This is a genomic window from Bacillus sp. jun7 (assembly GCF_051034795.1).
GTDB lineage: Bacteria > Bacillota > Bacilli > Bacillales > Bacillaceae > Bacillus > Bacillus velezensis.
The window spans coordinates 3,121,857-3,178,945 of the sequence record NZ_CP093219.1 but is presented as its reverse complement, the minus strand read 5'-3'; the positions used below and the strand labels follow the sequence as shown (position 1 = coordinate 3,178,945).

The 57,089-nt window shown below is 48.0% G+C and carries 53 protein-coding genes, 5 pseudogenes and 1 riboswitch (2 of these 59 cut by a window edge); of the genes and pseudogenes, 25 read left to right on the top strand and 33 right to left on the bottom strand.

Annotation, left to right across the window (positions count from 1 at the left end; all coding sequences use genetic code 11):
- Positions 1 to 990: the 3' portion of a ketopantoate reductase family protein gene (locus MJQ52_RS15615; RefSeq protein ID WP_182069486.1), read on the top strand. Its footprint begins 51 nt before the window's first position; only the last 990 of its 1,041 coding nucleotides appear in the window; its start codon lies beyond the left edge, outside the window; it ends in the stop codon at positions 988 to 990.
- 173 nt (positions 991 to 1,163) lie between these two features.
- Here the strand turns inward: MJQ52_RS15615 and MJQ52_RS15610 are convergent.
- From MJQ52_RS15610 to MJQ52_RS15595, 4 genes and pseudogenes are all read right to left on the bottom strand, one after another.
- Positions 1,164 to 1,431: pseudogene (locus MJQ52_RS15610) on the bottom strand (YusU family protein).
- A 2-nt stretch (positions 1,432 to 1,433) separates the two neighbouring features.
- The gene (locus MJQ52_RS15605) at positions 1,434 to 2,258 is read right to left on the bottom strand and encodes an ABC transporter ATP-binding protein (protein ID WP_173612827.1); all 825 of its coding nucleotides are present in this window, start codon (positions 2,256 to 2,258) and stop codon (positions 1,434 to 1,436) included.
- 155 nt (positions 2,259 to 2,413) lie between these two features.
- Positions 2,414 to 2,851: a YusW family protein gene (locus MJQ52_RS15600; RefSeq protein ID WP_265210251.1), complete on the bottom strand. Its 438-nt coding sequence runs from the start codon at positions 2,849 to 2,851 to the stop codon at positions 2,414 to 2,416.
- 119 nt (positions 2,852 to 2,970) lie between these two features.
- Complete coding sequence (locus MJQ52_RS15595; RefSeq protein WP_265210250.1) at positions 2,971 to 4,752, bottom strand: M3 family oligoendopeptidase; 1,782 nt, start codon at positions 4,750 to 4,752, stop codon at positions 2,971 to 2,973.
- A 132-nt stretch (positions 4,753 to 4,884) separates the two neighbouring features.
- Here MJQ52_RS15595 and MJQ52_RS15590 point away from each other — a divergent pair.
- Both MJQ52_RS15590 and MJQ52_RS15585 read left to right on the top strand, forming a co-directional pair.
- A pseudogene (locus tag MJQ52_RS15590) lies at positions 4,885 to 5,728 on the top strand (oxidoreductase).
- Between the two features lie 88 nt (positions 5,729 to 5,816).
- Positions 5,817 to 6,281 carry a Dps family protein gene (locus tag MJQ52_RS15585; protein WP_007410071.1) on the top strand — a complete coding sequence of 155 codons (465 nt, stop codon included), beginning with the start codon at positions 5,817 to 5,819 and terminating at the stop codon, positions 6,279 to 6,281.
- Positions 6,282 to 6,327: 46 nt separating this feature from the next.
- Here MJQ52_RS15585 and MJQ52_RS15580 read toward each other — a convergent pair whose 3' ends face one another.
- Positions 6,328 to 7,689 carry a S1C family serine protease gene (locus MJQ52_RS15580; RefSeq protein ID WP_434181836.1) on the bottom strand — a complete coding sequence of 454 codons (1,362 nt, stop codon included), beginning with the start codon at positions 7,687 to 7,689 and terminating at the stop codon, positions 6,328 to 6,330.
- 275 nt (positions 7,690 to 7,964) lie between these two features.
- On the opposite strand from MJQ52_RS15580, the gene MJQ52_RS15575 reads away from it, so the two are divergent.
- Positions 7,965 to 8,642, top strand: a complete 678-nt coding sequence (locus MJQ52_RS15575) for a response regulator transcription factor (RefSeq protein WP_265210247.1) — start codon at positions 7,965 to 7,967, stop codon at positions 8,640 to 8,642.
- Positions 8,639 to 9,994 carry a sensor histidine kinase gene (locus MJQ52_RS15570; protein WP_265210246.1) on the top strand — a complete coding sequence of 452 codons (1,356 nt, stop codon included), beginning with the start codon at positions 8,639 to 8,641 and terminating at the stop codon, positions 9,992 to 9,994. Before MJQ52_RS15575 ends, MJQ52_RS15570 begins: the two co-directional genes overlap by 4 nt.
- 27 nt (positions 9,995 to 10,021) lie before the next feature.
- Here the strand turns inward: MJQ52_RS15570 and spxO are convergent, their stop codons facing one another.
- On the bottom strand, positions 10,022 to 10,186 hold the full coding sequence (gene spxO, locus MJQ52_RS15565) for an anti-adapter protein SpxO (protein ID WP_003151811.1): 165 nt from the start codon (positions 10,184 to 10,186) through the stop codon (positions 10,022 to 10,024).
- A gap of 178 nt (positions 10,187 to 10,364) precedes the next feature.
- Between spxO and MJQ52_RS15560 the strand changes: the two genes are divergently transcribed.
- Positions 10,365 to 11,240 carry a TetR/AcrR family transcriptional regulator gene (locus MJQ52_RS15560; protein WP_017418948.1) on the top strand — a complete coding sequence of 292 codons (876 nt, stop codon included), beginning with the start codon at positions 10,365 to 10,367 and terminating at the stop codon, positions 11,238 to 11,240.
- Positions 11,241 to 11,276: 36 nt separating this feature from the next.
- On the opposite strand, the gene fumC is transcribed toward MJQ52_RS15560, so the two are convergent.
- Positions 11,277 to 12,665, bottom strand: coding sequence for a class II fumarate hydratase (gene fumC, locus MJQ52_RS15555; RefSeq protein WP_003151808.1), 1,389 nt, complete (start codon positions 12,663 to 12,665; stop codon positions 11,277 to 11,279).
- A 67-nt stretch (positions 12,666 to 12,732) separates the two neighbouring features.
- Complete coding sequence (locus tag MJQ52_RS15550) at positions 12,733 to 12,918, bottom strand: YvzF family protein (protein WP_003151806.1); 186 nt, start codon at positions 12,916 to 12,918, stop codon at positions 12,733 to 12,735.
- 116 nt (positions 12,919 to 13,034) lie between these two features.
- Here MJQ52_RS15550 and MJQ52_RS15545 point away from each other — a divergent pair, with 116 nt between their 5' ends.
- The 3 genes from MJQ52_RS15545 to MJQ52_RS15535 are packed head-to-tail and all read left to right on the top strand — an operon-like array spanning position 13,035 to position 16,661.
- Positions 13,035 to 14,477: a spore germination protein gene (locus MJQ52_RS15545; protein ID WP_039253912.1), complete on the top strand. Its 1,443-nt coding sequence runs from the start codon at positions 13,035 to 13,037 to the stop codon at positions 14,475 to 14,477.
- A complete protein-coding gene (locus MJQ52_RS15540) occupies positions 14,452 to 15,552 on the top strand; it encodes a spore germination protein (protein ID WP_070082343.1) in 1,101 nt (366 codons plus the stop codon). Before MJQ52_RS15545 ends, MJQ52_RS15540 begins: the two co-directional genes overlap by 26 nt.
- Positions 15,549 to 16,661, top strand: coding sequence for a Ger(x)C family spore germination protein (locus MJQ52_RS15535; RefSeq protein WP_094247511.1), 1,113 nt, complete (start codon positions 15,549 to 15,551; stop codon positions 16,659 to 16,661). The genes MJQ52_RS15540 and MJQ52_RS15535 overlap by 4 nt, the downstream gene beginning before the upstream one ends.
- 42 nt (positions 16,662 to 16,703) lie before the next feature.
- Here MJQ52_RS15535 and MJQ52_RS15530 read toward each other — a convergent pair whose 3' ends face one another.
- From MJQ52_RS15530 to MJQ52_RS15480, 11 genes are all read right to left on the bottom strand, one after another.
- Positions 16,704 to 17,336 (bottom strand): response regulator transcription factor, encoded by a 633-nt coding sequence (locus tag MJQ52_RS15530; RefSeq protein ID WP_003151798.1) that lies wholly within the window; start codon positions 17,334 to 17,336, stop codon positions 16,704 to 16,706.
- Entirely contained in the window at positions 17,314 to 18,396 is a 1,083-nt protein-coding gene (gene liaS / locus MJQ52_RS15525; RefSeq protein ID WP_003151796.1) for a two-component system sensor histidine kinase LiaS, read from the bottom strand. Before liaS ends, MJQ52_RS15530 begins: the two co-directional genes overlap by 23 nt.
- On the bottom strand, positions 18,393 to 19,124 hold the full coding sequence (gene liaF / locus MJQ52_RS15520; protein ID WP_003151794.1) for a cell wall-active antibiotics response protein LiaF: 732 nt from the start codon (positions 19,122 to 19,124) through the stop codon (positions 18,393 to 18,395). Before liaF ends, liaS begins: the two co-directional genes overlap by 4 nt.
- Positions 19,125 to 19,150: 26 nt before the next feature.
- Complete coding sequence (gene liaG, locus MJQ52_RS15515) at positions 19,151 to 20,020, bottom strand: LiaG family protein (RefSeq protein ID WP_094247510.1); 870 nt, start codon at positions 20,018 to 20,020, stop codon at positions 19,151 to 19,153.
- Positions 20,021 to 20,125: 105 nt separating this feature from the next.
- Entirely contained in the window at positions 20,126 to 20,803 is a 678-nt protein-coding gene (liaH, locus tag MJQ52_RS15510) for a stress responsive protein LiaH (RefSeq protein WP_003151791.1), read from the bottom strand.
- A gap of 13 nt (positions 20,804 to 20,816) precedes the next feature.
- A complete protein-coding gene (locus tag MJQ52_RS15505; RefSeq protein ID WP_003151789.1) occupies positions 20,817 to 21,197 on the bottom strand; it encodes a protein liaI in 381 nt (126 codons plus the stop codon).
- A 166-nt stretch (positions 21,198 to 21,363) separates the two neighbouring features.
- Entirely contained in the window at positions 21,364 to 22,632 is a 1,269-nt protein-coding gene (locus MJQ52_RS15500) for an MFS transporter (protein WP_015387733.1), read from the bottom strand.
- A 164-nt stretch (positions 22,633 to 22,796) separates the two neighbouring features.
- Complete coding sequence (locus MJQ52_RS15495; RefSeq protein ID WP_025853870.1) at positions 22,797 to 23,366, bottom strand: cob(I)yrinic acid a,c-diamide adenosyltransferase; 570 nt, start codon at positions 23,364 to 23,366, stop codon at positions 22,797 to 22,799.
- Positions 23,363 to 24,589 carry an ABC transporter ATP-binding protein gene (locus MJQ52_RS15490; RefSeq protein WP_003151786.1) on the bottom strand — a complete coding sequence of 409 codons (1,227 nt, stop codon included), beginning with the start codon at positions 24,587 to 24,589 and terminating at the stop codon, positions 23,363 to 23,365. Before MJQ52_RS15490 ends, MJQ52_RS15495 begins: the two co-directional genes overlap by 4 nt.
- Positions 24,586 to 25,632, bottom strand: a complete 1,047-nt coding sequence (locus MJQ52_RS15485) for a FecCD family ABC transporter permease (RefSeq protein WP_094247509.1) — start codon at positions 25,630 to 25,632, stop codon at positions 24,586 to 24,588. The genes MJQ52_RS15490 and MJQ52_RS15485 overlap by 4 nt, the downstream gene beginning before the upstream one ends.
- Positions 25,595 to 26,539: an ABC transporter substrate-binding protein gene (locus MJQ52_RS15480; protein ID WP_017418938.1), complete on the bottom strand. Its 945-nt coding sequence runs from the start codon at positions 26,537 to 26,539 to the stop codon at positions 25,595 to 25,597. Before MJQ52_RS15480 ends, MJQ52_RS15485 begins: the two co-directional genes overlap by 38 nt.
- 187 nt (positions 26,540 to 26,726) lie before the next feature.
- Here MJQ52_RS15480 and MJQ52_RS15475 point away from each other — a divergent pair, with 187 nt between their 5' ends.
- Positions 26,727 to 27,518, top strand: coding sequence for an SDR family NAD(P)-dependent oxidoreductase (locus tag MJQ52_RS15475; protein ID WP_017418937.1), 792 nt, complete (start codon positions 26,727 to 26,729; stop codon positions 27,516 to 27,518).
- Positions 27,519 to 27,568: 50 nt separating this feature from the next.
- Here MJQ52_RS15475 and MJQ52_RS15470 read toward each other — a convergent pair whose 3' ends face one another.
- The 5 genes from MJQ52_RS15470 to MJQ52_RS15450 form a co-directional block, all read right to left on the bottom strand.
- Positions 27,569 to 28,447 carry an SMP-30/gluconolactonase/LRE family protein gene (locus MJQ52_RS15470; RefSeq protein WP_070082350.1) on the bottom strand — a complete coding sequence of 293 codons (879 nt, stop codon included), beginning with the start codon at positions 28,445 to 28,447 and terminating at the stop codon, positions 27,569 to 27,571.
- A 63-nt stretch (positions 28,448 to 28,510) separates the two neighbouring features.
- Positions 28,511 to 30,253: a HAMP domain-containing sensor histidine kinase gene (locus MJQ52_RS15465; RefSeq protein WP_265210242.1), complete on the bottom strand. Its 1,743-nt coding sequence runs from the start codon at positions 30,251 to 30,253 to the stop codon at positions 28,511 to 28,513.
- Entirely contained in the window at positions 30,250 to 30,969 is a 720-nt protein-coding gene (locus tag MJQ52_RS15460) for a response regulator transcription factor (protein WP_071392261.1), read from the bottom strand. Before MJQ52_RS15460 ends, MJQ52_RS15465 begins: the two co-directional genes overlap by 4 nt.
- A 173-nt stretch (positions 30,970 to 31,142) precedes the next feature.
- Positions 31,143 to 31,331: a sigma-O factor regulator RsoA gene (gene rsoA / locus MJQ52_RS15455; RefSeq protein WP_178092050.1), complete on the bottom strand. Its 189-nt coding sequence runs from the start codon at positions 31,329 to 31,331 to the stop codon at positions 31,143 to 31,145.
- 44 nt (positions 31,332 to 31,375) lie between these two features.
- A complete protein-coding gene (locus MJQ52_RS15450; protein ID WP_265210267.1) occupies positions 31,376 to 31,912 on the bottom strand; it encodes a sigma-70 family RNA polymerase sigma factor in 537 nt (178 codons plus the stop codon).
- 241 nt (positions 31,913 to 32,153) lie between these two features.
- Here MJQ52_RS15450 and MJQ52_RS15445 point away from each other — a divergent pair, with 241 nt between their 5' ends.
- From MJQ52_RS15445 to MJQ52_RS15435, 3 genes are all read left to right on the top strand, one after another.
- Positions 32,154 to 32,309, top strand: a complete 156-nt coding sequence (locus MJQ52_RS15445; protein ID WP_003151774.1) for a YvrJ family protein — start codon at positions 32,154 to 32,156, stop codon at positions 32,307 to 32,309.
- Positions 32,310 to 32,426: 117 nt separating this feature from the next.
- Positions 32,427 to 33,587, top strand: coding sequence for an oxalate decarboxylase family bicupin (locus MJQ52_RS15440; protein ID WP_003151773.1), 1,161 nt, complete (start codon positions 32,427 to 32,429; stop codon positions 33,585 to 33,587).
- Between the two features lie 67 nt (positions 33,588 to 33,654).
- Positions 33,655 to 34,077 (top strand): regulatory YrvL family protein, encoded by a 423-nt coding sequence (locus tag MJQ52_RS15435; protein WP_094247507.1) that lies wholly within the window; start codon positions 33,655 to 33,657, stop codon positions 34,075 to 34,077.
- Positions 34,078 to 34,112: 35 nt separating this feature from the next.
- Here MJQ52_RS15435 and MJQ52_RS15430 read toward each other — a convergent pair.
- From MJQ52_RS15430 to MJQ52_RS15420, 3 genes and pseudogenes are all read right to left on the bottom strand, one after another.
- Positions 34,113 to 34,920, bottom strand: a pseudogene (locus MJQ52_RS15430) (ABC transporter ATP-binding protein).
- Between the two features lie 18 nt (positions 34,921 to 34,938).
- A pseudogene (locus tag MJQ52_RS15425) lies at positions 34,939 to 35,950 on the bottom strand (FecCD family ABC transporter permease).
- Positions 35,950 to 36,987 carry a FecCD family ABC transporter permease gene (locus MJQ52_RS15420; RefSeq protein ID WP_172401312.1) on the bottom strand — a complete coding sequence of 346 codons (1,038 nt, stop codon included), beginning with the start codon at positions 36,985 to 36,987 and terminating at the stop codon, positions 35,950 to 35,952. The pseudogene MJQ52_RS15425 and the gene MJQ52_RS15420 overlap by 1 nt, the downstream one beginning before the upstream one ends.
- Positions 36,988 to 37,234: 247 nt before the next feature.
- Here MJQ52_RS15420 and MJQ52_RS15415 point away from each other — a divergent pair, with 247 nt between their 5' ends.
- Complete coding sequence (locus tag MJQ52_RS15415) at positions 37,235 to 38,173, top strand: iron-hydroxamate ABC transporter substrate-binding protein (RefSeq protein ID WP_265210240.1); 939 nt, start codon at positions 37,235 to 37,237, stop codon at positions 38,171 to 38,173.
- Positions 38,174 to 38,319: 146 nt separating this feature from the next.
- Positions 38,320 to 39,235 (top strand): annotated as a pseudogene (locus MJQ52_RS15410) (class I SAM-dependent methyltransferase).
- 51 nt (positions 39,236 to 39,286) lie between these two features.
- Here the strand turns inward: MJQ52_RS15410 and MJQ52_RS15405 are convergent.
- Both MJQ52_RS15405 and sspJ read right to left on the bottom strand, forming a co-directional pair.
- Entirely contained in the window at positions 39,287 to 40,699 is a 1,413-nt protein-coding gene (locus MJQ52_RS15405) for an amino acid permease (RefSeq protein ID WP_071392268.1), read from the bottom strand.
- A gap of 110 nt (positions 40,700 to 40,809) precedes the next feature.
- Positions 40,810 to 40,991: riboswitch (Lysine riboswitch) on the bottom strand.
- Positions 40,992 to 41,113: 122 nt separating this feature from the next.
- Complete coding sequence (gene sspJ, locus MJQ52_RS15400; RefSeq protein ID WP_003151760.1) at positions 41,114 to 41,254, bottom strand: small acid-soluble spore protein SspJ; 141 nt, start codon at positions 41,252 to 41,254, stop codon at positions 41,114 to 41,116.
- A 183-nt stretch (positions 41,255 to 41,437) separates the two neighbouring features.
- Between sspJ and MJQ52_RS15395 the strand changes: the two genes are divergently transcribed.
- Entirely contained in the window at positions 41,438 to 41,920 is a 483-nt protein-coding gene (locus tag MJQ52_RS15395; protein ID WP_003151759.1) for a metal-dependent hydrolase, read from the top strand.
- A 42-nt stretch (positions 41,921 to 41,962) separates the two neighbouring features.
- Complete coding sequence (locus MJQ52_RS15390; protein ID WP_265210238.1) at positions 41,963 to 43,819, top strand: LTA synthase family protein; 1,857 nt, start codon at positions 41,963 to 41,965, stop codon at positions 43,817 to 43,819.
- A gap of 30 nt (positions 43,820 to 43,849) precedes the next feature.
- Here the strand turns inward: MJQ52_RS15390 and MJQ52_RS15385 are convergent, their stop codons facing one another.
- Positions 43,850 to 44,776: a substrate-binding domain-containing protein gene (locus MJQ52_RS15385; protein WP_003151757.1), complete on the bottom strand. Its 927-nt coding sequence runs from the start codon at positions 44,774 to 44,776 to the stop codon at positions 43,850 to 43,852.
- 117 nt (positions 44,777 to 44,893) lie between these two features.
- Between MJQ52_RS15385 and modA the strand changes: the two genes are divergently transcribed.
- The 7 genes from modA to MJQ52_RS15350 all read left to right on the top strand — a co-directional run bounded on the left by modA (position 44,894) and on the right by MJQ52_RS15350 (position 51,525).
- Positions 44,894 to 45,691, top strand: coding sequence for a molybdate ABC transporter substrate-binding protein (gene modA, locus MJQ52_RS15380; RefSeq protein WP_265210237.1), 798 nt, complete (start codon positions 44,894 to 44,896; stop codon positions 45,689 to 45,691).
- Positions 45,672 to 46,355: a molybdate ABC transporter permease subunit gene (gene modB, locus MJQ52_RS15375; protein WP_070082360.1), complete on the top strand. Its 684-nt coding sequence runs from the start codon at positions 45,672 to 45,674 to the stop codon at positions 46,353 to 46,355. Before modA ends, modB begins: the two co-directional genes overlap by 20 nt.
- Before the next feature lie 93 nt (positions 46,356 to 46,448).
- Positions 46,449 to 47,096, top strand: coding sequence for a response regulator transcription factor (locus tag MJQ52_RS15370; protein WP_003151754.1), 648 nt, complete (start codon positions 46,449 to 46,451; stop codon positions 47,094 to 47,096).
- Between the two features lie 5 nt (positions 47,097 to 47,101).
- Positions 47,102 to 48,205 (top strand): sensor histidine kinase, encoded by a 1,104-nt coding sequence (locus MJQ52_RS15365; protein WP_025649276.1) that lies wholly within the window; start codon positions 47,102 to 47,104, stop codon positions 48,203 to 48,205.
- 119 nt (positions 48,206 to 48,324) lie between these two features.
- Positions 48,325 to 49,260 (top strand): ABC transporter ATP-binding protein, encoded by a 936-nt coding sequence (locus MJQ52_RS15360; protein ID WP_015240573.1) that lies wholly within the window; start codon positions 48,325 to 48,327, stop codon positions 49,258 to 49,260.
- A gap of 23 nt (positions 49,261 to 49,283) precedes the next feature.
- A complete protein-coding gene (locus MJQ52_RS15355; RefSeq protein ID WP_094247505.1) occupies positions 49,284 to 50,378 on the top strand; it encodes an ABC transporter permease in 1,095 nt (364 codons plus the stop codon).
- A gap of 1 nt (position 50,379) precedes the next feature.
- Positions 50,380 to 51,525: an ABC transporter permease gene (locus tag MJQ52_RS15350; RefSeq protein ID WP_094247504.1), complete on the top strand. Its 1,146-nt coding sequence runs from the start codon at positions 50,380 to 50,382 to the stop codon at positions 51,523 to 51,525.
- Between the two features lie 32 nt (positions 51,526 to 51,557).
- Here MJQ52_RS15350 and MJQ52_RS15345 read toward each other — a convergent pair whose 3' ends face one another.
- On the bottom strand, positions 51,558 to 52,388 hold the full coding sequence (locus MJQ52_RS15345) for an aldo/keto reductase (RefSeq protein WP_094247503.1): 831 nt from the start codon (positions 52,386 to 52,388) through the stop codon (positions 51,558 to 51,560).
- A gap of 221 nt (positions 52,389 to 52,609) precedes the next feature.
- Here MJQ52_RS15345 and MJQ52_RS15340 point away from each other — a divergent pair, with 221 nt between their 5' ends.
- Positions 52,610 to 53,095: a hypothetical protein gene (locus MJQ52_RS15340; RefSeq protein ID WP_025853859.1), complete on the top strand. Its 486-nt coding sequence runs from the start codon at positions 52,610 to 52,612 to the stop codon at positions 53,093 to 53,095.
- Between the two features lie 36 nt (positions 53,096 to 53,131).
- Here MJQ52_RS15340 and MJQ52_RS15335 read toward each other — a convergent pair whose 3' ends face one another.
- Positions 53,132 to 55,147 carry a Na+/H+ antiporter gene (locus tag MJQ52_RS15335; RefSeq protein ID WP_015418205.1) on the bottom strand — a complete coding sequence of 672 codons (2,016 nt, stop codon included), beginning with the start codon at positions 55,145 to 55,147 and terminating at the stop codon, positions 53,132 to 53,134.
- A 346-nt stretch (positions 55,148 to 55,493) separates the two neighbouring features.
- Positions 55,494 to 57,089: the 3' portion of an assimilatory sulfite reductase (NADPH) hemoprotein subunit gene (gene cysI, locus MJQ52_RS15330; RefSeq protein ID WP_094247502.1), read on the bottom strand. The gene runs 120 nt beyond the window's last position; the window shows 1,596 of its 1,716 coding nt (coding positions 121-1,716); its start codon lies off the right edge, out of view; it ends in the stop codon at positions 55,494 to 55,496.

Here is a 57,089-nt window from a genome sequence, read left to right as displayed (position 1 = left end):
TATCTGTCTGCTGGCGGAATGGATGTCGAATTGATTGATTCATACAAAGAACATGTAGATACTTTAAATCAAATAGGTGCTAAAGTAGTTGGTACAACGGCATTTCAGGCAAAGGTGAAAGCCATTACACCTGAAAACAAGTCAGGCAAGTATGACTTAATATTACTTCTGACGAAACAATTATATAATGACTCCATTCTTAAAGAGTTACTGCCTTTTTTAAAGGATGATAGTGTAGTATGTTCCTTGCAAAACGGTATACCTGAACAGAAAGTTGCTTCGATCGTTGGTGATGAACGTGTTATTGCGGGTTCTGTTGAATTTGGTGCTACGTTTATTGAACCAGGCGTATCCAGACTTACAACTGAGTATACTCAATTTAAAGAGTACGCTTTTCAAATTGGAGAATTAAATGGTGAAACAACAAAAAGAATCCAGCGTATTAAATCGGTTTTAGACCTTATCGGCGGAACACATATTTCCGATAATTTAGTTGGAACGAAGTGGTCAAAATTACTTATCAATAATGCGTTCAGTGGTTTATCGGCAGCATTAAACGGAGAATACGGAGACATTCTTGACCATGAAATCGGCATTGTCAGCGCAGTTCATATCGCAGATGAGACGATTAAGGTTGGACACGCCAATGGTGTCAAATTTGCGAAAATGGGCGGCCTTGATTTAGAATCTTTGGAATTAAGAAGTGAAAATGAGATTCCTGAACGTATTCAAACATTTAGGGCAGCCATGGAACCATCCAGGCTTTTAAGAGCAAGTATGCTTCAGGATCTTGAGAAGAAACGCAAAACTGAAATTGATTATATTAATGGAGTCATTCCCAAAATGGCAGAAGGTACTGGAATTTCAACACCTTTTAATGATTTGGTTGTAGCACAAGTCAAATGTGCCGAGGAATCTCAAACAGTGCCCAATTTTGATACAAATATAAAAGCATTTGAAGAGTTATTACGTATCCGAAAGGAAATGTGATATATAGGAAAGAGTAAGGGATTGCTGCGGCGGTCCTTTTTTCTTGGTTCAGCAAGTAAACAAACGGGTGTGTTAGTTACATAAAAGTTCTTCGTTATGAATTGAACGGCGCCTTTATTGATTCCTTTTCAGCAAAAAAGCTTCCGACACCTCTCTTTGATGCCGAAAGCTTTTTATTGTTTTTTTCTGTGAGCTTCATTGAGCTGTTTAATGTGCTGTATCGCAGCTTTGATGCCCTCTTTGGCGTCCGGGTAGGATTGATTCCAATGTTTGACGAGCGGCGGCATGCTTTTTGCGATATGTGTATACAAAATCCACTGCCTGACTTCTTCCTTTACATCCGGGTTTGTTTCGCCAAGCAATAGTTCCGTGTATTTCTCAAGCAGGCCGTCCAGCTGCTGCTGCAGTTTTTCTTCCATACCGTTTCCTTCCCTTTTTCATGATTATGACAATCGGGCGGTGAGGGCCGCTTCCTGCACGATACATCTGCCGCGTCCGTGCGGAATGCAAAGCGGCGTGCCGAACAGCGGATCTTGCGTTACCTGGCAGTTCATCGCAAAGACCTGCTGTACAAGTTCGCAAGTGATGACTTCTTCGGGACGGCCCTCTGCGTAAATCTGTTTATCCTTAATGGCGACCAGATAATGGGCATAACGGCATGCCAGATTGAGGTCGTGCAGCACCATGACGATTGTGCGTTTTTCTTTTTCATTTAATTCAAACAGCAAATCAAGAATTTCAATTTGATGCGTCATGTCGAGATAAGTTGTCGGCTCGTCAAGCAGAATGATATCCGTATCCTGAGCGAGTGTCATCGCAATCCATGCACGCTGGCGCTGTCCGCCTGACAAGGAATCCACAGGACGGTCGGCCATTTCCTCAAGCTTCGTCGATTTTAGCGCTTTTGTGACTGCGTCTTCGTCCTCTTTGGACCATTGCTTCAGCCAGCTTTGATAAGGGTATCTTCCCTGCTTCACAAGCTGATGCACCGTCAGGCCTTCGGGAGCTGACGGACTCTGCGGCAAAATAGCGAGCTCTCTTGCCACTTCCTTCGTCGGAAGCTTAGCGATGGCTTTTCCTTCTAACAGCACAGAACCGCCTCTCGGTTTCATCAGCCGGGCCAATGAACGTAAAAGCGTCGATTTTCCGCAGCCGTTGCTTCCGATCAATACAGTGATTTCGCCTTTTGGAATCGCGACATCCAATTCGTCAATGATAACAGTCTCTCCGTACCCTAAGCTCAGCGTCTCTGTAGAAATTGCACTCATACCGCTAACCGCTCCTTTTTTGAGTTTCCCAACACTATGTATATAAACAAATTGCCTAAACATTCAACGTGAGATCATGATTATATTGTAACAGAAATTAATGACTCTGAATATCATTATCAATTAGTTTTGGGCAAAAAAGCAGCGGACAGCGGTTATTTTTTTATTTCCGTCATTTCTCCGTCGTTCTTTTTCAGTTTCAGATAAAAATGTTCATAGCGGCTGTCTAAATTAAAAGCCGAGAGCACCTGCCGGACGACCTCGCTTTCCTGCATCCGGCTGTTTACGGCAAGTTCTCCGAGGATCATCTTCATTTCATCAAGCGCTTCCTCGCCCTCTTTGTGAACCCCTGAGAGCTTGTCCCGGATGTCCGCCTTTTCATGACCGCTTTTTCTTTCATACAAACCTTCATAGCGGTTATGCTCTCCGGCTCCGTAGCTGACGCGAAGGGAAAAGCTGCTGTAAGGAACCGGCTTCGCGGATGACACGGGGGTGCTGTCTTGTTCCGCTTCCCGTTTTTCTTCATTCAATCGGCAGCCGGCAATCAGCATCAGCGTAAGACATAAAACGCCCGCCGTTCTGATCCATTTCATGCGATTCACTCCCATTCCATTCCGATCGTTTTTAGGTATTTCCAAGGGAGGCGGCTGTCATTCACGGAACAAAAAAGAACCGGAGCGGTAACAGCTCCGGCCGGTTCATCTCCAGATTATCATTCAGTCAGCTCTAAAAATTCCTGCACATCCTGTACGGCAAGGCGGACCGCGTCTTCCCAAAACGACCGTTCCGTCAGATCCGCTCCAAGGTGCTTCATCGCCAAATCCTCAACGGTCATCGAAGCCGTGTCACACAAAAGCGCGATATATTTTTCTTCAAAATCCGCTTTTTCCCGAAGAGCTCTTGCATATATTCCAAGCGAAAATAAATAACCGAACGTGTACGGAAAATTGTAGAACGGCACTCCCGTAATATGAAAATGCAGTTTTGACGCCCAGAAATGAGGATGGTATTCCCCTAATGAATCGCAAAATGCTTCTTTCTGCGCCGCTTCCATCAATTCATTCAATTTATCAGCCGGAACGACGCCCTGCTTCCGCTCTTCATAAAAACGCGTTTCAAATAAAAATCTCGCATGAATATTCATAAACATGGCTACGCTTCTTTGAATTTTATCTTCAAGCAAGAACAGCTTTTCATCCTTTGTCTCCGCTTGTTTCAAAGCGGCGTCGGCGACGATCATTTCCGCAAAGGTCGAGGCTGTTTCAGCCACATTCATGGCGTAGGCTCTGTTCAGCTGCCGCACTTGGAGCATGGCCTCCTGATGGAACGCGTGACCGAGCTCATGCGCCAGCGTCGATACGTTCGAAGCGCTTCCGGAAAACGTCATAAAAATCCGGGATTCTCCGCTGTCGGGAAAGCTGGTGCAGAAACCGCCGACCCGTTTGCCGCTGCGGTCTTCCGCTTCTATCCACCGATCGCGGAACGCTTTTTCCGTAAATGCGGACAGCTTTTTGCCAAACGTCGAAAATTGGCTGACGATCAGATTAGCCGCTTCATCATATGTGTATTTTTTCGGCGCCTCGCCGATCGGCGCATTCACATCATACCAATTCAGGCGCTCAAGCCCTAAAAGAGACGCCTTTCGATTCAGGTATTCGGCAAAAGGCTTTTTATGATCGGTAATGACCTGCCACATGACATCCAGCGTTTCTTTTTTCATCCGATTGATCGCAAGCGGCTCTTCCAAAGCGCTTTTCCAGCCCCGCGCTTTATAGATTTCCGTGCGGAAGCCGGCCAGATGGTTCAGCGTGCTGCCGAAAAGCTCCTCTTCTCCTTTCCAGGCTTCATTAAGCTCTTTGAACACTTGACGTCTGATGCGGCGATCCGGGTGCGCCATCATATTTTCCGCTTGGCCGACCGACAGCTCTTTATCCTCAAACGGAATCTTCATTCTGCCGACAGCCGCATTATACAGGTCGCCCCATGCATGGTAGCCGTCAACGGCCAGGCCTTCAATCAGCCTTTCTTCTGAAGCGCTGAGCTTCTCTCTGACCCGGTCTCTTCTCTCATTTAAGACATATGTGAGATCCTGAAGTTCCGGTTTTTGCAGCAGCTCCTCCCAGACCCGCTCGTCAATCCGGGCAAGTGTATCGTCAAGGGTCACCAGAGCGGATTTAAAATCACTGCTCAGCTGATTGATCCGCGCTCTCCATTCATTCGCTTTCTGATCATGAGTGTTCTGAGCCTGAAGACAGCCGACGAACGCTCCCGCCTGCCTGATCATGATCGCTGACCGTTCAAACCTATCAATCAGATTGATCAGCTCCCGGCTTTCATCCGCGTGCGTCGGAACTGTAAATGCTTCAACCGCATGTTGAAAAGCGCTTAGATGCTTTTTGAGCTCTTGTATGTATTGCTGAAACTCTTCCGACCGGCTCCCGCCCTCAAAAATGGAGTTTAAATCCCATGTTTCCTTCAATCCCTCTAATGCCATCTTTTCTTTACCCCTTTCTATCCGAAGCTGACTCCATTATAAAACAATTCTGACATATTTCCGAACGATTTCTCCTTCTTTCCGCTAGATGTTATACACTATGGGATAAGAACAAACGGGGAGGATTATAAGATGAACAGAAAAGTTGCCATTGTAACCGGCGCGACGAGCGGATTCGGGCTGCTGACAGCGCTGAAGCTCGCCCGGTCTTATCACGTCATCGCAACAGCCAGACAGCCGGAGAAAGCTGTAATACTGAAAGAGGCCGCCGCTCAAGCGGGTGCATCCGAACATGTTACGGTCGTTTCTTTAGATGTGACAGATGAGCAGTCGGTGTCTGACTTCGGGAACACCATCAGCGGTTTCGGATCGATTGACCTGCTTGTCAATAACGCCGGCACTGCGTACGGGGGGGTTTATTGAAGATGTGCTGATGGAACATTACAGACAGCAGTATGAAACAAATGTATTCGGTCTGATTCATGTCACAAAAACCGTGCTGCCTTATATGCGAAAACATGGCGGGGCGAAAATCTTCAATATCAGCAGTATCAGCGGACTGACCGGCTTTCCGGCTCTATCTCCGTATGTCTCTTCCAAATTCGCGGTTGAAGGGTTTACAGAGTGTCTGCGCCTCGAACTTCTGCCTTTAAGAATTGATGCCGCTTTAATAGAACCGGGCTCCTATAAAACGTCTATTTGGGAGACGTCTCTCTCCCGCCATATTACGGCGCCCGGCAAAGACTCGCCTTATTATCGCTTTTATCAGCCCCTTGAAGCTTACTTCAAAGCCAACGCATCCAAAAGCGGCGATCCTGATGACGTAGCGGAGCTGATTTATCAATTGGCACAAAGGAAACGGCTGAAGAAACTGCGGTATCCGATCGGCAGGGGCGTTAAGCTGACATTGGCTTTCCGCTCACTCTTTCCGTGGTCCGCTTGGGAATCGATTATAAAGAAAAAGCTGTTCACTTAAACTAAATTATAATAATTATAATTTAGTATTGATTTTTATTTGATACGTGATATAATTAAATTAACAGATCACAGGGAGGACGATGAATATGAATACACAAAACGCGAAAAAAACTGAAACTCTTGTTGAGAAATCAATGAACACACAATTATCAAACTGGTTTATCCTTTACTCTAAACTGCACCGCTTCCATTGGTATGTAAAAGGCCCTCACTTCTTTACGCTTCATGAAAAATTTGAAGAACTGTATAACGAAGCGGCGGAAACGGCGGACGCCATCGCAGAGCGCCTTCTGGCCATCGGCGGACAGCCTGCGGCGACTTTGCACACTTACCTTGAACAAGCTTCCATTACGGATGAAGGTCAGGAAAAAACGGCGTCTGAAATGGTGGAATCACTGGTTCAAGACTATAAACAAATCAGCCGCGAATCAAAATTTGTCATCGGCATCGCCGAGGAACAAAATGACCCGTCAACTGCCGACCTGTTTGTCGGATTAGTTGAAGAAGCGGACAAGCATGTGTGGATGCTGTCAGCCTACTTGGGAGAATGAAGAAAAAAGCTGAACCTCAGTTGAAGGTTCAGCTTTTTTTATGCGTTCAGCTTGCGCTTTCAGTTTGTTTCGTTAATGTGACGTTCAGCGTCTTTTTGCTTCCGCTTCTGAGCACTTGAACAGTCGTTTTATCGCCGATTTTCAACTGGTTATATAAGATCTGTCTGATATCGGCGCTGCTGTCGACATCTTTGCCGTTCAATTGTACAATGACGTCATTTGATTTGATGCCCGCTTTCGCAGCCGGTGAGCCGGATTGCACTTCTTTTACATAAACACCCTTAGACAGCTGGTCGCCGAACAGTCCGAGCGTGTTTTCCTGATAGGTTTCCGGCACTTGCGCCATGTCAATCATCTGCACACCTAAAAATGGGCGCTCGACTTTTCCTTTTGCAAGCAGCTGGTCGACTATCGGTTCTACATCATTGCTCGGAATGGCAAAGCCCAGTGACTCCACGCCGTTTTCACTGACTTTCATGCTGTTGATCCCGATGACCTGGCCGCTTGAGTTGATTAACGGGCCGCCGCTGTTTCCGGGGTTAATCGCCGCATCCGTCTGAATCACGTTCATTTCCACCGTGCCTTGGGATGTATCGGCGTCCACCGTTCTGTTCAGCCCGCTGATGACACCTTGTGTGACGGTGCCGGAAAACTGCTGGCCGAGCGGGTTGCCGATGGCAATCACTTTATCGGCAATGCGGAGCTTGGAGGAATCCCCGAAGCTGGCGGCTTTTTTGACATTGGACGAGCTGATTTCCAATACAGCCAAGTCACTGATGGCATCCTTTCCGACAAGCTTTGCCGTTTGGGTTTTCCCATTGTAAAGAGTGACCGACAGTTTGTTCGCCCCTTCTACGACATGATTGTTTGTAATGATGTACGCTTTTTCGCCGTCTTTTTTGAAGATGACGCCTGACCCCGTGCCGCTTTCCGTTTCAGAGCTTGAACCGCCGTCAAGTCCGAACTGGCTGCTTTGCGAAGCTTGGTAGTTGGACACTCCGACAATCGCAGGCTCCAACTCTTCTACCATATCCGCTACGCTTGAGGTATTTTTCAACGGCGTTGACGTAAAATTCGAAGACTGAACTTGTTTCGTATCAGAAACGGCTTCTGTCTTATGCTGCTCACCCGGCAGGTTCGGCACGATGCCAAGCACGAGGCCGCCGCCGATAATGCCGCCTAAAATCGGGCTCAGCCAAGCGGCTCTCCGTTTTTTTCCTTTTTTCACGGCAGCCGTTTTTTCAAATTCCGTACCGGCAGCCGTCTCGTTTTCCGCTTCTTTCGAGACGGGCCCTTCAAGCAGCTCGGGCTCCTGATGGCTGATCTGCTGCTGTTCATTTCTGTTTTGTTCCGTATGTGAAAGATCTGACTGATCGCGGCTTCTGCCGTCATCTCGATGATCGTTCATATTCACGCACACTCCTTCAGCATTTTTCATTCTATCGATTACATATTCATCGCATGTACAAGTTCTATTGTCCCAATAATAAGGAGAAAAGCAAAGCTCCAAAACAAAATGTGTTTGAACATGTTATCTTCCCCGCTTTTTTTCTTCCTTTCTTCCCTTATACACATCATAAACAAACATTGTGGGATAAAAATGAAAAGAATATGTGAAATTATGAAAATGCGGCTTGAGTATGTTAAAACTAGTATAATGACGTTGAAAGGATGTGAAATGCCTTGTCATACACCATTTATCTAGTTGAAGATGAGGATAACCTGAATGAACTGCTCACAAAATATTTAGAGAATGAAGGCTGGAACATTACATCTTTCACAAAAGGCGAAGATGCCAGAAAGCAGATGCAGCCGTCTCCCCACTTGTGGATTCTTGACATCATGCTTCCGGATACGGACGGCTATACATTGATAAAAGAAATAAAAGAAAAAGATCCCGATGTGCCGGTCATTTTCATTTCCGCGCGGGATGCCGATATTGACAGAGTCCTCGGGTTAGAGCTTGGAAGCAATGATTATATCGCCAAGCCTTTTTTGCCGAGAGAGCTTATTATTCGGGTCCAGAAACTGCTCGAGCTCGTGTATAAAGAACAGCCCGCCGAAAAGAAAACCGGCATCACCGTTTCTTCCTACAATGTGATCGAAGATGCCCGAGAGGTTTATGATGAAACCGGCAGCCTGGTCAATTTGACGTCTAAGGAATTTGATCTGCTGCTTTTATTTCTTCACCATAAAGGACACCCCTTTTCCAGAGAAGATATCCTGCTGAAAATATGGGGCCATGATTATTTCGGCACTGACCGGGTGGTCGATGACCTTGTGCGGAGGCTGAGAAAAAAAATGCCCGGGTTAAAGGTTGAGACCATTTACGGATTCGGCTACAGGATGATGACGTCATGAAAAATAAGCCGCTTGCTTTTCAAATATGGGTGGTCATCTCAGGCATCCTCTTAGCCATTTCGATTCTGCTTCTCGTGCTGTTCTCAAATACGCTGCGTCATTTTTTCACGGATGAAACGTATACGACCATTGAAAATGAACAGCATGTACTGACGGAGTACCGGCTGCCTGGATCGATCGAGCGGGGATATTACAGCGAGGATGCGACCGCTCCGACGACTTTCCGATCCGTTCAGCACGTTCTTCTGCCGGAACGGGAGGAATCGGCCAGTGACAAAGACTTGAACTACTTTTCTTCTTCCTTTATCCATAAGGTGTACAAGCTCGCGGGCCGCCAGCACAGCGTCACGAAACGATACAGCGCGGACATCAGCGGTGAAAAAGTATTTTTCGTCATTAAAAAAGGCCTCACCATTAACGGCCAGGATGCGATGATGCTGTCTTACGCCCTTGATTCTTATCGTGATGATCTGGCATTCACCCTGTTCAAGCAGCTTCTCTTTATCATTGCCGGCGTGATTTTGTTAAGCTGGATTCCGGCGATTTGGCTTGCCAAATATCTCTCGCGCCCGCTCGTTTCCTTAGAGAAGCATGTCAAACGGATTTCCGAACAGGACTGGGATGATCCGGTCATCGTCGACAGAAAAGACGAAATCGGAAAATTAGGCCATACCATTGAAGACATGCGGAGCAAGCTGGTGCAAAAGGATGAAACGGAAAGAACGCTCCTGCAAAATATCTCTCATGATTTAAAAACGCCTGTCATGGTGATAAGGGGCTATACTCAATCAATAAAGGACGGGATTTTTCCTAAGGGGGATCTGGAAACCACAATTGATGTCATTGAAGGCGAAGCAGAAAAACTTGAGAAGAAAATTAAGGATTTATTATATTTAACGAAGCTTGATTATTTAATGAAGCAGCGGGTGCACCATGAGACATTTGACATTGTGAAGGTCACGGAAGAAGTCATTGAACGGCTCAAATGGGCCCGGAAGGAATTATTGTGGAGCGTTGATACAGAAGATGCATTAATGATGCCCGGTGATCCGGAACAATGGAGCAAACTTCTTGAAAACATTCTCGAAAATCAAATCCGCTATGCAGAAACGGCGATTCACATTCGGATCAGCCAAAATCAGCAGCAGATTGTCATGACGGTTAAAAATGACGGGCCTCCGATTGAGGATGAGATGCTATCCAGCTTGTACGAGCCTTTTAATAAAGGGAAGAAAGGCGAGTTCGGCATAGGCCTCAGCATCGTAAAACGGATTTTAACCCTGCATAAAGCATCAATTTCAATTGAAAATGACCAATCGGGTGTAATCTACCGAATTATCATACCAAAGTAGACTGTAGTGTTTCATTGCAGTCTTTTTTTATGTGAAGGAATAGCCGTTAAAATCTCTGTAGTTTGCTTTCAGCGGTTTTTGGCATTGATGAACCCATTTCTTTTCACAAATTGTCTTTTTCGGATATTTCACCTTTTCGACTTTAATTCCTCTGTTTCGCAAGCGGCTGATCATTTCATCTAATTCTTTCATTTTCAGATTCACCCTTTCGCCAGAACTTTGACCATTCGGTCAGCTCACTTTATAATATAAATAAAACAAAACAAAAAAACAAGTTACAATCAGGTTAAATTTACGGAATATCAATATGACCATATAGTCATACATGAGAAGCACAAGCCAGCCTCCTGGCTCCGAAAGGGTGGAACCATTGAAGGAAAAAGAAAAGCTGATCATTGAAGCAGCAATCAAACTGTTTGCCCGAAAAGGGTACAAATCTACATCGGTTCAGGAAATCGCTGATGAATGCAAAATCTCAAAAGGCGCTTTTTATCTTTACTTTCCTTCCAAAGAAGCACTGCTCCTATCCATGCTGAATTACTACTATGATAAAACGTTTACCCGAATCACGACGATCCAAACGGAGGGTGACAGTCCGAGAGCCGCTTACCAAAAACAGCTTGCGGTATTTTACGAATCGATTCTCGCCCATCAGGATTTTATTACCGTGCAGATGAAAGACGGTTCACTTCCTTATACCGAAGAAGCGGCGCAGTGCGGAAAGAGAATCCGCCGGTCGATCCTGCAGTTTCATATCGACAGTCTTCTTGCTATTTACGGAGAAAAAGCTGAACCCTACACAGCCGAGCTTTGTTTTTTAATAGAAGGAATCAGTCAGATGTATCTTGAGTATCTGATTCTGACCGGCCGGTCCGTACAGCCTTCGCTTCTGGCAAATACCGTGATTCACAGAATTGATGACATCGTAAACGGAATGGCGGACAGACATGATGAAGCATTTATTTCTCTTGATGAGGCAAGCTCACTGTTTGGGCCCCTTCATAACGGGCAGCCCGATCCTTTAAGTCAATCGATCTTGCAGACCCTCCGCACGCGCATCGGCACGATGGACAAGGCGCAAGCATCTGAATTCACCGAGAGCTTGGATATTCTGGAAGCGGAAATGAAGAAAAAGTCGCCGAAACCGGCAATCATCAAAGGAATGATTTTGAATTTGAAGGAATCCGACCTGCTGGCTGAAGATGCAGAACAGCTCAGATTTTTACTGAAACAGCAGTTTATTTAGAAGAACGGCCGCAATGACTGCAGCCGTTCTTTCTTTTTATGCTTTCGGGTGCACCATATCTTCCGGACGCACCATTTCATTAAATTGTTCTTCTGTCAGAAGGTTCAGCTGTAATGCCGCTTCTTTCAGTGTCAGGCCTTCTTTGTGGGCAAGCTTGGCGATTTTCGCGGCGTTTTCATAACCGATGTGCGGGTTAAGCGCCGTAACAAGCATTAATGAGTTAGAGAGATTTTCCTGAATCGTCTCTTGGTTCGGCTCAATACCGACAGCGCATTTGTCATGGAAGGAATTCATTCCGTCACTGAGCAGCTGCACGGTCTGCAGGAAGTTATAAATAATAACCGGTTTGAAGACATTCAGCTCAAAGTTTCCTTGGCTGGCCGCAAATCCGATTGTCGCGTCATTTCCCATCACTTGCGCGGCGATCATTGTCAGCGCCTCACTTTGCGTCGGGTTGACTTTGCCCGGCATGATAGAGCTTCCCGGCTCATTTTCAGGAATGACGATTTCGCCGATTCCGCAGCGCGGGCCGCTAGCCAGCCATCTGACATCGTTGGCAATCTTCATCAGGTCGGCAGCCAATGCTTTTAACGCGCCGTGAACGTGAGTGATTTCATCATGGCTTGTGAGCGCGTGGAATTTGTTAGGCGAACTTTTGAATGTCTGCCCCGTTACTTTTGTGATTTCTTCCGCGACGTATTCACCGAACTGCGGATGGGCGTTGATTCCCGTGCCGACTGCCGTGCCTCCGATGGCAAGCGCGCGGATTTTTTCCGTTGACTCAAGAATCATTTCTTTCGAACGGTCAAGCATGTATACCCAGCCGCTGATTTCCTGTCCGAGCGTCAGCGGAGTGGCGTCCTGCAAATGCGTGCGTCCGATTTTCACAATATCCTGATAAGCTTTCGCTTTTTCATCAAGCGTCGCACGCAGCTGATCAAGCGCAGGAACGAGCTGCTCATATACGGCAAGAACCGCCGCAACGTGCATCGCCGTCGGGAATGTATCGTTTGAGCTTTGGCTGCGGTTGACGTCATCATTCGGATGAATCTTCAGCTCGGAATTTTTTTCTTTCAATAAAGCAGTCGCGCGGTTGGCCACCACTTCATTCATGTTCATGTTGCTTTGCGTGCCGCTTCCCGTCTGCCAGACAACGAGCGGAAAGTTATCGTCGTATTTGCCGTTTAAAACATCGTCACATACAGCGGCAATCGCCTGTGCTTTTTCAGACTCTAAGTTGCCGAGGCGTTCGTTGGCGATCGCTGTGCTTCTTTTCAATATTGCAAACGCCTTCACAACACGCTGAGGCATTTTTTCTGAACCGATTTTGAAGTTCTCCTTGCTGCGCTGTGTCTGAGCGCCCCAAAATTTATCTGCCGGAACTTTAACTTCTCCCATGGTGTCTTTTTCAATTCTGTAGTCCATTTATGTATCCCTCCATAACAGTTGCTTCACCCTGAGTATTATTCGCCAGTAACAGATGAAACCCTTTTTATTTTTCGGCCTTGGCCGTTTTTAATTTCAGCTCAAGATAGACGCGCGAATCCTTAGAGTATTTATACTTCGGATTTGTTTTACGGTATTCTTTCGACGTGTAAGCCACTTCGTAATGCGCTTCAAATGATTTGATGAGCTGTTCAATTTCTTCGGCATTCCCTGCCAGTCTGACTTGTGCCACATCTCTCCTCCGCTTTCATAAAAAAACTTGTACCATTAAATACTTTATCATAGTATATCATTTTTTTAACAGGAAAAGATAACCTCAATTAAGGATTGGAAGGCGGGTGACTGTCCATGGCGCAATCGGAATTCAAGGAATACATACACGTTAATCTGGCACTGGTGCTTCCCCACGTAGAGCAGAATGATGACCTGGTTCAAAATAAAAAGATGCTTCCGAACGGGCTTGTTTTTTATTATATGTATCTGAGTGAAATGAACGACGAAGACAAAATAAAAGAAGCGATTGAAACGCTGCTTCGTGAGGAAGACACTCTGACGCTGGATACGGTGACGAAACGTCTTGATAAGATCGACGCCCGTCCCGTCTTTACGTCGAAGGAAGCCGTCATCTCCATTCTGCGGGGAAAATGCGCCGTGTTTATTAACGGACTTGACAGCGTATACATTTTGTCCACGGGAAAAAGAGAAAAAAGAAGCGTGAATGAACCCACATCCGAAAAGGTCGTAAGAGGTCCGAAAATCGCCTTCATAGAAGATTCTGATACAAACATCGCCATGATCAGGCAGCGCACGAACCATCCGAAGCTGAAAACGAAAAAGGTTCCGATCGGAGAAAACAAGTTAAAATACGCCACGGTCATGTACATAGATGATAAGGCGGACCCGTCTGTCGTCAGCGATGTTGTAAAGCGCCTCAGCGAAGTGAAGATGGACGACATCCAGGATTCCGGAACGCTTGAGGAGCTTATTGAGGATAATAAGTATTCGCCCTTTCCGCAAATACAAAATACGGAACGGCCTGATAAAGTCTCTTCCGCCTTGTTCAACGGCCGCGTCGCCATCCTTGTCGACAACTCGCCGTTTGCGCTGGTGGTTCCGGCTTCTTTAGGAATTTTAATGCAGTCTCCCGATGATTATTATGAACGGTGGATTTCCGCCTCACTCATCCGGGCGCTCAGGTTTACGTCTATTTTTATCACGCTGTTTTTCTCGTCCATTTATATCGCCCTCGTTTCGTTTCACCAAGGGCTGCTGCCGACGTCGCTTGCAGTCACCATCGCGGCGAACAGAGAAAACGTTCCCTTCCCGCCTATCATTGAAGCGATGGTAATGGAAATTACAATTGAGCTGCTGAGAGAAGCGGGCTTGAGGCTTCCCAGCCCGCTCGGCCAGACGATCGGATTGGTGGGCGGAGTCGTCATCGGCCAGGCGGCCGTTGAAGCGAATATTGTCAGCTCCATCATGGTCATCGTGGTCAGCATTGTCGCGCTCGCTTCATTTACGGTGCCGCAGTACGGGATGGGTCTGTCGTTCCGTGTGCTCCGTTTCATTTCGATGTTTACCGCGGCAGCTTTCGGGCTGTACGGCATGATTTTATTTATGCTGGCGATCTACACTCATTTATCGAGACAGCGAAGCTTCGGTTCTCCGTATTTCTCGCCGAATGGATTTTTCAGCTTAAAAAACGCAAACGACTCTATTCTCCGTCTCCCTATTAAAAATCAACCAAAAGAGGCGAAAAACATAAATGAGCCAGAAAACAACTCACAATAAGCTTACAAGCTATCAAGGGACAGCATTGATTGCAAACACGATGCTCGGCGCGGGGCTTCTCACCATGCCGCGGGCGCTGTCATCCAGGGCAAATTCGCCGGACGGCTGGATCGCGTTATGTCTGGAAGGCGTCATCTTTATCTTTTTGATTTATCTCAATACGCTCATTATGAAAAAGCATCAGTACGGATCATTATTTGATTATATGAATGAAGGACTCGGCAAATGGGCGGGAAATATCGTCAATCTGATGATCTGTCTCTATTTTATAGGAGTCGCCAGCTTCGAAGCCCGGGCGATGGCGGAAATGGTCAAGTTCTTTTTATTGGAAAGAACGCCCGTGCCGGTCACGCTGTTTATCTTTATCGCCTGTTCCGTTTATTTAATTATCGGCGGCATGAGCGATATCGGCAGGCTCTTTCCTTTCTATTTAACGATTACGATTATTATTTTGCTGGTGGTGTTTTCCTTCAGCTTTAAAATATTTGATATCGACAACCTGCGGCCGGTGCTCGGACAGGGGTTTTCTCCCGTTATGGCCTCCTTGACCGTCGTTTCTGTTTCCTTTTTGGGGATTGAGATTATGCTGTTTCTCCCCGAGTACCTCAAAAATAAAAAGCACACGTTCGGCATGTCGGCCATGGGCTTTGGCATCCCGATTATTTTATACATTATTACCTACGTGCTCGTCGTCGGCGCCTTAACCACCCAGGATGTCAAAACAATGATCTGGCCTACGATCGCGCTCTTTCAATCATTTGAAATCAAAGGGCTTTTTATTGAAAGGTTCGAGTCCTTTTTGCTTGTTGTCTGGATTATCCAATTTTTCGCCACCTATGTATCATACGGATATTTCGCGACATCAGGCCTTCATAAAATTTTCGGGCTGAAGCAGAAAAAGGGCGTCATCTTCGTCGGGATTGCGACATTCTTGGGGTCATTGATGCCAAAGGATGCGAACAAGCTGATGCTGTTCAGTGATATTCTCGGCTATATCTTCTTGGTTTTCTTTTTGCTGCCTTTACTGATATTTGCAGTCGTCGCTGTGAAAAGGAAGGTGAAAAAAGCGCAATGAAGAAATACATCGTAATCATATTTTGCACATTGCTTTTGGCCGGGTGCTGGGACAGCCGCAATTTAGAAGACTTGAGCCTCGTTATCGGAGTCGGGCTCGATAAACCTGCGGAAGAAAATGTGGAAGTGACACAGCAGATTCTGGTTCCGCAAAAAGCAAGTGCCCAGCAGTCGTCGTCAGGTGACACGACAAAGGTGACTTCCACTCCAGGGGAAACCGTCCATCAAGCATTACGAACGGCATCGTTAAAAAATCACCCCGCCTTCTCCCAGCACTTGCGTATCATGCTGTTTTCCGAAGCGCTGTTAAAGGATCACATCCCGCTTGACGCATTGATGAACCAGTTTATCAGGGACAACGGTACGAGAAGAAGCTGCAATGTGATGACGGTGCCGGATAAAACGAAAGATATTTTCAATATCAGTGACCAGGGAGAGCCTGCGTCAAATACGATCTATGACTTAACGGAGAACAATGCGGTCACCATCCGGATGATGGAGCCCGTGACATTGGGGGAAATATCAGAGAAAATCGCCAAAGGCGAGACCTTTGCCCTTCCTCAAGTGCGCAAAGTGGGCAGCAGACTGGAAATCTGGGGCGCTACCATTATTAAAAATAAATTCTGGTATGCGAATTTAACGCCTTTACAAGTCCAGAATATGAACCTGTTCACAGGCACGGTAAAGGGAGGCGTCACGTTTGCAAAGCATGACAATTATTATTTATCCTTCGAGGTATTTTCCAGCAAATATGATGTAAAAACACAATATAAAAATGGAAAATTCAAGTTTATCGTCACCCGGTTTGTTGAAGGCCGTCTGTCTGAGGATTGGAATCCGAAAGAAGATTCTTTCAAGGAGTCCTATATAATTGAAATCAAAAACGCGGTAAAACGCAGCATTCATTCAGATGTCATGGCATTCATTGATTACATGCAGCATGAGTTGAAAGTGGATATTACCGGGTTAGGCGATCAAGTCCGGATACATTATCCCGATAAATGGAAAAAGATATCCTCTGACTGGGATCATCATTTCAGTGAATCGGATATTGAATATAAAGTCAAAGTCGCCATCAGGGATTTCGGAACAAAGGGAATGTCCCAATGACCCCGTCCCTCGGGAGAGTGTGCCGGCGCCGCTCTCCTTTTCTTATGTCACGAGATGATTGCGGTGGGCATATACGGCTGCCTGCGTGCGGTCACTGACATCAAGCTTTGACAATATATTCGTAATGTGGGTTTTTACCGTTTTAATCGTAATGAAGAGCTCTTCACCAATCTCTTTATTCGTCTTGCCTTCCGCGACGAGACAGAGGATTTCCAGTTCTCTTTTCGTCAGCGTTTCATGCGGAAGCTGATTCTCTGAATGGCGCAGCCTTGACAGCACTTTTCCCGCCACTTTCGATTCAAGCTTCGGTTCACCCTTGGCAGCCGCTCTGATGGCTTCGGCTATTTCTGCCGCCTTGGACGTTTTCAGCAAATAGCTGAGCGCTCCCGCTTCGATCACCGGATACACTTTGTCGTCATCAATAAAGCTCGTCAGCACGATGATTTTCGGGTCATTGAGTTTCGCGCAGATCTGTTTTGTCGCTTCGATGCCGTCCATGCCGTCCATGACAAGGTCCATTAAAATCACATCCGGCAAAAGCTCTGCGGCCAGATCGACGCCCTGCTGCCCGTCTGATGCTTCACCGGCGACTTCAATGTCCGGCTGTGCTTCTAAAAATGCGGCCAGACCCATCCTGACCATCTCATGATCATCAATCAGTAACACTCGAATCACTGTCGTTCTCTCCTTTTGTTTTCTGATAAATCGGGACTTTCACGTCGATCTGCGTGCCTTTTCCCTTTACGGAGATAATTTCCGCTATGCCGCCGATTTCACTCGCTCTTTCCTTGATGGAATGCAGGCCGTATGAGGATGCTTTCACTTGATCCATTGTAAAACCCGCCCCGTTATCAATGACTTTAAGCTGCAGCTTTTGATGTTTCGCGCCGAGTCTGACGGTGACCTTGGTCGCCTTTGAATGTCTGAAAACGTTGGAAAGCGCCTCCTGCACGATGCGGAACAGATGGTCTTCAACGCCTTTTGACACACCCGTATCGCTGATGTCCCACTCAATATCCAGCGGCTGCTTCGCTTTGAACTCTTTTAACAGCTCAATCAGCCCTTCTTTTAAGCCTTTTCCTTCTAAAGTGACGGGCCGCAGATGCAATAGCAGCGCTCTCATCTCGTTTTGCGCTTCCCCCGCCATATGTTCAACCATGCGAATCCGTTTGACGATTTTGTCATCCGCATCTTTCACCTGCTCTAAGACGGCGGATGTCATCATAGAAATGGCAAAGAGCTGCTGGCTGACGGCATCGTGCAGATCGCGCGCCAGCCGCTGGCGTTCTTCAGTGATGACCGATTTTTTCATTTGATCCTGCCATTCCGCCCGCTCGTTGGAGAGCTTTTGCAGCGATGTGACTTGGAGCTCGACCCGCTTGGCCATTTCGTTGAGCTGATCTGCCGCCAGACCGATTTCATCATCGCCGAGCGGCGGCACCCGATAAGCGAAATTGCCGTTTTCAAATTTCAAAACCGCTTCAATCAGTGTATCCATTCTTGTTTTCAGGCGGCCTCCGTATACATAACCGGAAATCAATCCGGCCGAAAGTGACGCCAGAAGCAGGATGACCACAAACGGAATACCGAACCAGCCGGAAGAAAACAGCAGCATCGGGTCAAGCCCGTAATACAGCAGCATCAGCGTAATAAACACCGCGCAAAGGAGCAGACTGAGCCCCGCGGTCATCCGCATGGCGCGCCACTGAATATTGGCGAGTAATTTTTTCCTCATAAATACTTCACATCCACATCGCCGATGAATAACGAAATTGAAATTTTAATCCGCCGCGGCGAGTCGCCGTACTCAGACGATACTTTATAAAGATTCGGGCTCATGCCGCTTTTCTTAGAGCCGAGCAGGTTCATATCGCCGATAAAAGCCGATGAACTGACGGACACTTCGATATCCGGCGGGACGTACACATCGACATTGCCGATGACACCGCTGATGGTCATCGTGCTTTCTCCTTCGGGAATCATCGCTTTTGACAAATCAATTTTCACATCGCCGATGAATCCGGAAACATTTAAATCATTCAGCTCAAACGGGTCCTTCATCATCCGGAGCTCGCCGATAAAAAAGCTGCGGAGGTCCGGCTGTCTGCTTTCCGTCTGGGCGGAAGGCTTTGGCTGCTCTTCTTTTTCAAGATTGATTTTCTTCTCTTTATGTTCATACACGCGCTTTCCTTTCAGGAGCCTGTAGCCCGCGTATATGAGAAAGGCGGCGAAGGCATAGCCGAACAGGTTAAAGGTGGCGCTGAACAGGTTCCTCAAAAATAAAAAAGCGGCGAAGATATACAGGACGGAGCCGAGCCAGCCGCGGGAATATTTATTAAAAATATAGCCTGTGATCAGAAAAAAGAGCGGCCAAAACAAGAAGTCGCCGATGCCGATAATACGCAAAAACATGCTGACGCCTAATAAGGCGATGATAAGTCCGAGAATCTGTTTTTTTGCCATCAGCTGCCTGCCCCTCCTTTCCTTGACTATTGCAGTGCAATATTGCCGCTCGTCACTTTTATATCAATCGGCCTGGCGCCGCTGCCCTTCATACCGGTGAATGCCCCGCCGTCCTTACTCGTTTTCTCAAAGGAATAAGACGGCTGAATCCTTCCGCTTGCCGTCTCGGCGTTCACCGTAAAACTTCCGTCTTTCGGCAGGCTGATCGCTGCGCTGCCGCTCGCAAGCCTGACGGATACGGGAGCATCCGCCGTCTCAAGCGAGGCGTCGACACTGCCGGAAGCGACCCGCACGTCAAGGGCGCCCGCCGCATGTTGAAGCCCGACATGTCCGGAGGATAAGCGGATATCCCCCGTTTTTGACGCAAGGCCTGCTGCTGTGAGGTTGCCCGACAGCCCCTTCGCTTCAAACACATCCGTCTTCACGTGCTTCAGCGACATATTCCCGCTTACAGAACGGACACCGAGGTACGCAAGAGACAGCCCCTTGTTTCCGTCAACGGCAATGGTGCCGCTTGACGTATGGACGGTGATGTCCCGATGATAATCATACGGAATGCGGACAATCAGCAGAGGACGCTGAAAGAGATTCAGAAATTGAAACCCTTTCTCCTGCGCTTTGAGATTGAGGGTCTTTCCCCTGCTTTGGACAAACATTTTCCCCGCCGGTCCCGCCATGTTTGCCGCGATATCATTCCGCGCTTCCGCGATGATTTTTACATCCGTCTGTTCCGATGAAACCGACAGGCTGTTGACGGCACGCGGCGGTATGCTTGCCGATTCCGCTTCTGTTTCGTACAGCGGAAAAAAACGCCCGGCAAACACTTCTTTCACCAAAAACAGACAGCAGATCAGAACGGACGCCGCCATCAGTCCTTTGGCAATCTTACGCTTCATTACGTTCCATCCTTTTTCATTCATTTTATTATAAAGGAAAAGCCGGAGAATTGATACGTGCGTATAGGGAAGAGGCGTAAAAGCGCCGATCTTCCCTTGTGCACATTATTCATGAGCCGCTTTTTGATGCTCTGTTTTCTCCAGAGAAAGCGAGCGCATTTTTTCAATCTCAGCTTCCACCTCATCTGAATATTGGGAGCGGCTGTATTCTGTGTTCGCCTCAGCTGAAGTGCCGTATTTGACGCGGACTTCCATTTCTTCAATGCGGCTTTCCATCCGAAGAAACTCCCTGTAGGCGCTTTCGCTGTCAATTTTGTCGAAAGAAGCGTTCATATGTTCCTTCGCTTTTGCCGCGTTGGCGCGGGCGATGAGCGCCTGTTTTTTATCCTTTACGTCGCGGAGGCGCGTTTCTAAAGTTTCCAGCTGCTCTTTCAGCTCTGCCAGCTGTGTTTTCGCCTGTTCATACGCTTTTTCATGTTCGGCCGCTTTTCCCTCAAGGTATTTCATTTCAGTCAGCGCCTTTTTCGCAAGCTCCTCTTCCCCGGCGTCAAAAGCAAGCTGAGCCTGGTTTTTCCGTTTTGCCGCCGTTTCGGAGGCGTCTTCCTGTTTTTTCTTAAACTGATGGACGATCGTGTGCTGTTTGACAATCGTTTGTTTCGCCTTAGCGATGTCACTTTCCATATCACGCACATATTGATTCAGCATGACTTTCGGATTTTCTAATTTATCAAGCCCTTCGTTAACAGATGCGACGAACATATTTCTTATTCTTTTTAAGACCATTTTGTCTTCCTCCTTATTTTTTCTTCAGAAATTCTTCCCATTCAGTGTCAAATCCGGATTGATAGCCCGGTGATGCCGCTTCCGGTTCATACTGGCGGGAAGCGGTGTCTGAGCCGCCCTGCTTCATCATCTTCCACCCGAAATACACCATGGCGCCGGCCAGTCCGATGGCAACGATAAATGGAAGAGAACCGACGAGAATCATAGCTCCGATGAAGCCCGCGATGATACCCGATACCGCCCGGCCTTTTGAAAAACGTTTGATTCCCCAGTAAAGCATCAGGCCTCCGATCGCCAGCGGGATGATAAATGCGAAATGGCCTCCTCCGAAAAAGACTGAAAGTCCGAACACAATCAGCAGAAAGCCGCCTGCCGTTTTTACATTTATATTCATGCAGATCCTCCTTTCGTTTTCCTTGTCTTTACTATAAACAAATCCCGCGGCCGGCAAAACGAGTCAGAGATTGATTTTCATATCAGACCGGAGTCGTATAACCCCCCGGACCTTCGCATAAAAAAACGCCGCTGCACCGGACGGCGCAGGGCGTTTCACGAAAAATCTATATTCTGATGCTCGCTTCTTTTTCCCTGATGAGATCTGAGCGTTCAGCTTTGGCCAGCTTCGTAAAGAGCAATATTCCGAGACCGGACAGGACTTCAACGAGACCGCCGGCGGCAATGACTTTTCCGGGACCGAAGGCGTTAGCCGCGTATCCGCAAAGAACCGCGCCGAGCGGAATGGATATGTTTGAGATCATATGGATGACGGCATAGACTTGCGGCTGATCATCATGGTCCACAGACGTCTGAATAATCGTATATTCCGGCACATTAATCGCGCTGACGGCAGATCCGAACGCAAACGCGGCGAGGAAGACGAGCGGCAGAAAAGTGTTGAGGCCGGTGATGAAAAATGCCGCCCCTTCTATGATTCCCGCTGACACAAACAGGAGACCGTATTTGTTCACCTTCACCTTAGCCAAAATAAAACCCATTAAAAAGGCTCCGCCCGTGCCTGTCGCTTTCAAAAGCGAGTAGATGATCGGCGGCATGTTTAAATCTTCGGCGACATAAACGGCAGAGAGCGCCTCCCACGGAGCGGCCGCAAAATTCATGAAGATACAATAGATGGCGAGCGGGTATAAAATCTGGTGTTTCCTGACAAGAACGAAACCCCGTTTGAGCCTTCCGACATACGTCCCGCGCTGTCTGACGGCGACGGTATCCTCTTTGGCATGCTGGACTTGGTATGACATAAAGAGTACGAGAAAACCTGATAGAAGATAGAATATAAGAGCGATAAACAAAGAATAAGCGGGACTGATAAATGTTAAGAACACCCCGCTCAGCGTAATGGCGGCAAGTCTGACGATCTGGCCTGATGACTGGATGACCGCATTCGCTTTCTGCAGGCTGTTTTCTCCGACAATATTGGGGATTAATGAAATAGATGCAGGATTATAAGCGGCTCCCGTGGCTGAATGCAAAATCATGAGAAGCATGACAAACCATAAAGGAGAAAAACCGTTAAAGTAACAGACCGGAATGATCAACACGACCGCCGCGCGCGTGAGATCGGAGAAATACATCCAGAACTTCAGCGTATGCTGCTTCATAAAAGGCCCGGTAATCGGCGCCAGCATCGCCTCCGGAAGGAACGTGACCGCAATGAGCAGGGACGTGCCGATCGCGCCTTCCCCGTCAAAAATCAAAAACCACAGAATGGAATTAAAGGCAAAACCGTCGCCCGACAATTTAACAAGCCTCGAGATAAACAGAAGGGTGAAGTTTTTATTCCAGATGCTCTCGCTCTTATTATATGTATCCATCTATCAAATCCCCCATTATTTTACAATGTTTCTTATAATATCTCATTTTTTAATTTTTCAGTCAATAATGCATAAGATACATTTTCCTTCTGTCAATAAAGGTTCAATTGATGGATATCTCTATAAAAAAACAGCCGGCTTGCTGCTGCCGGCTGAACAAAACGTTATTCATCATCACGGAATACCGCGGCGCTTCTTTCATACTCTATATCCTGAACGCCCTGTCTTGCGTTAACTGCTCTTGCCGCCGCGAAAAAATAATCAGACAGGCGGTTCAAGTAACGCATCACCGTATCGTTTATCTCTTCTGTTTTACCCAGTTTCACGACGAGACGCTCAGCCCGTCTTGTGACGGTCCGCGCGATATGAAGCTGAGCAGCCGCCTTATGCCCGCCCGGAAGAATAAATTTCTCAAGCGGGGGCGCTTCAGCCGTGTAACGGTCTATGCAGTCTTCCAATGCGGAAATAGATGTCTCTCTTAATGTATAGCTTCTATGTTCAGTGACCGTCGCCAAGTCGCCGCCGCAGTCAAACAGCTCATGCTGAATGTTTCGGAGTTCGGCTTTCACATCACCGCAATTCTCACAATTATCTAGCTCCGCAAGCGCAAGCCCGATAAAGCTGTTCAGCTCATCGATCGTCCCGTAGCTTTCAACCCGCAGACTGTCTTTATCCGTTCTGCCGCCGATCAGGCTTGTCTGTCCTTTATCGCCGGTTTTCGTATACAGCTTCATTGTTGTATTCCTCCTTCTTCCGCCGCTTTTACACATACCGCGGTTCCTCTTCTGACGGCTCTTTCCGCGTGAGGGACGTCCATTGCCTCTCCTGTCTGCAAGGCACAAATGGCAATGTCGCCTTTTGCCTGTCTGCCGGAAAGAGCCTGCATTCTCGCTTCAGCCGCTGCCGTTAACAGCCGAACAAATCCCTGTTCCGATAAACGTCCGCTGATCAGCACCCAAACGGTATACTGCGCAGTCACGGCTATCGTAACCGAATCAAACGTACGGCAGATCAAACCAGCTGCCGCCGAGCCGGAAAGCCGGCGGCTCCACGAAAAGCCCGGGCCGTCAGATGCGGTTGACAGCATTCTGAACGGCCGTTCTGTATGAAGCGTTACGGTATTTCCGCTTTTGTTTATCAGAGAGGCGAACGGAACGCCGGCGGGCTCTCTTTCCTCCCGCGCTTCCGGCATGAAAGCGATCAGCGGTTTCGGCGACGATTGCCGGGCAACAGCGCTGACGGTAATGCCGTAAATGTCTTCAATCGTCTCTTTTTTCAAAGCCTGATCCGGCGGCTGCTTCGGAAAAGCGCGTCCGTCTTTCATCATCAGGAGCTGATCACAATATTGGCTTGCGGCGTTGAGGTCGTGAAAAATACTGATGACCGTCAGGCCTCTTTCTCTCGTCAGCCGCTTCACCGTATCAAGCAGGTCTTTTTGATATTTGAGATCAAGAAAGGTCGTCGGCTCATCCAGACACAGCACCTCAGGCTGCTGAGCCAGCGCCTGCGCCAGATAGACGCGCTGCCGCTCCCCTCCGCTCAGATTGCGGACGGATTGCTGTGCATATCGGTCGATGCCCGTCATTTCCATCGCTTCCCGGACAATGTCTTCGTCATGTTGATCCATCTGTCTGAAGAGTCCTTTTTGATACGGGTATCTGCCGAAGGACACCGTTTCCTTAACGGTAAATGTAAAAGCTTGCTCCGTATGCTGCGGCAAAACGGCCATAATTTTCGCAAGCTCCCGCGGCTTGTATCTGCCCGCGGGCCTGCCTGCGACGAGCACCTCGCCCTTTGACGGAGAGAGCATTCCCGTCAGCAATTTCATCAGCGTTGTTTTTCCCGAGCCGTTCGGACCGAGTATGCCGACAAATTCACCTTTTCCGGCGGTAAAACTGACATCTTCTACAATCATCCGGCCTCCGTACCCGCCGGACAGGCTGCTCACCCTGATCATAAGCGTTTCCCTCCATGATGCTGGCGAAGCAGAATCAAGGCAAACACAGGCGCTCCCGCCAAAGCCGTCATAATGCCGATCGGCAATTCGACAGGCTCAATAACGGTGCGGGAAAACAAATCCGCCAAAATGAGAAACCCGGCGCCCGTCAATGCTGACAGCGGCAGTAAATGGCGATGATCCGTCCCCCACAAAAGCCGTGTCACGTGGGGAATGACAAGGCCGACAAACCCGATCGTCCCCGAGACGGCAACCGCTCCTCCCGTCAGCAGAGATCCGGCGGCGATCATCAGCAGTTTTCTTTTTCCCGTACTGACGCCTAACAGCTTTGCCTTTTCTTCTCCATAAGTCATAATGTTTAATTCTCTGCCATTGATAAGCAGAAGCGCCGTCCCGGCCAGAAAAAAAGGCAGAAACAGCGCGACATAGCCCCAGCCCCTCATTGACACGCTTCCCAACAGCCAGCGGACAATCGGGAGCAGATCATTTCCCGTTAAAGCAATCACAAGCGAAATGAGAGCCCCGAGAAAAGAATTCATAATGATGCCTGTCAAAATGAGCGTCGAAACCGACATCGACGTATGAACGAGGCGGCTGAAAAACAGAACCGCCGCCATAACCGCAATGGCAGCGGCGATGCTGACAACCGGAAGTGTGAACCGGCCGATGACGGGAATCTGAATGCCGAAAAACAAGGTGATAACAGCTCCCGCCGAGGCTCCCGAAGATACCCCGAGTGTATAAGGATCGGCGAGCGGATTTTTCAGAAGTCCCTGAAACGCCGCCCCCGCAATGGATAACGCGGCTCCGACAAGAGCGGCCAGAACGACTCTCGGCAGGCGGATATTGATCATAATATTTACATTCATGGGATCAACAGAGGATGTCCGGCCGATCCCGATCCAAAAAACGTCGGATAAAGGAATATGCAGACTGCCGATTGAAATGCCGAGTGCCGTACAAACGGCTAAAAACAGCAGGCTGACCGTGTAGGCCAGCGGGCGGTTACTTTTTAAACGTTTCAGGATAAACGCTTTCTGCAAGCTTCTCGACCCCTTTGACAAGGCGCGGGCCTGAGCGTGTGACAAGGTCAGGATCAACAGAATAGACATTGTGGTGTTTGACCGCATTGACGGCACCCCAGCCGGCGCGTTTTTCCACTTCAGCGGCCTTTACGCCGTCTGTCGTGATGATGACGTCCGGATTCATTTTGACAATCGCTTCATCCGTCAGCTGCACCCAGCCGGTCTGGCTGCCGGCGGCGTTTTTCGCATGTATATCTTCAAGCATTTCGTTCATAAACGTGCCTTTCCCCGTCGTGTAACCGTCAGGAGACACTTCGACGAATACTTTCTTTTCGTCTTTTTCAGAAATGGCCGCCGCTTTCTTTTCTATGCCGGAAAGATCGGATTTCATCGATTGGATCAGCTGATCTGCCTGCTTTTCTTTGCCGGCCGCTTTTCCGATCATGCTGATTGATTTGTACACATCTTGGAACGATTGCGCATCATTGACCGTTAAGACGGTGATGCCCGCATCTTTCAGCTGCTTCATCGCATCGGCGGAAGCGGACATAGAGGACGCGTGGGCAAGCACGAGATCCGGCTTCAGCGCGATGACTTTTTCAGCGTTCACATTCATATCTCCGACTTTCGGTTTTTTTACGGCTTCTTTCGGATATGTATCATTTGTCGTGACGCCTGCGACCTTATCTCCCAGTCCGAGCGCGTATGTAATTTCCGTATTACTCGGCATGAGGGAAACGATTTTTTCCGGTGCCTGCTTTATGGTTACTTTTTCGTTCGCGGCATCCTTAATGGTTACCGGGAATGCTTCGGTTGAGACGGCTTTTTGTTTGGCCGCGCTTCCTTCTCCCTGTGCGCCGGAACAGCCGGCGATCACAAAGGCGGTGACCAAGAGCGCCGCCCAGACGGCAGTGATCTTCTTCATTCTTTTAACTCCCCCTGATTATGGTAAACGATTGTCTCTTTGACATTCGTATCCTTTTTTCGCAGTAATTATACTATAAGTCTTTAAGGCTTGTATATCCGCCCTTTTTGCATGAAAGCAAATTGTTCGTACACACTAAAATTCATCATGTATACTGTTACACAATGGTGTAAAAAGGAGGATTATCATGGAATTACAGCTTGAACGAAAGCTCGTGTTGATTACAGGATCAACTTCAGGGATCGGAAAAGCCGCGGCAAAAAGCTTTTTAGCCGAAGGCGCCGAGGTGATTGTAAACGGAAGAAAAAAAGAAACTGTGGAACGGACGGTTGAGGAGCTTTCCGCTTACGGAACGGTTCACGGCATCGCTGCGGATTTATCGCGTCAGGATGAGGCGGATGACTTGATCAAGCGCGCCGGCGGAATCGGGGAAGTCGATGTTCTCGTCAATAATCTCGGTTTTTTTGAAGTAAAGGACTTCGCTGAGGTGTCTGATGATGAATGGACTCGGTATTTTGAAGTGAATGTTATGAGCGCCGTGCGCCTGTGCCGGCGTTTTCTGCCGCAAATGCTTGAAAGAAACAGCGGACGGATTTTGAACATCTCCAGTGAAGCCGGTGTCAAACCGCTTGCGCAAATGATTCCGTATTCAATGACGAAAACGGCGTTAATCAGCTTGTCCCGGGGAATGGCGGAAATGACGAAAGGCACAAATGTCACGGTCAACTCCGTGCTGCCGGGACCGACATGGACCGAAGGCGTCGCTTCTTACATGGAAGGAGCCGCAAAGGCTGCCGGAGAAGACACGGACAGCTTCGTCCGGGATTATTTTAAAGTGAATGAACCGACATCTTTAATTCAGCGCTATGCAACCCCGGAAGAAGTCGCCAATACGATTGTATTTCTCGCTTCATCAGCTGCTTCTGCCATTAACGGCACCGCACAGCGGGTTGAAGGCGGCATCATCCGCTCCATTTAACACAAAAAAGCCCGGCACAAGGGGAACTTCCCCATATGCCAGGGCTTTTTTTACATCATGCCTGCAAACGGAACCGGCTCCCAGCCGCCCGTCTCAAGCTCTGCTGAAAACAGGCCGCCCGCATGCGGCTGCTCAAGTCTTTCGGCTTCCGTCAATTTTTCCGTCGCGGTCGTAATGTATAACGTGTTCAATTCTCTGCCTCCGAACGCGCAGCAGGTGACGTATTTCGCCGGAACTTCGATAGATGCAATTTCCTTATGCAAAAACGGGTCAATCCGGACGGCACGGCCGCCTCCGAACAGAGCCACCCACAGCATTCCGTCACGGTCAATGGTCATTCCGTCGGGAGATCCTTGCGACTCCGGAAAGCGGTAGACCGTTTTCGGATCTGATACGGCTCCGGTTTCAGGATCGTATGCATAACAGACGATTTCCTGCGTCGGAGTATCAATATAGTACATCAGGTTTCGGTCCCGATCCCAATCCAAACCGTTCGAGGTGGAGACCTGGTCTTTTATTTTGGCAAGGCTGCCGTCCGTATTCAGACGGTACAGCGAAGCCTCCTCTTCTTTGCCTTCCATGCTCGTCGTTCCCGCCCATAATCTGCCGGACGGGTCGCATTTTGCGTCATTGAAACGGATATCTTCCCGCATGTCTTTCGGCTGCTTCATCTTCGTCAATGTGTCTTCCCGCAGATTGTACAGGTAAAACCCGTCTTTCATCGTCATCACCAGCTCTTCTTTTGAATACAAGGCCAGAGCCGTGACAAATGATTTGAATTTAACGGAACGGTTGATTCCGTCAGCCGGAGTGAAGATATGGAGCTGGCTGCCCAGTATATCCACCCAGTACAGACATTCCTTATCCTTGTCCCATAAAGGGCCTTCTCCGATAACTGCTCTCGTATCTGCTCGTAATGCTGCTTCCATGTGTGAACACCTCTTTTGCTTGTCAGTCTTCTATTGTTATTCCCGACAAAGCGGCGTCCAAACTCAATCTTTTTTAAAAAGAATCGTAATCACCGTTCCGGCGCTGATTCTGCTGTTGACATGGATGGTTCCGTTATGAAGGTGAACCAGCTCTTTGGCAATGGCGAGCCCGAGTCCAGTTCCTTCTGAGGGCCCCTTCGTATTCGTTCCCCGGTAATAACGGTTAAACAGCTGGTGAATCGTTTCATCGTCCATTCCTCTTCCGTTATCTTTCACCTTCAGAATGAGCTGTTCGGCTGATTCCTCAAGCACGACCCGAATGGCGGTCCCTTTCTTATTATGCTTAACCGCGTTTGCCAGCAGATTCTCCAGAATACGGCGGAACCACGCTTCATCAATGGCGAAAAGAATGTCTTCCTTTTTGGTTTCAAAGGCGATGTCATAGCCTTCCGAGAACGTGTTTTTCGTGAAATCGTTCGTGACGTTTCTGATAAACGGCACGACGTTGATCAGCCGCCGTTCGATCGGGAGGGCCGCGTTTTTGAGGCGATATGTTAAGTTTAAGTCCTCAATCAGCTTCGACATATATTCTGATTTTTCCCGGACGATCTGCCCCATTTCTTTGACTTCTTCCGGTGTCCAGTCGTATTGCTTCGATTCAAGCATCATGCTGTAGCCGTAAATCGTGCTCAGCGGGGTTTTTAAGTCATGGCTCAGCCCGGCGATCCATTCTTCCCTTGTCGCCTGGATTTTTTCTCTGTTTTTCTTATCCCGCTTCAGCGTGTCGGTCAGCTGATCCATCGATTCGAAAATCTCGGCGAAAAAGCGGAACGGCTGTTTTGTTTTGCCTTTTTTGTTTTTGCTGACCGGCTGTCCTTTGCGGTTCTTCGGCTCTTCAAGCCGACCCTTTGATAAATTGACAAGCCATTTGATGGTATGAAACAGCGGCCAGCCGAAACGGAAAGAGTACCAAATGGTCAGGATGCAGATCATAAATACCAGGATTCCGATCAAGAGGAAGAGGGTTTTCATCACATTTCTCAAAAATGATTTGTTAAACTCGTGATCGGGGATGTACACGGGGTTCGGCACCGACGCGACCATCCATTTCGTTTTATCGAGTCTTTTAAAAGAAATTTCCCGTTTGTAATTCCACGGCTTGGAACTGTATTTCAGCAATTCAAGCTCATTGACGGTGTTCCGTTCTTTTTTCGTGCTGTTGATATCCCCGAGCAGTCTGCCGCTGTCTCCGAGAAGGTAGACCGCCCCTTTTTCCCGTTTAATATAATCAACCGTGCTTTTTTTATATTGAGAAAGGGAAGCGAGGGATGGTTCCTGTGATTCGATGTAAGTGAGAAGCTGCTCACTGGCGGATTTCCAGCCGAACAGAATCAAATAGGTCTCATCATTTATCGTGACCGTCCAGTAATTCAGCTTGTAGTTGTCAAAATTCCGGTACTGGTAAATGGATAAGAGGTCTTTTCTGCTGTAATGGCTCGGGACGTCTTTCGGCACTCTGTACGCGTAGTCGGTTTTTTCTTTGTCATTAATGATCTGCAGCCAGCCCTTCTGCTTTCTGACCGACATCTTTAAAAATTCATCGACATCCCATGTGCCGTCTTCGTTTTTATCAAGCCACGCTTCAAACGAGTCTGCCGTCGCTTTGGTCAGTCCCGCATTGGCTTCCGCTTCGCTGAAACGCCAATCCAAATAGAAGAAAGAAGCGACGGCCAAAACGGACATCAGCAGGATGACAAGCAGAAGCTGTCCGAAAAAGTGGAGCAGAAATTTTCCGCGCATTCTCATGAGCGGGTTCCTTTTTCTCCTTGATCGGGAATAAACCGATAGCCGAGGCCGCGCACCGTTACAATATAGGACGGATTGCTGGGGTCTTTTTCAATCTTTTCTCTGAGCTTGCGGATGTGAACCATGACGGTGTTGTTGTCGCCGTAAGACGGATATCCCCACACTTTTTCATAGATCTGATCTTTAGAGAGCACCACATCAGGGTGTTCACAGAAATATTGAAGCAATTGCAGAAGCTGTGCGGAGCAGCTGACGGGCTCGCCCCCGACGATCAGCTCGGCGTTTTGCGGCGAATAGGAAAAATGGCTGTATGAATACGTTTTTACCGCCGCTTTCTCTTCGCGCTTATAGGTTCTCTTTAACGTCGCTCTGATCCGCGCCGCCAATTCGAGCGGATTAAACGGCTTTGTTATATAATCGTCAGCTCCCAATGCAAATCCTGACAGCTTATCCGCATCAGACGAACGGGCAGTCAGAAAAAAGATCGGAGCGTCGGTATAGTTCCGGATTTCGGTGCATGCTTCAAAACCGGACATGCCTTCCATCATCACATCCAGCACGAGCAGATCCGCGGATTCATGTTTAACAAACTCAATCGCTTCCTCAGCGCTTCCGGCTGTCTTAATGTTGTGATAGCCTTCTTTGACGAGAACGCGTTTGACCATATCAACGATCGCCTTCTCATCGTCTACAATTAAAATTGACGCATTTTCCACCTTGGACGTTCCTTTCTCTTTGTTTTTTTCATCATATCATTATATGGATAAGATTTGGTACTTTTTTAGTGCGGAGGTCTTGCGGGGAAACAGAAAAGAAAAACGAGACCGGACATCTCTTCTCGTTTTTCTCACGGTGTCAGAGCGGAATATCCATCATTCCGCCGCTTTTGTCAGGAGCTTTCATTTATAAGATGAAGTATAAATTCCCAAAAACCCGGCACTTCCTGGCATAACAGCATGTCCGCTTTTTCAACTATTTTAATCTTCAATTCTTGTTCAAGGTCTTCTCTTTCCTGGTATGATGTATTGCTCAGTTTTTTTTTTATCATTGGCGAAAAACGCGAAATCAAAAGTTCCATTTCGTCGGTATCTGTGTTCTCTTTGTTGAAGTCAAATGGCCCGTTCACTGCTTATTTTCCCCCTTTTTTTGCTTGTCCAGCTGCTTTCTGAGATTGTCGAGCCCTTTTTTATGAATATTGGAAATGTTCTGCCGTGATTCACCCAGCGACTCGGCAATCTCTTTCATCGTCGCTCCGTGAAGATAAATATTCGTCATCACGCTTTTTTGTTTATCGGTTAACGTCTGAAGCGCTTCGTATAAATCACGGTTTTGGACATGCTGGCTCAAATCCCCTTGCTTTTGCAGAAACTCTTCATACGCGTCTTTTCCCATTTCATAGGGAAACGCTTCACCTCCCTCCGGCTGATCCACCGTCAGCGGATAGCGATTCTGATTTTTACGGATGCGCTTGTCAAAATCGATGGAGAAAATCCGGATCATAGAGTTCATATATTTGATGATCCGGATTTCCTTATAAAACTGTTTAAAATGATCGTCCAGTGATTTTGCATCCTTCTCGTCTGAATGTTCCAGCACATTTTTAAATTTCTCGTAATGCTTTGGGTCACTTAAAAAATGTTTAACGATCGGATGTTTCATAATTTCCTTGCATTTTGACCGTAAAAGAACTTGATAGTCCATAAAACCGCCCCCTATTTAAATTAAATGAAAGAAAGCAAAAAAAAGTAAACTACTCCTTTCCGACTAAGATTCCGCACTCCTTATGTCCCGGATTTGCCGGAACAAAAAAAGACCCTCAACCGGGATATCAGGTTTACAGGAGCCGCTCTTTCTTTCACTTATATACATGACTGCAGGTCAAGTCAGGAGGTGGCTGACAATGGATCAGGTTTTTATAGAAGAAGCGGTCAGACAGATCGGCAATCTCGGCTTTCCGGCTCTGATTGCCATGTATCTTCTCACACGGTTTGAGAAGAAGTTTGACGCCCTGATCGAACTGATGACGGAACTGAAAGAGCAGAAAATGAAAAATTAATTTTCACACGAAGTTGACTTTTCATCGGAACGCATCACTTAACAAAGCAGAAGGGAAAACGAAAGGCCTTTCACATTCTCTTTCTGAAAAAACAAAGCTTGAGAGGAGACGATTTACATGTCAAAAGAAAACAACTGCAATATCCCGCAGCCGATCAGAGGAGACAAAGGGGCGACCGTCACGATTCCGCGCAATCTTGAAAGAGACCGCCAAAATCCGGATATGCTGACGCCGCCGGAAACGGATCACGGCACAGTGGATAATATGAAATTCTCTTTCTCAGATGTGCACAACCGGCTGGAAAAGGGCGGGTACGCGCGTGAGGTGACCGTTCGCGAGCTGCCGATTTCTGAAAATCTGGCATCTGTCAACATGCGTTTAAAACCGGGCGCCATCCGTGAGCTGCACTGGCATAAAGAAGCGGAATGGGCATATATGCTGACGGGCAAAGCGCGGGTCACGATCGTTGATGAACAGGGACGCAGTTTTATCGATGACGTGAAGGAAGGAGATCTGTGGTACTTCCCGTCAGGCCTGCCGCACTCCATTCAGGCGCTGAAAGAAGGCTGTGAATTCCTCTTGGTTTTTGATGACGGTTCCTTCTCAGAAAACAGCACATTCCAAGTGACTGACTGGCTTGCCCACACGCCGCTTGATGTCATCGCCAACAATTTCGGGGTTTCAGAAAAAGACCTCGCCGGCCTGCCTCGGAAAGAAAAATACATCTTTGAAGAGCCGGTTCCCGGGAAGCTGAAAGACGACATTGTGGAAGGCCCGAACGGCGAAGTGCCTTATCCGTTCACTTACCGCCTGCTCGATGAAGGTCCGACTGCTGAGACGGACGGCGGCAAAGTATATATCGCGGATTCCACAAACTTCAAAGTGTCCAAAACGATCGCTTCAGCGCTTGTCGTAGTCGAACCGGGCGCAATGAGAGAGCTGCACTGGCATCCGAATACGCATGAATGGCAGTATTATATTTCCGGTAAAGGGCGGATGACGGTTTTTGCATCGGACGGCCATGCAAGAACATTTAACTATCAGGCCGGGGATGTCGGTTACGTTCCGTTCGCAATGGGCCACTATGTGGAGAATTTGGGGGATGAGCCGCTCGTCTTCCTGGAAATCTTCAAGGATGACCACTATGCCGATGTGTCCCTGAACCAATGGCTTGCCATGCTTCCTGAGAAATTCGTCCAGCAGCATCTGGATCTGGGCAAAGACTTTACGGATATTCTTTCGAAAGAGAAACACCCTGTCGTCAAAAAGAAATGCTGAAGATACACACCCGACTTGCAGAGTTCCGTCTCTGCAAGTCTCCTCTGTGTGAAAAGGAGCTGAACAGATGATCAATCAAAACGGGACGAAAATGTTTTTTCTTCAGGTGCTCCGGTATGCCCTGGCAGCCGCTGCTGTATTATTCGGGTATTTCATCGTGATGATGGCCGTATTTTCATTAGCCGGGACGAGCTACGGATCGATGGCGTACGTCCTGCTTTTTTCCGTGCTTTTTATTCTTCTCGGTTTATGTTTTGAACCGCTTGAACGGCTGATGATACATAGCTTTACCTTTTTTGGGACGGGCAGGCTGCCTTTTCTCCTTTTAGCCGGCACCGTTCAGCTGCTGTTCCTCTGGATGACTGCGTATACGACGGATAAACTGATTGAAAAGATTTGGCTGTCAACGACGGAGGAGCTGATTGTGGCGGGGGTTTTTTTCGTTTTGGATAAATGCGTCTCCGGACAAAAGCAGCCCCGGACGGAATAAAAAAACGCAGGCCGGAATGGCTCTGCGTTTTTTTTTCATCTTACCGTTGCGTTTTCATGCCGGATTAAATCGTAGGTTAAGCAGACCGGTTTGTTCGTGCGCGGATCTTTTACAATCTGTGCGTCAATTTGAAACACGTCTTCCAATATGCCGGGAGTCATGACTTCCTCCGCCGTTCCTTCCTTGATGACGCGCCCTTTTTTCAGGGCGATCATGTAATGGGAAAAACGGGCGGCATGGTTCAGATCGTGAATGACCATTAAAATGGTGCGGCCCTGCTCCTTGTTTAATTTGTCCAGCAGCTGCAAAATTTCAAGCTGATGGGCGAGGTCTAAATAAGTGGTCGGTTCATCAAGAAGCAGCAGCTCCGTTTCTTGAGCGAGCGCCATGGCGATCCACACACGCTGCCGCTGCCCCCCCGGAAAGCGCTTCGATCGGCCGGTCGTAAAATTCGGCCATCCCCGTCTCTTCAAGCGCCCATTTGATCATGTCACGGTCTTTATCACTCAAGCGGCCCATTCCGGACTGATGCGGAAACCTGCCGTAAGAAACAAGTTCGTACACCGTCAGCCCGCTCGGCGCTTCAGGCGTCTGCGGAAGAATTGCCATTTCCTTGGCGATGTCCTTCGTGGATTTTTGCATGATCGCCTGTCCGTTTAAATAGACGGCGCCGGATTTCGGTTTCATGATTCTTGACATCGTTTTGAGAACCGTCGATTTTCCGCAGCCGTTCGGACCGATCAGCGTTGTAATTTTTCCTTTCGGGATGGCGATATCCAATTCTTTCGCTATCAAACGGTCGCCATAACCGACAGTAAGCTGTTCCGCCGATAATGAGTTCATCGCGGCAGTCTCCTTCCTCTATTTCGTTTTCATCAGCAAATATACAAAATACGGCGCTCCGAGCACGGAAATCACCAGGCCGACGGGAACTTCGGACGGTGCAAGCACATTTCTCGCCAGCGTATCGGCAAGCAGAAATAAAAATGCTCCGATCAAAGCTGAAACCGGAATAAGCGTCTGGTGGCGCGGCCCGGTAAGCCTTCTGGCCAAATGCGGCGCAATGAGTCCGAGAAAAGCGATTCCGCCGGCTGCCGCAACACATGACGCGGTCAGGGCAACGGCGGACATCAGCAGAACGCGCCGCTCCTTTTCAACCCTGGTGCCAAGCCCCGCCGCCAGCTGATCACCGAGCTGGAGCACATTTAAATACCTGGCTTTATAGAGGCTGAACGGTAAAAGAACCAGCAGCCACGGCAAAATGGACAGCACCATTTTCCAATTGGCGTTCCAAATCGAACCGGAAATCCATACAAGCGCCTGCATGAAATCCCGCGGGTCCATTTTCAGCTGAAAAATCAAGAGAAGCGCATTAAACCCCGCATTGACGCCGATCCCGACCAAAACGAGCCGGACAGGTGAAACGCCTTTTTTTCCAAGCCAGCACATAGATGAGCAGCGCAGCCAGAAAAGCCCCCGCCAAAGCGCTCACCGGAAGCAGCCATGTACTGGCCATGCTTAGATCAACAGCTGACCCTTGGAAAAAGAAGATAAACAGAACGACCGCCAAAGACGCCCCGGCGTTAATACCGAGAATGCCCGGCTCCGCCAAGTCATTTTGAGACACGCTTTGAAAAATCGCGCCTGAAACCGCGATTCCTGCGCCGACAAGCAATGACAGCACCATGCGCGGCAGTCTGAATTCAAATAAAACGAGCTGATCCCGGGCATCCCCCTGTCCGAAAAAGACACGCATCGTATCAAGTGGCGCAATCCGGATCACACCCATGTTTAAGCTGATAAAAAAGACGATGCATATGAGCACAAACGTAACGGCCATGACCGCCAGCGGTTTTTTCGATTTTACATTCATTACAGCCCTCTCCTTTCCCTGCGCGCCAAATAAAAGAAAAAGGGAACGCCGATAAGGGCGGTTAAAGCGCCGACCGGTGTTTCAAACGGCGCATTGACGAGTCTTGCGGCAATATCACTGAAAACTAACAGAACGGCGCCGAATACCGCCGAACAGGGAATGATCCACCTGTAATCTACCCCGACTAAAAATCGGGTGATATGCGGAATCACCAAGCCGATAAAAGAAATGGCTCCGGCGACTGAGACTGAAGCCCCCGTCAAGAGGACAACGACAAACATTCCGATTACTTTCACAAGCGATGTGTACTGCCCGAGCCCTTTGGCCAGTTCCTCACCCAAGCTCAGCACCGTCACTGAGCGCGCAATCAGAAATGCCAGCAATAGTCCGATAACACCGGCCGCCAACAGCAGCTGCACGCCTTCCCATTTCACGGAAGCAACTCCTCCGGCATACCAGAACTTCACATCCTGGGCGACATCAAAACGGATCGCAATCGCGCTTGAAAGCCCCGTTAAGAAATAGCCGACTGCCGTACCGGCCAGCGCGAGCTTCACCGGTGTCAGCCCGCCTTTTGAAAACAGGCCGATGCCAAACACAATAAGCGCTCCGATTCCCGCTCCCGCAAAGGACCACAAAACAAGTCCCGCCGCAGACAGACCCGGAAAAAAAGCAAATGCCAATGCGATCGCAAACCCTGACCCCGACGTCACGCCCATAATGGAAGGCTCAGCAAGCGGGTTCCGCGTCAGCCCCTGCATAATCGCCCCGGACACAGCTAAAAAAGCCCCGACGAGCGCGGCGGCGGCGGTTCTCGGCAGCCTCAGATCACGTATGATTTGATGAGATGTATTTTGCGGCTGAAAGTGAAAGAGAGCATCCCACACCGTCCGCAGATGAATATCGGCAGCTCCGATGGAAACAGACAGAGCGGCGCCGATCAATAAAACCGCAATACCGGCACACAGCAGCACAGCCGCTCTGAATGAACGCGCCGTCCACTGGATTTCACTCCCCGATGCCCCTTGAGCCGTCATTGTCTGTTTCTTTTTCAATAGACCCAACACTCGTTCTTCCTTTCTCAAAACAAGAATGGTAATGATAATGATTATCAATGACTTGTTTCAGTATAGCACTTTTATCTTCTCTTTTAATAGACCTAATTTCATATAAAAAAAGAAAGTTTTTCTTAAAAAAGAGCGTGCTTCTCTATGAAAGCAGTGATATAATCACACTGATAATGATTCTCTTTATCACTAATTTTTATGAAAGAAGGAATGTCAGATGTTCCATACATACAAGAAAATCGGCGCAGCGCTGATTGCCATGCTGCTCATCGCCGCTTTGGCCGCATGCGGCAATTCTTCAGACACAAAAGGTTCTTCTGAAAAAGAAGAAACCATCACGTATAAAGCCGAAAACGGTAATATTAAAATCCCGAAGCACCCGAAACGGGTCGTCGTCATGGCTGACGGCTACTACGGCGACTTCAAACAGCTCGGCATCAATGTTGTCGGCGCGCCGCAAAACGTATTTAAAAACCCTTATTACAAAGGGGAAACAAAAGGTGTGACAAACATCGGCGACGGCACGTCCGTTGAAAAAATCATTGATTTAAAGCCGGATTTAATCGTTGTCTGGACGACACAAGGCGCCGACATTGAAAAACTGGAAAAAATCGCGCCGACAATCGCCATTAAATATGACAAGCTCAGCAATATTGATCAATTCAAAGAGTTTGCGAAAATGACAGGCACTGAAGATAAAGCAGACAAATGGCTGGCTGAATGGGATAAAAAAACCGCTGCCGCTAAAACAAAGGTTCAAAAAGCGGTCGGCTCAAAAACCATCTCCATCATGCAGACAAACGGAAAAGACATCTATGTATTCGGTAAAGACTTCGGCCGCGGCGGAAGCATTATTTATGACAAACTCGGGCTGAAGGCCACAAAACTGACGCAGGAAAAAGCCATTAATCAAGGGCCGGGCTACGCCAGCATTTCACTCGAGAAACTGCCTGACTTCGCGGGAGACTACATCTTTATGGGGCCATGGCAGGCCGGCGGTGACGACAAAGGCGTGCTTGACAGCTCAATCTGGAAGAACCTCGATGCCGTCAAACAAAACCATGTCTACCGCATTGATCCGATCGGCTTCTATTTCTCAGACCCGATCTCACTTGAAGGCCAGCTCGACTACATCACAAAAAGCTTAACGAAGTAACCCCGAAGCCGCTGTCACAGCGGCTTTTTATTACGCTTAAAACTTGACAAAAAAATTTATTTATGCTATAATTTACATTTTTGGATTAACATGTATAATAAGATTCTCCCGGCCGGAGATTGATGTAAATAACGGAGGATCTTTATATGAAAGAAAACAAGGCGAGTATGACTTCCCTGCTGTCCGCTTTCGGAAGGGCGTACCATAGTAAATACGACACCCCGGTGATATTTGATGATTTTTTGGCACAAGATCTGATTTCTGAAAAAGAGCATTCGGACATCCGCGATCATCTCATTCAAGGTATATCATTTTTCAGCAAAGACATGGCACAGAGGCTTCAAGGCCAACCGGATGACATCTTAAAATGGATGACTCAAGTACAGCTGTCTCCTACACCGTTAGCCCGTGCCGCATATTGTGAAGAAGTGCTTTTGAATGAAGTGAAGCTCGGGGCCAAACAGTATGTCATCCTTGGCGCAGGACTGGATACTTTCTGTTTCAGACATCCTGAGGTGACAAACGCCTTAGACATATTTGAAATCGATCATCCCGCTTCACAGGAAGACAAAATAAACAGATTGAAACATCTGAATCTCGACATTTCCCATCATCTTCATTTTGTACCGATGGACTTCGCCGCTTCGCTTTCTTTCAGCCGTCTGTATCAGGAAGGTTTTTCACGCCAAAAAAACCTTTTTCAGCCTGCTCGGAGTGTCATACTATCTTACGAAAGAGCATCTCGCCCGCCTGCTCACACAATTATTTGCCGAAGTCCCGCCGGGAAGCTCTATCGTGTTTGATTATGCAGATGAGTCGCTTTTTGAAGAAAGAGGACTGTCAAACAGAGTGGAAAACATGGTGAAAATGGCTGCAGCAGGCGGAGAACCGATGTTATCGTGTTTCAGTTATAAAGAAATCGAAAAAATATTAGAATCATCAGGTCTGCTTATTTTTGAACATGTATCTCCGGCGGACGTCAATGACCGTTTTTTCAGCGGACGCACTGACCATTTAACCGCATTTGAGACCATTCATTATATACACGCCGGCAAAAAGTAATCCGCTGCCGCAAACAAAAAAGACATCTCACAGACGTGAGATGTCTTTTTGTCATACCGATTGTCTGTTGTTTGCAAATTTCTTTGAGACGAAAGGATATAACAGCAAACCGACGAAAAACAGCCCGATACCGAGAATAAAGGTCGTTAAATCGGCCGTTCCGGTAATAATGACGTAAAAAGAATAAATGCAGGCAAGGATGGCGATGATACCGTCTCTTACTCTTGAGCCCTTTATCTCGTCATACGTTTCACCCGTAAAAATGAGCTTCAGGCTGTAAAACGCTGACACGAGATACGGAATCAGATAAGCAAGCGTCGCCGCCGTCGTTAAAAACGTAAACGCGTCACTGATCGTCCGGGAAATAACCGAAAAGATAAAGATCTGTGACATCACGTTCGTTACGATTAACGACACAACGGGACTTCCCTGTTTATTCGTTTTTGCAAAAGCAGCGGGAAAGTCTCCTGATTTCGCCGCTTGATACGGAACTTCAGAACCGAGAAGAATCCAGCCGAGCATCGTTCCGAACAGACACAAAATCGCCAGAATCGCCATAATGACGCTTCCCGCGCTGCCGACGATCGCGTACAATACGTCAACAAACGGTTTTTCCGAGCCGACAAGCTTACCATGCGGAAGCACGCCCATCGTAATCAATGTCACGATGATATAGATGCTGAGCGCGATCAATAATCCGGTAATGGTGGCGCGTTTCACGTCGCGCTGCGAACGGGCGCGCCCGGATAAAATGACTGCCGATTCAATTCCGACGAACGCCCATAATGTTGAAATCGCCGCATTGTGGATCTGTCCGCCGATTCCCTCAACCGTGTGAGGACCTGTTTGAACAGGAAAATAAAAATGATCGAAAAACGACGTTTGAAATACAAACAAACCTGCAATGATAAAGAAGATAAATCCTAATACTTTTGAAAACGTCGTGACGAAATTTAATTTACTCGCACCGTTAATGCTGGTGACGAGGATCGTGTGAGTGCCCCATAATAAAACCGTACATACGGCAAACGTCAGCAGCTGGCCGAGCGTAACCGCCTGACCGCCGATCGAAAACATTTCACGCTTATCCGTTAAAATCGGGAAAAATGATGTTAAATATCCGGCAAGGCTCGTGATGATCGCCACGTTGCTGATCCAGCTCGCCACCCAGTAGCCCCACACCATCGTGAAGCCCGCTGCATTCCCTTTTTTCCGATCGCTGAACAGCGCACGCGCATAGCTTTGCGGCCCCGCCGTCAGCTCAGGCTTGCGGATGGATAAGTGGCCGAAGACCAGCGCGATCATTAACACACCGGCTCCCGTTAAAAGCCATGCCGATGTGGCGCCGAACGGGCTCGCGATTTTTGCGAGCGTACTCGGAAGCGAAAAGATGCCCGAGCCTACCATATTTCCTACGACAAACGCCGTTAATAACCAAAAACCCCATTTTTTCGTCTGTTCCATTCCTGTACCTCCTGGTTGTTCATTCGTACGGACCAGACCCCGAGACCATATTTACACGCAAAAAAAGCCTGAACAAAAGTCCATGCTTAAAGAAACACACACACCCTTGATCTCCGGATAGCCCTCCGCGAAAAAGCACGCGGCAGTCCTGCACTTATTCAGATACAGTCCCAGCATAAAGAAGGATCGGCTTTCTTTACACTTCGGCGCTGATGCCTTTAACACATGTTTTGCGGCCCCTTATCAGCCTGGCATGTGCGACTCATCATCAAGCGCAACCTCTACCTCACCGAGAAAGAGTGAGGATTTTTATCATTCAATTCTACTCAGAGGTTATCAGAGATAAAAAGATCTGTCAAAGGGAAATATTAGACGGAAAACGGATAGAGCGTTCGCCCTACCCGTCTTATATGGTCAGCGGTTGTTTTTTTTCTTTTGAACAGCTTCTTGAAGCGGATCGTCTTTCAGCGCTGCACTGGCGTCGTCAAGCGCGCCTTGAATGACGTTTTTGTTTTTATCGCTGTTTTTTCCTTTTTCTTTGTTAAAGAAAGCCATCTGTATCACCTCTTTATCAAATATAGGTACACCTATAATGTGTCTTTTTCCGCGGCAGAATATGCGGAATCCGCGTCTCCTTCCTTTTGGCGGAACAGGTAAAGTTTGTTGATCAAACATGCATTCTCTTGATATATTTGTAATTCAGGGGATTTTGGCAAAAATAAAAAGGAGAAGCGAAAAATGACAGGAAAAACACACATCATGGGAGGCATCGCTTCTTGTTCCGCAATTGCGTATTATTACGGGTATGATCCGGTCCTAATGACCTCAGCGGGTGCCCTCGGGGCGCTGATTCCCGACATATGCCATACGAAAAGCAAAATCGGCAGAACGCTGCCCGTTCTGTCCAAAATCGTAAGCACGGTGTTCGGCCACAGAACGTTTACACACAGCCTGCTGTTTATGCTTATTATGTTTTTCATTACGGCAACCTATATTCCGAATCCGAGCATTTCCGCCGGACTGATGATCGGAATGGCAAGCCATCTTGTGCTTGACGCATGGACCGTCAACGGCATTAAACTGCTGTTTCCGTCCGCCATCCGCTTCCGTCTTCCCCTTTATATGAGAACGGGGAGCTTTTCGGAGCAGCTTGTGCTGGCCGGCTTAACGATTGTATCCTGCTATTATTTATACGAACTGGTTCACGGCCGCATCTCTTAAACAAAAAGCGTCTTTTCGCTTTTAGGGTGAGGAGTCATACATATGAAGAAAACCTTTTTCAGCAATCATCGGTTTTTATGCCTGTCCATCCTGTTCATGTGGATGAAAACCTATGCCGTGTATAAGCTCGGTTTTGATCTGCAGAACAATTCGGTTCTTGAGGAATGTCTGCTTCTCATTAATCCGCTGAGCTTCATTGTGCCGCTGTTCGGCATCGCCCTCTTATTAACGGAAAAAAAACAACGGATCTTTCTGCTTTCGGCAAATGTGATGCTGACGGGAATTTTAATCGCGAATACGGTGTTTTACGGGTTTTATATTGATTTTATCACCATACCGGTTTTGTTTCAGGCAAGCAATATGGGTGATATGGGAAGCAGCGTCCAAGAGCTGTTTCACCCGCTTTACATCGCTTTATTTTTGGATATTGCGGTTTTGTTTTATCTTGGTAAAAGGCATAAAGCCGATCAAGGAAAAGCGGGCGCCCGTACCGTTAAAGCGTATGCGTTGGCATCAGCCGGCCTCATGCTGTGCAACCTTGCGCTGTCTGAGGCCGAGCAGCCGAAGCTGTTCAAGCACCCTTTTGATCGTGAAGCGCTCGTAAAAGGAATCGGCCTGTTCCACTTTCATTTGTATGACACCATTTCGCAGACGCTGAATGCAGGGGCTAAAGCGTTTGCCGATGAAGACAGCCTTGCGGCGGTCGCGAATTACACTCAAGCCGACTACAGCAGGCCGTCCGATTCAAAATTCGGGCTTGCAAAGGGGCGCAATGTGATTTTTGTTACGCTCGAATCAACACAGCGTTTTGTAATGGATGAGCGGGTCAACGGACGGGAGATTACCCCGTTTTTAAACAAACTGCGAAAAAAAAGTTATGACTTCACTCATTTTTATCAGCAGACTGAACAGGGAAAAACCTCAGATTCAGAATTCATTACTGCGAATTCGCTGTATCCGTCTTCAAGCGGCGCCGTTTTTTTTACAAAAAGCGGCCACCGGTTCAATACGATGTACCATATGTTAAAAGATCATCAATACTATTCAGCCGTTCTGCATGCCAATCATAAAGCCTTTTGGAATCGGGATGAGATGTACGGGGCATTCGGAATCGACCGTTTTTTCGACGCGGATGAATTTAAGGTGACACAGGAAAATTCAACAGGCTGGGGCCTGAAAGATAAGGAGTTTCTCGAACAGTCAGCGGAAAAATTAAAGAAGCTTCCGCAGCCGTTTTACGCAAGCCTGCTGACTTTGACCAACCATTTTCCTTTTGAAATTGATCAACAGGATCAGCTCATTGAGGAACCGGACACAAGCAGCGAGTTATTAAACCGCTATGTGACGACGGTCCGCTATGAAGATGAGGCTCTGAAACACTTTTTCAAGAAGCTGAAAAAAGAAGGGCTGTATGACAACGCGATGATTGTCCTGATGGGAGATCATTACGGTATATCCGAAGCCCATAATCAAGGACTTGCCGAATTCTTAGGGAAAGAGGAAATCACTCCGTTTGATACGGTTCAGCTTCAGCGCGTGCCGTTTATCATTCATATTCCCGGGGTGACCGACCGTGCGCCGGAAACGATTGCTTCCGCCGCGGGACAGGTTGATGTAAGGCCGACGCTGCTTCACCTGCTCGGCATTGAAACGAAAGGCAGCATTCAGTTCGGCAATGATCTGTTTTCCGGAGAGCGGACTCCGTTTGCGGTGCTGAGAAACGGCAGCTTTATCACGGATGACCATATTTATACGAAAAATACGTGTTACAGCCGTAAAACGGGTGAACCGCTTTCTGACATGAGCGCGTGCAGCGATGAGAAAGAAAAAGCGGAACAAGAGCTGATGCTTTCCGATAAAATATTAAACGGCGACCTGCTGCGGTTTTATAAGCAATAAAAAAATCCCTCCGTTATATGGAGGGATTTTTCATGTTTCATATATGAGCCGTCCTGTCATTTTCGTATCATATCCGGATAATTGAGAAAGCTGAGACTTGAATTCCTCAGAATTAAGAATGTCCCGCACGCTTTGAACAAGCTCCCGGTTTTGTTTTAACACAACCACATCGTACTGCTCACTGATCACCGGGATAAAGTCCGTGCCTGCCATATGCGCCGCATGCTGCGACCCGACTCCGATATCCGCCTTTCCGCTTGATACTTGTGAAGCCGCTGACAGATGATCCGTGACAATGTCATGATATCCGGCGACATCAGACGGCGTGATGCCGAATGATCTGAGCTGTTCATCCAGCAGCACCCTCGCGCCTGATCCTTTTTCGCGATTGACGATGCGGACATCCTTTCGGCTCAAGTCCTGAAAGCCCTGAATGTTCAGCGGATTGCCCTTTTTCACATATAATCCGGCCTGACGAAGCACGACATGAAAAAGCGCAAACGGCTCCCCTGAAAGAATGCGCTTCACATACGGGATGTTATACTGCCCCGTCTCCCCATCGTATAAATGCAGACTGACGATGTCACAGGCCCCGCGGTACATCTCGATCAGGCTGTTCAAACTGCCGCTGTACTTGCGGAGCGGAGCCGCCTGTATTGTTTGTTCCAGCTGTTTGCTGAGGAGGTCCATCGACACATCCTGCCCGCTGATGATAACAGACTGCCTTTTTTCCGGCTCCCGCCCGCGTGACGGGTCAGGCGCTTCTGCTGCGGATGGCTTTTTTGACATTCTCATGTTTGCTTTATATTGTTTTAAGTCCTCTTCATCGACCCTCATCTGTCTTCCGACCCTGTACGCCGGAATGAGTCCTTTTTTTATCAAATCATATACTGTCAGTTTGGAGACCTTCAAAAGGCCCGCAACTTCTTCTATTGTATAGGAAGTGGCTTCTGTCATATTATCACGCTCCGTTTTTATTATAACTGTTCAGATATTGAAAAAAAACCGCACCATCACGTACAATTGCGTTATAATTAGTTCGATCTAATGATATTTAGCTATAAGGGGTGCACAATGTTGAAAAAGAAAGCGACACTACTCACAACTGCGGCTATGGCCGTTTTCCTCGCAACTGCGGGCTGCTCATCCGGACAATCGTCCAAAGGCGGACAAAACGAAAAAGTCACGCTGACCGTTTCTGCAGCAGCCAGCGCTCAGGATGCACTTGAAGAAATCCAGACCAACTACGAAAAATCACATTCAAACGTAACCATTCAAGACAACTTCGGATCATCAGGCACATTGCAAAAACAAATTTCCCAAGGCGCGGGAGCTGATTTATTCTTCTCGGCAGCCGAAGATAAATTCGATAAGCTCGTTCATGACGGAGATATCGACAAAAAGGACAGCACGGATCTTTTGAAAAATGATCTCGTCATGATCGTGCCTGAGAAAAACAGCGCACACCTGACACATCTGAATGACCTAAAAAAAGACAGCACGGAAAAAATCGCGCTCGGCACGCCTGAATCCGTTCCGGCCGGACAATACGCCAAACAGTCACTGACGGCATTATCCCTGTGGGACAAGGTAAAAGATAAAGTCGTCTATGCAAAAGACGTCCGCCAGGTGCTTTCTTATGTTGAAACCGGAAATGTCGATGCCGGGCTTGTCTATAAAACAGACGCACTGATTTCGAAAAAGGTGAAAATCACCGATGAAGCACCGGTGAAAACGCACGATCCGATCGTGTATCCTGTCGGCATCGTCAAGGATACAAAGCACCGTAAAGAAGCAGAAGCGTTTTATCAGTATCTGCAGTCAGATGAAGCGATGAAAGTGTTTAAGAAATATGGATTTACTGCCAAGTAACATTACGGCTTCGGAGTTTTTCACTCCCGTCGTACTGTCGTTTGAGGTGGCTTTGGCGTCGGGCTTCGCCGTCATCATTCTCGGAACGCTTGCCGGCGCCTGGATGGCGAAAGCGCGATTTCCCGGAAAAACGGCTGTGGAGACCCTGTTTATGCTCCCGCTCGTTCTTCCGCCTACCGTTGTCGGCTTCATTCTCATTATCATTTTCGGGAAGCACAGCTTTATCGGCCGGGCGATTGAGCGGATTTTTCACCAGCCCGTCATTTTCACGTGGTCGGCCGCGGTGATCGCTTCGGCCATTGTCGCCTTCCCGCTTATGTATCAGTCCGCTAAAACCGGCTTCGCCGCGGTTGATGCTGACATCGAGGGAGCGGCGAAAGTAGACGGAGCCGGCAGGTGGCAGGTGTTCACCCGTATTTCCGTCCCGCTTGCCTTTCCCTCCCTCTTGACCGGAAGCATTCTCAGTATTGCAAGGGCGCTAGGTGAATTCGGGGCGACTTTAATGTTTGCGGGAAATATTCCCGGCGTCACCCAAACGCTGCCGACGGCGATTTACGTCGCGATGGACTCCGGCAATGAAACACTCGCCTGGGTGTGGGTGATCTGTATTGTGATCATTTCTTTTCTGATGCTGTTTTTCATCCAATTGAAAAAACCCGCTTGACCGATCCGCCTTCCGCGCACCTTTCGCCGGGAGGCTTTTTGATTTAAAATCGGATGGTATATAATGAAACAAAAACACACAAAGGGTGCGGCTATGAAGATTAATGTCATTATCGCGGATGATAATTCTTTCATCAGAGAAGGAATGAAAATCATTTTGCATACATATGAGGAATTTACTGTATCGGCAACGTTGGAAAACGGACTCGAGGCGGCAGAGTATTGTAAACACAACCCCGTCGATATCGCCTTGCTGGACGTCCGCATGCCGGTGATGAACGGCGTCGAAGCCGCAAAACGGATCGCTGAGGAAACGGATACGAAGCCGATGATCCTGACGACATTTGACGACGATGAGTATATTTTAGAAGCGATTAAAAACGGCGCGAAAGGATATTTATTAAAAAACACCGAACCGGAACGGATCCGCGATGCGATCAAAAGCGTTTTCAACGGGCACAGCATTCTTCAGGACACCGTGCTGGACAAAATAAAAGACAGTCTTTTCCGGCCGGCGGAAGCCGCGCATCAGATTGATGAAAGCCAGTTTACTGAAAGAGAGCTCAGCATCATGTCGCTTATTGCGAAAGGACTGTCGAACAGGGAAATTTCAAAACAGCTTTTCATTTCTGAAGGGACGACGGCCAATTATATTTCATCTATTTTAGGGAAAACGGGGCTTGAGCACAGAACGCAGATCGCCATTTTTTATATCACCGGGAAGGTGGATAACGGGCGTTGAACGGTATGGATTTTTGGATGCTGATGAGCAGACTGATCGCCATTTTTTATACGGCTTTTTTGTTCGTATCGGCTGACCGCCCTTACACGCCGTACGCCGTCTTGTTTCTGCTGCTTTATCTGTCTTTGGGCATCGCGGTCTGCATGATCAGGCCGCCCGTTTGGAGGCGCGGGATCACCCTCATGGCGCTGGCATTGACCGCTTGGCTTTCCGCCTTAGGCCATCCGGCGTTTCTGTTTCTTTTGCCGCCCGCCATTTTTGCGGTTCTTGCCGAATATCCGGTTCACCGCTATGTGTTCTGCCTGCTCGTGTTTTTGCCGTTTTTATTTATCCCGTACGGCGACCTTCCGACTTATATCGTCATGACCTTGTTCTGTCTGGCGATATTCGTTTTGGCCGCCCGGTCCGGCAATCGGCTGAAGAAATATGAAGAACAGTCGGACATCATGCGCTCAAGCATTGAAAAACTGACGAAACAGCTGCACAGCAGCACGGAATATATCAAACAATCGGAGTACACCGGCAAACTCGAGGAAAGAAACAGATTATCCCAAGCCATCCATGATAAAATAGGCCATTCCATGACCGGCGCGCTCATTCAGATGGAAGCGGCGAAGCGGATGCTCGGCTCCCATCCGGACAAAGCGGCTGAACTGCTCCAAAACGCCATTACCATTTCCAAAGAGGGCATAGAGGATATCCGCATAACGCTGAAAAATATGAAACCGCCCGCTGAACAAATGGGCATTCACAGATTAAGAACGTTTATTGATGAATTTTCGGCCAAAAACGGGATGCCGGTTCCGTTTACGCATCAAGGCGATTTGGACAGGCTGACGCAAATGCATTGGAGAGTCATTCAGGAAAACGTAACCGAAGCTTTAACCAATGCGATGAAATACGCCGATGCCACGCAGATTTTCATTGATATCCATGTACTGAATAAAGCCGTGAAAGCGGAAGTGAAAGATAACGGAAACGGCGCCGTCCGCTTTAAAAAAGGCCTCGGCATGCTCGGTATGGAAGAACGGGCGGCCGTCCTGCACGGAACCGTTATTTTTGACGGCACGGCCGGTTTTTCCGTCACGACATTGCTTCCGGTTGAATAAGTGAATGTTTTCATGTGAAAAATATGAAGATTCTCATGTCAAAAGAATGAACAGCTGCACTAACGGCCGTTCATTCTTTTTTTTATAATAAGAGCATCATAAGACATAGAGGTGGAAACATGAACATTTTGGAGCTCAAACAGCTGAGTAAGAAATTCGGTGATTATGCCGCCGTTGACCAGATGTCGCTTGCCGTAAAAGAAGGTGAGATTTTCGGGTTTCTCGGCGCAAACGGAGCCGGAAAAAGCACGACGATCAATATGATCTCAGGTCTTTTAAAACCTTCAGGCGGAGACATTCTGTTTCTCGGAAAAGATATTTTCAAATATAGCAAAGCAACGAAAATGAATATCGGCATCGTCCCTCAGGACCTCGCGATTTACGAGGAATTAAACGCCTATGAAAATGTGAAGTTCTTCGCAGGTCTGTACGGCCTGAGAGGGGCGGCTCTGAAAGAACGGGTCGAGGAAGCCCTGACATTCGTCGGCTTGAGCGATAAACACAAATATTTGCCGAAGCATTTTTCCGGCGGAATGAAACGCAGGCTTAATATCGCCTGCGCCCTTGCCCACCGGCCGAAACTGATCATCATGGATGAACCGACGGTCGGCATTGACCCGCAATCAAGAAATTATATTCTGCAATCAGTGAAAAAGCTGAATGAAATGGGATGCACGATCATCTACACGAGCCACTACATGGAGGAAGTGGAAGAAATATGCACGCGCATCGCCATCATCGACCACGGAAAAGTCATCGCAGAAGGCACAAAAGAACAGCTGACCTCCATCATTACCGACACGAAGGACGTCGTGATTGAGCTGTCGTCCGGAAACGGCATCAGCCTCGGCGATATTCAGGAGCTGCCCGGCGTCAGAGCCGCCGCACTGGAAGAAAACAGCGTGAAAATCAGCTCTGACACAGGGGTCAACAATTTAAACCGCCTGATCCGGTACTTCATGGACAAAGGCATTGAAATCCGCTCCTTGCAGGAACAGGCCCCTGACTTAGAAACGGTATTTCTCACGCTGACAGGCAGAAGCCTGCGCGACTGACCTAACTGAAAGGAGGATTGCAAATGAATATTCTGCACATCGCCGGGAAAGAAATCAAAATCAGTTTCCGCGACAGACGGACTTTTATTTTCATGCTTGCTTTTCCGATTGTCTTCATGCTGATTTTCACCGCGGCATTATCTAACGCCTTTGATTCAGAGGTGACGGTCGGAAACATCAAGGTGGTATATACGGACCAGTCAAACGGCCCTCTTTCTCATGATTTTACTGAGTTTATGAAAGCCGCCAAAAAAGAGCATGTCTATTTTCAAAAAGCGGACACGGAGGCAAAAGGCAAAAACGAGGTTCGAGAAAATCAGGCGGATGCTTTCGTCACTGTAAAAAACACCGGGTTCCAAGTCTATACAAATGACCGGAGCGGCATCAACGGCACGATCGTCCAAGGCATGCTGACCGCTTTTACCAATCAATACAAAGCAGGCGCCGCCGCTTACAAGGCGCATAAGGCACCTTCCGCCGGACAAATCAAAAGCGATTATATAAAGCAGACGTCTTTACACAAAGCGAAAGAACCGAAGGCGAAAGATTTTTACGCGATATCCATGACGACGATGATCGGGCTGTACGCCTCGATTTTTGCCAGCTCCTTATTCCGCGGGGAAAGAGTACGGCACACCGCGGATCGCCTGATCGCCGCCCCGCTCCGGAAAAGCGATATCTTTCTCGGAAAGATGCTCGGCATTTTGGCTGTGAATGTTCTGACGATTCTTGCCGTTGTCGCCTTCAGCAAATTTATCTTGAAAGCGAACTGGGGCAGCCACATAGGACTTGTGCTGTTGATTCTCGTTTCTGAAATTCTTTTGGCCGTCAGCTTCGGGCTCAGCCTGAGCTATTTGACCAGAAAACCCGAAAGCGCCAGATTAATCACCGTCATCATCGTTCAGGTAATGTCCATTATCGGCGGCGCCTATTACAAATATGAAGGCGGAGGAATTTCCGCCCTGTCGCCCTTATCCTGGATCAATAAGGCGATTAACAACATCATTTACGCAAATGATGTATCAGCGGCATGGCCTGCACTCGGATTAAATACAGCATTGGCGGCACTCTTTTTGCTGATCGCCGCATTTACGTTTCAAAGACGGGAGGGACTGTAATATGAAAAACTTCTGGTGGCTGTTTGCACACACTCTCAAAGGAATTACAAAAAGCAAAAAACAGCTCATTCTTTATATCGGGGCTCCGCTGATCGGCGTCTTCCTCTCCTTCATGACCAATGCCAACGGCGGAGCCGAAACGCTCAATATCGGCATTCTCAATCAAGACGGCGGAGAAGTGGCACAGGATACGGTCACGTTTTTAAAAGGACTGGATCATGTGAAGATTTCGGAGGAAACGGCTGCATCCGCCTCATCAAAGATCGCTTCAGGAAAAATGGAGGCGCTCATTACGTTTGAAAAAGGCTTCTCCCAAAGCGTAAAAGACGGGAAACCGTCTCACATCGGCATGACCTCGCTGAAAGGCGCCCAGGTCACCGGATATGTCAGCTCTTATTTGTACAATTATATGAACAGCGCCGCCTCAATCGGCAAATCTTCCGGCGGAGACGCGAAGGCCTTTCAGGCGATGTACGCCGATTTCAAGCATTCTCCGATTCAAACGGAGTCCGCTGTTTTACAAGATACATCGAACCATAAAGAAATGACTTACTCAGTCATCGGGTATCTCATTATCATTATGCTTTATTCCGCCGGCAACCTGACGGAACTGATGATTAAAGAAAGAGAAAACAGGACGTACTACAGGCTTCTGTCAACGCCGATCACGTCAAAGCAGTATGTATTGGCGAACGCGGCGGTGAATATGATCATCATGGCCGTCCAAATTATATTCGCCGTTCTCTTTATGGGCGCCGCTTTTCATATTCATCCGTCATTCCCGCTGTGGCAGCTGTTCGTCCTGATGATGCTGTTTGCATTAAGCGCAATCGGGATCGCCTTTATTGCCGTCGGTTTTTCCAACAGCAGCTCTTCGGCATCGGCGCTTTTGAACTTGATCGTCGTGCCGACAAGCTTGCTCGCCGGCTGCTTTTTTCCGGGCAATATTATGCCGAAAACAGTGCAGACAATCGCCGAATTTCTGCCTCAGCGCTGGGTGCTTGATACGGTCGATCAATTGCAGCACGGCCGCACGCTCCAAAGCCTGACGCTGAACATCATCATTTTGGGAGCCTTCGCCGCCGCCCTGTTATTAATAGCCGCATACAGGTTCAGCGTAAAACGTCAGACACAGACATTTATGTAAAGAAAAACAGCCCCGTAAAGGGCTGTTTTTTCTTAGAACAGAAGCTCGTCCGGATTCGGTCCGACACGCTCGTCTTTGTTTAATGCGCTGATCTTTTCCATTTCTTCCTGTGACAGTTCGAAATCAAAAATATCGGCATTTTCTATGATGCGGTGCTCTTTAATCGATTTCGGAATGGTAACGACTTCGTTCTGAAGATCCCAGCGCAAAATCACTTGAGCAACCGATTTGTTATGTTTTTCCGCAATTTGTGACAGCACTTCGTTATCAAGGAGCTGTCCCTGCATCAATGGAGACCACGCTTCCACTTGAATGCCCTGCGCTTTGCAGAAATCTCTTACTTCTTTTTGAGTCAGGCGCGGGTGGAATTCAATCTGGTTGACCATCGGCTTGATTTCAGCATCTTTCAGCAGTTCTTCTAAATGATACACTTGGAAGTTGCTGACGCCGATGGCGCGGATTTTTCCGTCTTTGTACAGCTTTTCAAGAGCGCGCCATGTGTCTTTATATTTATCCTTGCCCGGCCAGTGAATCAGGTAAAGGTCGAGGTAATCGAGGCCGAGGCGCTCAAGGCTTTTCTCAAACGCGTCAAGTGTCGTTTCGTATCCTTGATCTTCATTCCACACTTTTGACGTGATGAACAGCTCTTCTCTGGCAACGCCCGCAGCTCTGATGCCTTCGCCGACACCCTCTTCATTTTTATAAATAGCCGCCGTATCAATGCTGCGGTAGCCGTTTCTGATTGCCGCTTCGACGGAGTCCGCCGCTACGCTTCCGTTTTCCACCTTGAAGACGCCAAGGCCGAACCACGGCATTTCAACGCCATTATGAAGCTTTACAGTATCTTTTAAGCTTTTTGCCACGTTGAACCATCCTTTCTAGTCATTATGTAAACGGTTATTATTATCTCACATTTCCGCCGTAAGAAACCAATTATACGCTCATCGTTATAACAAAAACCATCTTTAGTGCCCAAGTACCACCAACGTTATTATTTTCCTATTTTTCAAAAATTCCGGTTAATCGGGTAACTGTCCGGGTAAATCGCTACTGTAGCCACCACACAATTGAAGGAGGAAATCATATGAAACGTATGCGTATCCCGATGTCCGTTGCCCTTGGCGCCGCTTTGTCTCTGACTCCTCTGTCCTTTGTATCCGCAAAAGAAAACCCGGCCCCTCAAAACTTGGCTCAGCAAACATCAGATGTCTCAGCAAAAGATGTCGGATTAAACATTGACGTTGACCTGCTCGGCATCGGCAATTCGATTGCTGACGCGATTAAGTCGGCGCAAAACCGTGACGGCTTCGTCAAAAACTTAATGGAATCTTCATTCTACGCTTCCGGACAAAAATATAATGTCATGGTGTTTAATTTAAGCCAGGAATATGAAGATCATTTTAACGGCGTTCAGTTTTACGGTTCCGCCGTTTATGACGGCATCACGTACGGCATTTGGGTGTTTGAAGACGGAAGCTTCACCAACAAAGGAGATGGCGGCTGGATCAACTGGGCCTTCAGAGGCTGGTTTGACCGCGACGGCGATCACGTCGAATTCCATCGTCCGTAATCTAAAAAAGTCCGGCGAACAGATGCCGGACTTTTTTTATTCATCTCCGTCAAGCATGGCCGCTTCCACATCATTGATGTATTGGCGAAGCTCATGCGACATGTCGCGGGAAATTTCCCGCTCTTCGAATAATGTTTGGATTTCGTTGCGGATGGCCTGTACGGCCCGCAGTTTGATTTCGAGTTTTTGATTTTCAAAACGGCGGCTCGGATTCTGTTCGTGATACGAGTGCCCCAGCCTGAAAATCAAGTGATTGTAAAAGGAAATGACGGCAAGCGTCACATCTTTATTTTCTTCAGTCATGTGTTTTTTCAGGCTTTCAATGGCCGCTTTTGCCGTTTTAACCCTTGTGGAGCGAATGAGACCTTCTTCATTTAAAATCGACATTTCCGGCTTTTTATGTTCACCGAAAAAGATCCAGTACATCAGGCGTTTCAGCTTTTTCTTAGATAAGCCGACTTTAAACGGATTCGTATACAGCACTTCCAGTTCATCAAACCGTTCCTGAAGGCTGTCAGCCGTTTCTTCCGGTATGTCGCCCCGCTCAATCAGCCGCAGCAATTCTTCCTGTTCTGCCTGTATCCCTTGGGCGCGGACTTTCCGCTCATCTTTTTTCGTGCGATTTTTGACGGTGAACTGCTGAAACCTGAGATTTTTCATTTTCTCATTGTATTCGGCAATGACCGCAAAAGAAGCCGTTTTGTTTGTCTCATTCATATTTTCTTTAATGGCGGTTAAGGCAGCTTTTATCAGCTTCCGTCTCGCTGTCAGCAATTTGACTTTCTTCTCTTTCACATTGTCTTCCGGCTTATCTGTCAAAATCGGCAGTACGATTGTCGCCAGCACCAATGTGCACAAAATAACGCCCGCGGCTAAAAAGAGAATCAAATTCCGTTCAGGAAACGGTGAGCCGTCAGAGAGCACGTAAGGAATGGAAAAGGAACCCGCAAGCGTGACCGCTCCCCTGACGCCTGAAACCGAAATCAGCAGGGTCGAGCGCAGGCCGGGTTTATAAATGCTCTGATCCTTGTTAAAAAACCACTTGCCGTTCCAAAAAAACAGCACCCACAAAAACCTGAGAATCATTAACGTCAGCGTAATGACGATAATATACCCGATGACCATCATATTGTTAAACGCGGTATCATTAAAGATGACGGAAACCACGTCCGGTATTTGCGCACCTAAAATAACGAAAACAAGACCGTTCAGAATGAACAAAATAATATTCCACGTACTTGAAGAGACGATTTGCAGTTTGACCATCGTTGATTCAAGACGGTCCTGCTCCACCGCATGCGTGATGCCGCCGGCCACAACCGCTAAAATGCCGGAAACGCCGATTTCTTCAGCCGCGAGATAGATGACGAACGGCGTCAGAATTTGAATCAGCATATGCATCGTGACATCCTGCATGCCGAGGCGCCGCATAAACAGCCGGAAACGGATAATCAAAAAAGAAATGACGACACCGCTGAGTAAACCGCCGGCTGAAATCAGAACGAAACTGAAGGCGGCCTGCGCCAGCGAAAATGCGCCCGTCACGGCCGCCGCAATCGCAAATTTAAAAGCGACCAGGCCGGATGCGTCATTCATCAGTCCTTCTCCTTCAAGGAGACGCAGAATGCCTTTTGGCATCTTCACACGCCCTGACAGCGCGCTGACCGCGACGACGTCAGTCGGTGACAGGATCGCCGCCAGCCCGAACGCGGCGGCCAGCGGAATGCTCGGAATCATCCAATGAATCGTGTAACCGCCGACAATCACCGTGGCAAACACGAGCCCGAGCGCAAGCAGCAGAATCGGCGCTCTTAAATTCCAAAGTTCCGCACGCGGCGTCCGTTTTCCATCGTTAAAAAGCAGCGGCGCGATAAACAAAACAAAAAACAATTCAGTATTCAGTTCAAAATGAAGCCCCTGCGGAAATGACGCCGCAATGATACCGAGCGCCACCTGAATCAGAGGCACCGGGATAAAGGGGACAAACCGATTTACGATATTTGAGATCGCGATAATGGTTAAAAGTACGAGTACGACTAAAAATATGTCCAAAGCTGACCTCCTTCATCTGCTGCATCATATCATTATTGCCTGTTCTCTGCCCTTGTCAAAGGCCGGAGCCGATGATCGGGCAGATTCAATATATTTTCCGCACGCAACCATTCTTCTTTTATTTTACCCGTTTTTATTTAAAATTTCTCATAACGCGCTCACGGCGAACTTTTTTTGCCTTCAGCTACATTTTTTCCGGAAAAAGAAAAAGCCTGTTTTCTCTGAAAACAGGCTTTTTCGCAAGCTGCGTCATCTGTTTCATGACGCGGTGCAGCGTTTATGCTGCTTAGCAAAGGATAGAGAACCACCGCCAGTGTGTCTCTATCCTTGGTTTTAAGAGCTCATCTTATTCGTGAAAATTCGTGCCGTCTGTCGTCGCTTTAATGATGCCGGCGCGGATGACGAAATCGCCGAAGTGTTCGCCTTCCTCACGCTCTTTCGCGTAGCGCGGGAGAATAGTGCGAAGCTCACTCAGAATTTCCTCTTCACCGATATTTTCCCGGTACATTTTGCTCAAACGGCTGCCGTCAAACGCCGCTCCTAAATACATATTATATTTTCCGGGCGCCTTTCCGATAAATCCGATTTCGCCGAGTGCATGGCGGGCGCAGCCATTCGGGCACCCGGTCATACGGATGGTGATTTCTTCATCCCGCAGCCCGTTTTCGTCAACAATGTCTTCAATCTTATCAATCAATTTCGGCAGATACCGCTCGGCTTCGGCCATGGCGAGCCCGCATGTCGGAAGCGCGACGCAAGCCATTGAACTGCGGCGGAGGGCGGAATGCTGCCGGCCGTCTGTCAGACCGTATTGTTCGATTAATGCGCTGATTTGTTTCTTTTTCTGGCTCGAGACATTGCCGATAATCAGGTTTTGATTAGAAGTGAGACGGAAATCCCCTGTATGGACTTTGGCGATTTCACGCAATCCCGTCATCAGCTTATAATTCTCATAGTCCGTGACGCGGCCGCCTTCGATAAACATCGTAAAGTGCCATTTCCCTTTTACGCCCTTCACCCATCCGTAACGGTCGCCGTTATGGTCAAAATGATAAGGTTTCGCTTCATCCAGCTGCCAGCCGAGGCGGTTTTCCAGCTCGGCTTTTACGTTTTCCAGCCCGAGACGGTCAACGGTGTACTTGAATCGGGCATTCTTTCTGACGGAACGGTTTCCGTAATCGCGCTGAATTGTAATGGTTTTTTCCGCTACATCATACAGCTGCTCCGGTTTGCAGAAGCCGATGACTTTTGAAAGCTGCGGATAAGTGGCCGTATCGCCGTGCGTCATTCCCATACCGCCGCCGATTGCCACGTTGAATCCGATAAGACGGCCTTCCTCCACGATGGCAATGAAGCCGAGATCTTGAGAAAAGACATCGATATCATTGGACGGAGGCACGGCGATTCCGATTTTGAATTTCCGCGGCAAATACAGCGGCCCGTACATCGGTTCCGTTTCCGTGTCAGGAGTTCCCGCCACACGTTCCTCATCAAGCCAGATTTCATGATAGGCTCTCGTGCGCGGAAGAAGGTCATCGCTCAATTTCTTCGAGCATTCGTATACTTCCGCATGAATTTCAGACTGGTGCGGATTTGAAGCGCACATGACGTTTCGGTTGACATCTCCGCAGGCCGCAATGGTATCAAGCAGCGCCGCATTGATTTTCTGAATCGTTTTTTTCATGTTCCATTTTAAAATTCCGTGCATTTGGAACGTTTCACGCGTTGTCAGCTTCAATGTATTGTTTCCGTATTTTTGCGCCAGTTCATCCATGACAAGCCATTGTTCCGGAGTTGACACGCCGCCTGGCATCCGGACGCGCAGCATGAACTGATAAGCCGGTTCAAGCTTTTGTTTTTGACGTTCATTACGGAGATCGCGGTCATCCTGCAAGTAGCTTCCGTGATGCTTCATCAGCCGGTTGTCATCGTCCGGGATGCC

What these genes read in the sequence shown, in the direction of transcription:
- MJQ52_RS15605 (WP_173612827.1), bottom strand. Translation starts at nt 2,258, where the DNA reads ATGAGTGCAATTTCTACAGAGACGCTGAGCTTAGGGTACGGAGAGACT.
- MJQ52_RS15600 (WP_265210251.1), bottom strand. Translation starts at nt 2,851, where the DNA reads ATGAAATGGATCAGAACGGCGGGCGTTTTATGTCTTACGCTGATGCTG.
- MJQ52_RS15595 (WP_265210250.1), bottom strand. Translation starts at nt 4,752, where the DNA reads ATGGCATTAGAGGGATTGAAGGAAACATGGGATTTAAACTCCATTTTT.
- MJQ52_RS15585 (WP_007410071.1), top strand. Translation starts at nt 5,817, where the DNA reads ATGAATACACAAAACGCGAAAAAAACTGAAACTCTTGTTGAGAAATCA.
- MJQ52_RS15580 (WP_434181836.1), bottom strand. Translation starts at nt 7,689, where the DNA reads ATGAACGATCATCGAGATGACGGCAGAAGCCGCGATCAGTCAGATCTT.
- MJQ52_RS15570 (WP_265210246.1), top strand. Translation starts at nt 8,639, where the DNA reads ATGAAAAATAAGCCGCTTGCTTTTCAAATATGGGTGGTCATCTCAGGC.
- spxO (WP_003151811.1), bottom strand. Translation starts at nt 10,186, where the DNA reads ATGAAAGAATTAGATGAAATGATCAGCCGCTTGCGAAACAGAGGAATT.
- fumC (WP_003151808.1), bottom strand. Translation starts at nt 12,665, where the DNA reads ATGGACTACAGAATTGAAAAAGACACCATGGGAGAAGTTAAAGTTCCG.
- MJQ52_RS15545 (WP_039253912.1), top strand. Translation starts at nt 13,035, where the DNA reads ATGGCGCAATCGGAATTCAAGGAATACATACACGTTAATCTGGCACTG.
- MJQ52_RS15540 (WP_070082343.1), top strand. Translation starts at nt 14,452, where the DNA reads ATGAGCCAGAAAACAACTCACAATAAGCTTACAAGCTATCAAGGGACA.
- MJQ52_RS15535 (WP_094247511.1), top strand. Translation starts at nt 15,549, where the DNA reads ATGAAGAAATACATCGTAATCATATTTTGCACATTGCTTTTGGCCGGG.
- liaS (WP_003151796.1), bottom strand. Translation starts at nt 18,396, where the DNA reads ATGAGGAAAAAATTACTCGCCAATATTCAGTGGCGCGCCATGCGGATG.
- liaF (WP_003151794.1), bottom strand. Translation starts at nt 19,124, where the DNA reads ATGGCAAAAAAACAGATTCTCGGACTTATCATCGCCTTATTAGGCGTC.
- liaG (WP_094247510.1), bottom strand. Translation starts at nt 20,020, where the DNA reads ATGAAGCGTAAGATTGCCAAAGGACTGATGGCGGCGTCCGTTCTGATC.
- liaH (WP_003151791.1), bottom strand. Translation starts at nt 20,803, where the DNA reads ATGGTCTTAAAAAGAATAAGAAATATGTTCGTCGCATCTGTTAACGAA.
- MJQ52_RS15505 (WP_003151789.1), bottom strand. Translation starts at nt 21,197, where the DNA reads ATGAATATAAATGTAAAAACGGCAGGCGGCTTTCTGCTGATTGTGTTC.
- MJQ52_RS15500 (WP_015387733.1), bottom strand. Translation starts at nt 22,632, where the DNA reads ATGGATACATATAATAAGAGCGAGAGCATCTGGAATAAAAACTTCACC.
- MJQ52_RS15495 (WP_025853870.1), bottom strand. Translation starts at nt 23,366, where the DNA reads ATGAAGCTGTATACGAAAACCGGCGATAAAGGACAGACAAGCCTGATC.
- MJQ52_RS15490 (WP_003151786.1), bottom strand. Translation starts at nt 24,589, where the DNA reads ATGATCAGGGTGAGCAGCCTGTCCGGCGGGTACGGAGGCCGGATGATT.
- MJQ52_RS15480 (WP_017418938.1), bottom strand. Translation starts at nt 26,539, where the DNA reads ATGAAGAAGATCACTGCCGTCTGGGCGGCGCTCTTGGTCACCGCCTTT.
- MJQ52_RS15475 (WP_017418937.1), top strand. Translation starts at nt 26,727, where the DNA reads ATGGAATTACAGCTTGAACGAAAGCTCGTGTTGATTACAGGATCAACT.
- MJQ52_RS15470 (WP_070082350.1), bottom strand. Translation starts at nt 28,447, where the DNA reads ATGGAAGCAGCATTACGAGCAGATACGAGAGCAGTTATCGGAGAAGGC.
- MJQ52_RS15465 (WP_265210242.1), bottom strand. Translation starts at nt 30,253, where the DNA reads ATGAGAATGCGCGGAAAATTTCTGCTCCACTTTTTCGGACAGCTTCTG.
- rsoA (WP_178092050.1), bottom strand. Translation starts at nt 31,331, where the DNA reads ATGGAACTTTTGATTTCGCGTTTTTCGCCAATGATAAAAAAAAAACTG.
- MJQ52_RS15450 (WP_265210267.1), bottom strand. Translation starts at nt 31,912, where the DNA reads ATGAAACATCCGATCGTTAAACATTTTTTAAGTGACCCAAAGCATTAC.
- MJQ52_RS15445 (WP_003151774.1), top strand. Translation starts at nt 32,154, where the DNA reads ATGGATCAGGTTTTTATAGAAGAAGCGGTCAGACAGATCGGCAATCTC.
- MJQ52_RS15440 (WP_003151773.1), top strand. Translation starts at nt 32,427, where the DNA reads ATGTCAAAAGAAAACAACTGCAATATCCCGCAGCCGATCAGAGGAGAC.
- MJQ52_RS15435 (WP_094247507.1), top strand. Translation starts at nt 33,655, where the DNA reads ATGATCAATCAAAACGGGACGAAAATGTTTTTTCTTCAGGTGCTCCGG.
- MJQ52_RS15420 (WP_172401312.1), bottom strand. Translation starts at nt 36,987, where the DNA reads ATGACGGCTCAAGGGGCATCGGGGAGTGAAATCCAGTGGACGGCGCGT.
- MJQ52_RS15415 (WP_265210240.1), top strand. Translation starts at nt 37,235, where the DNA reads ATGTTCCATACATACAAGAAAATCGGCGCAGCGCTGATTGCCATGCTG.
- MJQ52_RS15405 (WP_071392268.1), bottom strand. Translation starts at nt 40,699, where the DNA reads ATGGAACAGACGAAAAAATGGGGTTTTTGGTTATTAACGGCGTTTGTC.
- sspJ (WP_003151760.1), bottom strand. Translation starts at nt 41,254, where the DNA reads ATGGCTTTCTTTAACAAAGAAAAAGGAAAAAACAGCGATAAAAACAAA.
- MJQ52_RS15395 (WP_003151759.1), top strand. Translation starts at nt 41,438, where the DNA reads ATGACAGGAAAAACACACATCATGGGAGGCATCGCTTCTTGTTCCGCA.
- MJQ52_RS15390 (WP_265210238.1), top strand. Translation starts at nt 41,963, where the DNA reads ATGAAGAAAACCTTTTTCAGCAATCATCGGTTTTTATGCCTGTCCATC.
- MJQ52_RS15385 (WP_003151757.1), bottom strand. Translation starts at nt 44,776, where the DNA reads ATGACAGAAGCCACTTCCTATACAATAGAAGAAGTTGCGGGCCTTTTG.
- modA (WP_265210237.1), top strand. Translation starts at nt 44,894, where the DNA reads ATGTTGAAAAAGAAAGCGACACTACTCACAACTGCGGCTATGGCCGTT.
- modB (WP_070082360.1), top strand. Translation starts at nt 45,672, where the DNA reads ATGGATTTACTGCCAAGTAACATTACGGCTTCGGAGTTTTTCACTCCC.
- MJQ52_RS15370 (WP_003151754.1), top strand. Translation starts at nt 46,449, where the DNA reads ATGAAGATTAATGTCATTATCGCGGATGATAATTCTTTCATCAGAGAA.
- MJQ52_RS15365 (WP_025649276.1), top strand. Translation starts at nt 47,102, where the DNA reads ATGGATTTTTGGATGCTGATGAGCAGACTGATCGCCATTTTTTATACG.
- MJQ52_RS15360 (WP_015240573.1), top strand. Translation starts at nt 48,325, where the DNA reads ATGAACATTTTGGAGCTCAAACAGCTGAGTAAGAAATTCGGTGATTAT.
- MJQ52_RS15355 (WP_094247505.1), top strand. Translation starts at nt 49,284, where the DNA reads ATGAATATTCTGCACATCGCCGGGAAAGAAATCAAAATCAGTTTCCGC.
- MJQ52_RS15350 (WP_094247504.1), top strand. Translation starts at nt 50,380, where the DNA reads ATGAAAAACTTCTGGTGGCTGTTTGCACACACTCTCAAAGGAATTACA.
- MJQ52_RS15340 (WP_025853859.1), top strand. Translation starts at nt 52,610, where the DNA reads ATGAAACGTATGCGTATCCCGATGTCCGTTGCCCTTGGCGCCGCTTTG.